Origin of the sequence: Vibrio sp. 10N.239.311.G01, assembly GCF_041465805.1 — a bacterium.
GTDB classification, from domain to species: Bacteria; Pseudomonadota; Gammaproteobacteria; order Enterobacterales; family Vibrionaceae; genus Vibrio; species Vibrio crassostreae_C.
The window spans coordinates 115,344-172,190 of the sequence record NZ_JBFSRM010000004.1; the positions used below are offsets into that span (position 1 = coordinate 115,344).

The following is a 56,847-nucleotide window of genomic DNA, read 5'->3' on the forward strand; positions in this document are numbered from 1 at the left end:
GCGATGAGTTATTTAAAGCGGCTTGGGATACGGGCATTATTTTGCGTAATTCACCTATTGAAGACTGTGTTCGTATTAGTATTGGTAACCGCGAAGAGTGCGAAAAGACACTTGGATTCATTCGTAACTTTTATCAGTAACGAAAGGCTTACCAGTAATAACATTTGCCAGTTTGAGTTGATTAATCGCAGATTGGCAAGTGAAACCAATATTTTGGGTTAGCGTTTGATTTTAGCTAGGCCACCAGATTTAAAATTAAAAGGAAGTTCAAGTGAGTAAACAACAGAAAATACTTTTTATAGACCGTGACGGCACCTTAATTGTAGAGCCGCCAGTTGACTTTCAAGTAGATCGTTTAGACAAGCTAAAATTCGAACCGCGAGTAATTCCTAGCCTACTTGCACTGCAAGACGCTGGTTACCGTCTAGTGATGGTGACTAACCAAGATGGTCTAGGTACCGATAGCTACCCACAAGAAGATTTCGATGCACCACACAATATGATGATGGAGTTCTTCGAATCTCAAGGCGTTAAGTTTGACGACGTGCTTATTTGCCCTCACTTTGACGAAGACAACTGCTCTTGCCGTAAGCCTAAACTGGGTATGGTTAAAGAGTACCTACAAGGCGGTAAAGTCGATTTCCAACACTCTGTTGTGATTGGCGACCGAATGACGGATCTTCAACTGGCAGAGAACATGGCTATCCGCGGTATTCAATATGGCCCGGATGCGGAAACTGAAGGCACGCTTAACTGGCCACAAATCGTTAAAGATCTGACGGTTAATGCGCGTATTGCTGAAGTAGTTCGTACTACTAAAGAAACCGATATCAAGGTTGCAGTAAACCTTGATGAAACCGGTGGCAACAAGATCGATACCGGCATGGGTTTCTTCGACCACATGCTTGATCAAATCGCGACACACGGTGGTTTCCAAATGAACCTGACTGTGAAGGGCGACCTGCACATTGATGATCACCACACAGTCGAAGATACCGCTCTGGCTTTAGGCCAAGCATTGAAAGATGCACTAGGCGACAAACGTGGTATTGGCCGTTTTGGTTTCAGCCTACCAATGGATGAGTGTTTGGCTCAGTGTGCGTTAGACCTTTCTGGTCGTCCATACCTGAAGTTCGATGCTAAGTTCAGCCGTGAGCAAGTGGGTGATCTTTCAACCGAGATGGTGGTTCACTTCTTCCGTTCTCTAACTGATACATTGGCTTGTACGCTACACCTTTCTTCTGATGGCAATAATGATCACCACATCATTGAGAGCCTGTTCAAAGCGTTTGGCCGTACTCTTCGCCAAGCAATCAAAGTTGAAGGTAACGAGTTACCAAGCAGCAAAGGCGTTCTGTAAGGGTTCGGTATGAAAGAGCAAAAAGTCGTTATTATTGATACTGGTTGTGCCAACGTTTCATCGGTGAAGTTTGCGATTGAACGTCTGGGCTACGCAGTTGAAATTTCAAAAGAACCAGAAGTTGTTCTTGCTGCCGACAAGCTATTCCTACCCGGTGTAGGTACAGCAAGTGAGGCAATGAAGAACCTGCAAGAGCGTGACCTTGTTACCCTTGTCAAGCAAGTTGAGAAGCCTCTGCTGGGTATCTGTTTAGGTATGCAGCTGTTAGGCAAACTGTCTCAAGAGAAAGGTCAAAAGGCTGATGAGTTAGTTGAATGCCTAGGTTTGTGTGATGGCGAAGTTCGTTTACTTGAAACGGGCGACTTACCATTACCACACATGGGTTGGAACACAGTAACAGCAACGCCTAATCACCCGCTATTTAAAGACATTGAAGAAGGCGAATACTTCTACTTTGTTCATAGCTTCGCAATGCCAGTGGGCGACTACACAATCGCACAATGTGATTACGGTAATCCGTTCACTGCGGCGGTTCAAAGTGGCAATTATTATGGTGTTCAGTTCCACCCAGAGCGATCTTCGAAAGCTGGCTCTAAGCTGATTCAGAACTTCTTGGAATTGTAATAAGGATTAGGCAGCGGCTAACGTTGCCATATAAGGAATGTAAATGATTATTCCCGCGTTAGATTTAATTGAAGGCCAAGTAGTTCGCTTATTCCAAGGAGACTACGGGCAAGTAACAGAATACAAAGTAGACCCAGCAGAGCAGTTTAATCTGTACCACCAAGCTGGCGCTGGCTGGCTGCACCTTGTTGACTTAACGGGCGCAAAAGACACAACGGCTCGTCAGTTAGACTTGATTGCTAAGCTCCTTGCTAGCACGCCTGCGAACATCCAGATTGGTGGTGGCGTGCGTAACGAACAAGATGTCGTTGATCTGCTAGAAGCTGGCGCACAGCGCGTTGTGGTTGGTTCTACAGCCGTTAAGCAACCTGAGTTGGTGAAAGGTTGGATGGAGAAGTATGGCGCGGAAAAAATCGTGCTGGCTCTAGACATCAACATTGATGAAAGCGGCACACGTAAAGTGGCGATTTCAGGTTGGCAAGAAGATTCAGGTGTGACTATTGAAGCGCTGATTGAAGACTACCTCACGGTTGGCCTTAAACACGTGCTGTGTACCGATATTTCACGTGACGGCACGCTAGAAGGATCAAACGTAGAGCTCTATGTTGATCTTTGTAAGCAGTACCCACAAGTGCAATTCCAATCATCGGGCGGCATTGGCAGCCTAGCTGATATCGAAGCGCTTAAAGGCAGCGGTGTTGCGGGTGTGATTGTGGGTCGTGCGCTACTTGATGGCAAGTTTACCGCAGAGGAGGCATTTGCATGTTGGCAAAGCGCATAATCCCTTGTTTGGATGTCCGTGACGGACAAGTGGTTAAGGGCGTTCAGTTCCGTAACCACGAAATTATTGGTGACATCGTTCCGCTAGCACAACGCTATGCAGAAGAGGGCGCCGATGAATTGGTATTTTATGACATCACCGCATCAAGTGATGGCCGTGTGGTCGATAAAAGCTGGGTGAAACGCGTAGCTGAAGTGATCGATATCCCTTTCTGTGTCGCTGGTGGTATTAAATCAGCAGAAGATGCAGCGCGCATCCTTGAGTTTGGTGCGGATAAAGTGTCAATCAACTCACCGGCATTGGCTAATCCACAGCTGATTACTGACCTTGCTGATAAGTTTGGCGTTCAGTGTATCGTTGTCGGTATCGATTCATACTTCGACAAAGAAACCGGTAAATATCAGGTTTACCAATTTACAGGCGATGAAGCGCGTACTAAAGCAACCAAATGGGAAACCAAAGATTGGGTGCAGGAAGTACAGAAGCGTGGCGCAGGTGAGATTGTGTTAAACATGATGAACCAAGATGGCGTTCGTAACGGCTATGATATCGATCAGTTAAACATGGTGCGTGAAGTGTGTAATGTGCCATTGATTGCCTCTGGTGGCGCTGGTGCAATGGAGCACTTTGCTGAAGCTTATAAAAAGACCAACGTGGATGGAGCACTTGCGGCTTCGGTATTCCACAAACAAGTCATCAATATTGGTGAACTTAAACAGTATTTAAAACAACAAGATGTAGAGGTGCGACTATGAGTTTTGAACCCGTAAGCTTATCAAAAACAGAAGTAGGCGCATTGTCAGAGCGTATTAACTGGGAAAAAGTAGATGGCTTAGTGCCAGCGATTGTTCAAGATTACCAGTCAAGCCAAGTGCTAATGATGGGATACATGAACCCAGCCGCACTTGAGAAAACGGGTGAAACTGGCAATGTGACGTTTTTCTCTCGCACAAAAGAGCGTCTTTGGACGAAAGGTGAAACGTCGGGCAATGTATTGCAACTGCAAAACATCGCCTTGGACTGTGACAGCGACACCTTACTGGTTAAAGTTAATCCCATTGGTCCAACGTGCCACACAGGTACAACAACGTGTTGGGATGGAGACAAGCAAGAAGAGTCTCAGATGGTGTGGCTTCATCAGCTTGAGCAGCTATTGGCTGCCCGCAAGGACGCCGATCCTGAATCTTCTTATACTGCCAGTCTATATGCCCGTGGCACCAAGCGTATTTCGCAAAAAGTGGGCGAAGAAGGCGTTGAAGTCGCGCTTGCGGCGACGTCGGGCGATAAGGCGGAGTTAGTGTGTGAATCAGCAGATTTGATTTACCACCTAATGGTTCTTCTTCAAGACCAAGGCTTATCGATGGATGATGTGGTAAACAAGCTGAAAGAGCGTCATAAGTAAGCTCTCTTTAGATTAATAGAACCGCGTAAAAGACAGACAAAAGCCCCGCAAACAAACATGTTTACGGGGCTTTTTAGTTTTTTAATTTTCAAGATTTCAAGATTTCAAGATTTCAAGATTTCAAGATTTCAAGATTTCAAGATTTCTAAGCCCTACGTCACTTTTCTAACCTCTGACTTTGCGTCATTCCGAGGAGCCTAAGCGACATCAGGAATCTCTTCTCTTAATCTGACTTCTTAGTCGAACGAGTTACCCGCAGCACTTCTTGTATTTCTTACCACTGCCACAAATACACGGATCATTACGGCCGATTTTAAAGCTCTCAACGGTTTGATTTAAACGTGGGTCAATTTCTGGTTGTGTAGTTTGTTCCTGCTCTGGGAAGGTACCATCAATGTAGTACCAAAGACCGTCTTCACGTATAAAGCGAGAGCGTTCTTGCATGCAGTATTGTGCGCCTTCTTCATTGAAGTAAGCTTTAAACTCAACAAAGCCTTCGTCTTGGTGCGAGCCTACCGCAGTATCGATGACTTCTAGTCCTGCCCAATCACTGTTGATAGATTCGGCAATGCCTTCTCTTTGCGCTTCTGCGTTGCAGCTAGGGTGGTAAGTCGCAACAACATAGTCAACTAAACCCAACACGTGCGCTGAATAACGAGAGCGCATCAACTGTTCAGGCGTTTCAACAGCACTGTGGTGAAGGTGCGCTGATTCACAGCACTGTTGGTAAGTATTTTTGCTACCGCATGGGCATAAAGACATAGTCAGATCCTGTAAAAATGGCCTCTATTAAGAGGCCATAAGTGAATGCGTGGGAGTTTACCAAGAAACGATCGCTCACCAAAGTTTGGTTTCTGTTGAAGTTATTGAAATTATCAAAGTGTTAGCGCGAAGTTTACTATTTCAAGGCTGGAGACAATAGCTCTTGTGCCCAAGTCGTTGCTTCATCGTAAGCTTGGCCTAGTTGAGCCTCACTGAGCTTGAGAAGTTTACGAATGCGCGTTGCTTCGTCCCATCGGGCTTGTTCATAAGCAATAACCATGGCCAAAATCGCACCTAACACGCCTTTACGTTGGATAAGGGCCTGTTTAATCTCATCGTCGATTGGCACTGAGTCCAGTACTTGCTTCAACGGTTGGTCAAACAGTGAATCCAGTAGCGAGAACATACCGGTCAAAAAGGCTTGTCCTGGCTCAACCTTCACATTCATCTTCTCGACTAAGAGCTCACATTGACGCGCGCGTAATACCGCTAAACCGTAGAGTGAGTCCGGCTTGTCTTCTTTCGCTGATGCGATCGCCACAAGTGAAACGAACTTACGCAGCTTTTGTTCACCAAGGTAAATAAGCGCTTGGCGGAATGAACGAATCGTTGTTGGTGAACCGCCAGCGGAGTTTACGTAGGTAAGTAGCTTATACGACATGGTCACATCGAGCGTAATCAAACGCTCTACTTCACCAAAGTCGATAGGGTCGTGCGCAATCTCTTTTAACAGCTGAACGGTCGTCAGGAATGCCGGGTTGAGCGCACGCGTTTGGATCATCTCTGGCTTGCTAAAGAAATAACCTTGAAAGTAGGTGAAGCCTGCTTTTTTCGCTTCTTGGTATTCTTCGTACGTTTCTACTTTCTCAGCAAGGAACTTGATATCTAGCCCTTTGAGAGAGTTCATAAACATCGCTGCTTTGGCAATTGGCGTCAAACGGATATCGAACTTGATAATTGAAACGTAGGGTAAGAAGCGCTTCCAAGCTTTACTTGGCACAAAGTCGTCTAGCGCAATGGTATAACCCGCGTCAAAGATGGTTTTGATTGCTTCAAGTAATTCGTCTGTTGGTTCGCAGTCTTCAAGAACCTCAACAACGAGGCTTTCTTTGGGGAACAGAGTAGGGACTAAGTTGATTAGGCTTGCATATGGGAAGTTCACGAACCCAAGCTTATCACCCAACGTATTATAGTGGGTCGATAAGAAGTGATCGGAAAGCAAACGGCTAGTAGCGAGCTCCGGCTCTACTTCAGGGAAAGTATTCTTAGGACCATCCCTGAATAGCAACTCGTAACCTATGGTTTTCTTGCCTGTGTCGAGTATTGGTTGACGCGCTACGTATGAATATTTCAACTTGGTACTGTGTTCGGTTTATTTCTGGTAGAGAGATAATAGCTAATTCACTAGAAATTACCATACACTTTCTAAGAAAGTCTGACCGACAATAATAATCAAAGTGAAAGTTTAAGCGTTATGTTAAAAGCTATTGCTAAACGCTCGATTCTGTAGTTCAAAACTTTGCGGCGTGAACACCAGCACTGAGCCTTGCGTATACCAATCGCCAAGTACGATACGGGTTTTAGTGCAATTGTTAGCATTAAATGTATGGATGTCTGGGCGGTGAGTATGGCCGTGGATCATCAGATCGACATTGTTTCGTTCCATCACATCTTCGACTTCTTGCTGTGTCACATCCATGATGTCGAGAGACTTGGTCTGCTTGTCATCTTTGATATCTGATTGAACCTTTGAAACAATTTTCTTCTTGATGAAAAATGGAATTCGGTTGAAGACCCATTGTAACCATGGCTGATGCACTTTTTCGCGAAAGGCGAGGTACTTTACATCTTCAGTACATAGAGTGTCTCCATGCAATACTACCGCTTTTTGCCCGTAGATATCGATCGTAGAAACTTCGTCGAGAAGTTGTACGCCCGTTTGCTTAGCAAATTTTTTGCCGACTAAGAAGTCGCGGTTCCCTTGAGTAAAGTAACAAGGCACGCCTGTTTTCACTAAGTCGATAAACGCTTGGCGGATAGAAGTCGCGAATTCACTCTTATCATCGTCACCAATCCAGAATTCGAAAAGGTCACCTAATACGTAAAGTGCATCCGCTTCTACGGCTTCTTTCTTCATAAAGGTTAAGAAGCAGTCTGTGATGTCTTCTCGTGACGGAGAAAGGTGCAGATCTGATATAAAATATGTTTTCATAGGTCTAAAAAAAGGGAGCGATTCGCTCCCTATATCCTGATTTTATCGGCTCATCAATACTAACCGAAAGCGATGAATTAAGCTTCGATTGTAGTACCAGTGATGATCACTTCTTCTAGAGGTACATCTTGGTGCATACCCATAGAACCAGTGCTAACACCTTTAATCTTGTTTACGATGTCCATGCCTTCAACAACTTCTGCGAATACACAGTAGCCCCAACCGTCTAGGCTTTCGCTACGGAAGTTTAGGAAAGAGTTGTCGTTAACGTTGATGAAGAACTGAGAGCTGGCTGAATGCGGTTCCATAGTACGAGCCATTGCTAGCGTACCAACTTTGTTCGCTAGACCGTTGTTTGCTTCGTTCTTGATCGTTGCACGAGTTGCCTTTTCTTTAAGGCCAGAAGTCATGCCGCCGCCTTGAATCATGAAACCATCGATAACACGGTGGAATAGTGTGTTGTCGTAGAAACCGTCACGGCAATACTGTAGAAAGTTTGCGCTTGTTTCTGGTGCTTTTTCTTCGTTAAGTTGAACTTTGATATCACCAAAATTTGTGTGAAGGATGATCATGATTGTTACCTTACTGTCTTTTTAATATGAAGTTCGAATTCTAGCGCATGTTGGCAGACTTTCAAATCACCAAATCATTAACTTAACTCGGATGTTTGAGGTAATACCAATCGTAGTAAATAACTGGCCATCCTAGCTTGTTAAAACACTTGATAACGTCGTTAGAAATTTTGAATGTAGAATAACTACTTATCGAAACTTTTTGTCGAAAAGAGCTTCCTTGTTCTCAAGCATTTTTTCTGCGCTATTTATAACCATCTACTTACCGTGATGGGTATAATTCCTGCTTTTAGGGATTACCTATTAAGGTATGACTTGTTATACTGCGAGCTTATTTTGATTAATCCATAAAATAGATAGAGATCATGCTGAAGATATATAACACGCTCACAAGACAGAAAGAGGAATTCAAACCAATTACAGCTGGCAAAGTCGGCATGTATGTCTGTGGGGTAACCATATACGATCTCTGTCATATTGGTCATGGTCGTACGTTCGTTTCTTTCGACGTAGTAACTCGTTACCTTCGTTACCTTGGTTACGATTTGAATTTCGTTCGTAACATCACAGATATCGATGACAAAATCATCAAACGCGCTAACGAAAACGGTGAGTCTTGTGACTCTCTGACTGAGCGTTTAATCGGTGAGATGCACGCTGACTTTGATGCATTGAACATGAAGCGTCCAGATGTTGAGCCTCGTGCGACAGAATACATCACTGAAATCATCGAGCTTGTTGAAAAGCTGATTGAACGTGGTTTCGCATACGTTGCAAGCAACGGCGACGTGATGTTTGAAGTAAAGAAATTCGACGAATACGGTAAGCTTTCAAAGCAAGACCTTGATCAGCTTCAAGCGGGTGCTCGCGTTGATGTTGAATCTGCAAAACGCAGCCCACTAGACTTCGTTCTTTGGAAGATGTCTAAGCCAGGTGAACCTACATGGGAATCGCCATGGGGCCCGGGTCGTCCAGGTTGGCACATCGAATGTTCAGCAATGAACTCGTCTATTCTGGGTAACCACTTCGATATCCACGGTGGTGGTTCAGATCTGCAGTTCCCTCACCACGAAAACGAAATCGCACAGTCTTGCTGCGCGCACGGCACTCAGTATGTAAATACTTGGATGCACAGTGGTATGGTGATGGTAGACAAAGAGAAGATGTCTAAGTCACTAGGTAACTTCTTCACTATCCGTGACGTGCTAGCACATTACGATGCTGAAACGGTACGTTACTTCCTAATGTCTGGTCACTACCGTAGCCAGCTAAACTACAGCGAAGATAACCTAAACCAAGCTCGCGCATCACTAGAGCGTCTATACACGTCACTTCGTGGCCTAGACCTTACAGCCGCTCCTGCCGGTGGCGAAGAGTACGTGACTCGATTCTCTACAGCGATGAACGATGATTTCAACACACCTGAAGCTTATTCAGTACTGTTTGAAATGGCTCGTGAAATCAACCGTATCAAGCCTGAAAGCATTGAAAAAGCAAGCGGACTGGGTGCATTGATGCGTGAACTAGCAGACATCATCGGTATTCTTCACCAAGAGCCAGAAGCCTTCCTACAAGGTGATGCGGCAGGTAACGACGACGAAGTGGCTGAAATCGAAGCGTTGATCAAACTGCGTAACGACTCTCGTGCTTCAAAGGATTGGGCAAATGCCGACCTTGCGCGTGATAAGCTAAACGAGTTGGGTATTGTTCTGGAAGATGGCCCAGAAGGTACGACTTGGCGTCGTAAGTAAATCTTATAAAAAGGGCTGATTTTCAGCCCTTTTTTCTAGCACGAATTCTCTATTTTCACCTTTTCTATCTTCAACTTTTAATTAACAGGAATATTTCTGTGGCTCAGATGTATTTTTATTACTCGGCAATGAATGCGGGTAAATCAACAACGCTTCTTCAATCTTCATTCAACTACCAAGAACGTGGCATGACGCCAGTGATCTTTACGGCAGCTTTGGACGATCGCTATGGTATCGGTAAAGTGAGCTCACGAATTGGTCTGCAATCTGAAGCTCAGCTGTTTAAAAATGACACCAACATGTTTGATGCGATCAAAAAGCTCAATGAGGAAGAAAAGCGTCATTGTGTTTTGATCGATGAGTGCCAATTTTTATCGAAGGAGCAGGTGTACCAATTAACAGAAGTGGTTGATAAGCTGCACATCCCTGTACTTTGTTACGGCCTACGTACCGATTTCCTGGGTGAACTGTTTGAAGGTAGCCGTTACTTACTGTCTTGGGCAGATAAACTTGTTGAGCTTAAAACAATTTGTCACTGTGGCCGTAAAGCGAACATGGTAATTCGTACCGACGAGCACGGTGTGGCGATTGCTGAGGGCGACCAAGTGGCTATTGGCGGTAACGACAAATACGTTTCTGTTTGCCGTCTGCACTACAAAGAAGCGTTGGGTAAATAAGCCGATCTATTTGCTAACGCGAAAGAACGAAAAACGGTGACCAAGTGTCACCGTTTTTGTTTATTGGGCCTGTGTTTTGCTTTCTTCCAAGCCGAGCTTTTGTTTTATTTCCTGCCGAGCTTTTACTTTGTTCAAAGTCTAACTTTTGCTTATTCGAAACCGAGCTTCTTCAATGCTTGATAGGCGTGGTCAACGTCGTCGGGGATCGGCATCTCAATCTGAAAGCCTTTCTCTGGGTAGGATTTGATTCGCTCGTAATCAGCAATTAATGCGCCTAACACCATATCTAACGGCAACTCTTCGTTAAAGTAATCATCCCAAGTTTGCCATCGCGACGTCACGGTAATCTCGGAAGTTTCGTCAGGCCATTGTTTACTGAAGGTTGCGTAGGTACGTTTCTCCATGAAGGGCTTCTGAACTAAGGTTAGCCTTTTCGGCGATAACCCTTTTTCTGTCAGCAACTCATGAGTGAATCGTACATTTTCCCCAGTATTTGTTGCGTGTTTCTCTATGATAATGTCAGAGTCAGGCACGCCACAATCTCGTGCGATAGAAGCGAATGTTTCTGCTTCTGAGCGTTCAAAGCTTCTTTCGGTAAAGCGTCCCACACCGCCAGAAAAAACGATGTAAGGCGCGATCTGTTGGTGATAAAGCTCGGCTGCATATTCAGCTACGCGAGTATCGTTGCTACACAATACAAAGATACAGTCGGAAGGCGTAACCTTGTGACCCATCGACATAAAGTTCCAAAGGGTGTCGACTGAGCGATGCAGTTTTATGTTGGGATTTTTGTTAGCAATAGATTGTTCAGTCATGAAGTGCGTCCAGTGTGGATTCGAATTTAAATGAATAACCTAAGTCGAGAATCTTCTTCGAAGAGATTAACTTGTCTGGGGTATCAACAACAGCGGGCAGAGGCTCACTGCTGTTGGCGCTTTTCAGTGCCGCGGCATAAAACTCCGCCTTACTGACTGTATTTGGTGTGGTCACGTTAACTATTTCATTGTGCAGTTGACTGATAGCGAAATCGACAGCACCAATTGCATCATCAAGGTGCAGCATGTTGGCTGGAGCTTGAGTGCTGACTTGCTTTAACTTGCTTGCGAAGCGTGATGGGTGACGGCTTGGGCCGATTAAGCCACTAAAGCGAAGAATGGTGTAGTCGATACCGGAATCAATCACTGACTGTTCAGCTTGCAGCATGATTCGTGCGTTATCGGAAAATAAAGACGCGTGCTCGTTATCTGAGGTCGAAAGAGGGAGTGATGCATCCAGCTCGTTCAGCACACCCGGCTTAGTTGGGTATACCGTAGTTGAACTAACCATAATGAGCTTTTTAATGTTGGCCTTTTGGCATGAATTGGTGAGTTGCTGCCAGTAGTCGGCATACTCTTGTCCTGCTCCTTTTCTAAAGCCAGGAGGGAAGCTGCCAATCACAATTTCAGTGTTGTTTTCGAGTAACAATGAATAGAGTCGCCCGATAGTCTGTTGTGGATCGGATGAATCAAAGCTAAACACTTCACATGGAATTTGTTCGCTACCAATGGCATCTGCTCCCGCTTGGGTCGTTTTCGTGACCACTACTCGGTTACCATGTTTTTCTAAATGTTCAGATAAAGGTACACCTACCCATCCTGCACCGACAATAAATATAGAAGCCATGTGTTCCTCACAACTGCAAATGACGAATTTACAATAAGCCTAACAAAGCTTTGCCCAAAAATGAAAAAACTCCACGGCCGAAGCAAGTGGAGTTTTTACTAGAACAATGGAGCTTTAGTTTAGTACGCGAAGAAGCTTGTCTGCGCGCTCTGCCATCTCGATACCTTCATCTGTTAGGTAACCGCCGTCTGGCTGAGTACAAAGGTTTTTTTCGAATAGGCGCTTAACAGCGTCTTGAGTTTCTTGAGCTGCCTCTTGATGGACTTTAATTCCAGTAGCTGCACTACTTACATCAAATTGAAGAAGGAGGTTTAAATCAGCAATATGTTCAGCGTTGTACTTCATAATTGACCTATATATTCATAACGTTCTCTACCTTCACCTTAGTGCGCATTCTCGGCTCAGGCAATAGCAAATAAAGAGAATTGATAAGTGATACCAAATTGATTGATTAATCATCGAGTGATGAGTTTATTTTGGTTATATTGGGTGATTTGCACCCACTTAAATCATCAGTGATGTTTATTGCTAAGTGGTTGTAATATATTGTGACTAGAAATAATTTGCATTGAGCGAATATTGTATAAAAAGGATATGCATAAGTGAGAGCGAACAAAGTAGCATTAACGATCAGTATGCTATTTGCTATCTCAGGTTGTCAAAGTACACCCTCAGAGCAGACAGACGCGAACCAAACCACAAACAACAATAATGAATCGACAATAGAGGTCCGTTCATTTCAGTCTGTCCAAAGCGTTTACTCCGAATGGGAAGTTAAGCTTGAAGACCATGCTCAATTATCTCTCTATGCACCAGAGAATTACAATGAACTATTAGACGCATGGGATGATGCTGAAAGCATTTATGCGGACTTACTTAAAGACGAAACTCGGATAACCAAGAGTTACTCCATTTTTTCGAGCCTAACTTACGCTGAAGCCTTCGATGAAAAAATCGCTTTGATCAAATCAAACTATGACTCGATCTTAGTGTTAAAGAAGAAGGCTGATCGAGTACTCGCGGATTCGATTGTCCAAATGGATTACCTGAAGTTTCTTGGCGCAGATACCATGTTTACCTCGAGCTACAAACGTTTGTATTCAGAATACAGCGAGTTGTTTGAGTATGTTCTGGTCGATGAGCTTGAAGACGCTCAAGAAGCGCAGGTGGAATTTCTTAACAATGCTCGCTTACTAGAAGTCAAAGTGGCACATAAGAAATACATCGAACCTTTGAAGAACGAATTAGAGTTCTTGGAAGATGAAGATTTCGATGACGTTGCTCCACTGACGTTTGCTAAAGCAGCATCTCAAATTGCTTTGGCAGAAAGCCAAGTCAAAGCCAGTCCCCGTGAAAAGTCGATCATTGAAGATGCGGTACACGCTGCGGAGTTTGAGTTGAACCACGTGAGCAGTGTCGCTCATGAAGTAAAAGTGCTCGCGAGTGTAAAAGGCGACAAGTTCGAACAATCGGTTTTGAATGCAGAGAATCAGTTGCTGAGCATTTCACAAGTGGTTAATGATGAAGATCACCGTGATGTTGTATTGCGCCTTCAGTCTCAAAAAATTGTAGCGAGTGTTAAAGCGCTGAAAGGCTCAGACATGACGGCGTCATTAAAGTCAGAGATTAAAACTTTGACTGAACGACTCGCTAAGTTAGAAAGTGAGAATCAGAAACAAACACAGAAATTGGTTGAAGCGACCAAGCACAGTGAGTTGCTCGGTGAGCAGATTACCAAGAGTGATGCTCACATTAAAAGCTTAGAAGAGTTAGTGGATAGTTTGAAAAGCTTAGGTGGCAAAGTGGCCAACGAAAGTGACTCTGATGTGATGTCCCCAGCTGTTGAATCTACTCTAGAGGATTCAACCCTAGAACAATCATCAGAAGAAGTGATTGAACCTTCGGTTTAGCATCACTAATTTCTTTATTTGTGATTGAGTTAAAAGCGCCTTAGGGCGCTTTTTTACGTTCTGTTGATCTATGTCAAAATCTAGAAATAAAAGCGCTCTGTGAGCCATTTTAGTGTACGTTATTCTTTTATTTTTAACGTAACTTGTTGATATTTATAGATGTGTTATTTTCTATGCTGATAACTAATCATTCAGCATAGTTTTCTTTTTACTACTAAAGTCGTATGAATTTTGAATAACTTGGGCTATTTCCTTTCCACAAGGTTGTGGGAGGTATTTTGAGTCCCAAATAGCTCTTGAATTCAGAAATGAAAGAGAGGATTATCGCGCTCCCGACAACATGTTTCAAAATGTAAATCATCATGAATCTAAACCAATTTGACTCATTATTACCGCCACAAATGGCTGAGCGCGCTGCAGATATTGGCGTAGGTAAAGCAACCAAAGATCCAACCAAATCTTTTCTCCTAGCGATTTCAGCTGGCATACATATCGGTATTGCGTTTGTGTTCTACACAATTGTAACCACTGGCGCTGGTGATTTACCTTGGGGTATTACTCGCGTCCTAGGTGGCCTTGCATTTAGCTTGGGCCTAATCCTCGTTGTTGTTACTGGCGGTGAACTATTTACCAGTTCGGTGCTCACTCTTGTTGCTCGTGCAAGTGGCAAGATTAGCTGGGGAACCCTAGTAAAGAACTGGGCGACCGTTTATATCGGTAACCTTATTGGTGCTTTATTGCTAGTGGCATGCATGCTTCTGACTAAACAGTACATGTTCGACCATGGGCAAGTGGGTTTGAATGCCATGGCCATCTCTCAGCACAAAATGCACCATGGTTTTATCCAAGCTATCGCGCTTGGCATCATGTGTAACGTATTGGTTTGTATCGCGGTATGGATGACGTTTAGTGGACGAACACTGACTGACAAAATTGCAGTACTGATTTTACCTGTCGCGATGTTTGTATCATCGGGCTTTGAGCACTGTATTGCGAATATGTTCCAAGTTCCTTTAGCTATCGGTATCAAAACATTTGCTCCAACTGAATTCTGGACAATGACAGGGGCTAATCCAGCAGACTATGTTGACCTAAACATGATGGACTTTCTGATGAACAACTTGCTGCCCGTTACTATCGGTAACATCATCGGCGGCGGTATCTTTGTTGGCATGTGGTATTGGTTGATTTATTTACGCGATTAATAAAGATGGCGGATCAACAAAGCTTGTGTGACTAGCTCAATGACAAGATTAGTTAAAGCTCAGAGTGGAAACATTGAACTGACTTATGACATTTACAAGACGGCCTGCATTGCAGGCCGTTTTTTATTTGTGGAAAACTTACTCGTTGAATTCTTAAATTATCATTTGAACGCTTAACAACGCAGTTCTGCACGTGTGTATATGTCTTTGAAATAACCCAAGGATCAATGGCAATGATCTTTGCGCGAGCCGAAATGGACAAAAAAGGATCTATATTGATTTGGTTATCCACAATTTCTGTGGATAACCTGTATCAAATTCAGTGAGTAACCAGATCTAAGATGAGTCGGGAGGTTATTTTGAAGGCTGTATTTGAGCGAGAACTCGCCCTTCTTTGGTCAGAGAAGTCTTTAACGATAGGTGAAGTGCAAGCGCTAAGGAGCAGCTCATCATCACGAAAATAGCCAACATGATCATCAGTTGATACTTAATCGCGATCATTGGTGAAGCACCCCCTAAGATTTGTCCTGTCATCATTCCTGGTAGCGTTACCAAGCCTGTGGTTGCCATTGAGGCCATAATAGGAGACATCGCTTTCTGTATAGCATTACGCACAAAAGGCGCTGCAGCATAGGAAGGAGAGGCACCTAAAGCGATAGCCGCTTCGTACTCTGATTTCTGCGTTTCAAAAGCACCGAACAAGTTCTGCAATGCCACGATGTTACTGCTTAAGCTATTACCTAACAGCATCCCTGCAATAGGGATTAAGTACTGTGCGTTAAAAACCGGTGTTGGTTTAATGATGAATAAGCAGATAAACAAGACAATGGGTACACAGGTTACCGCTAGGCTCACAGCGACTGGGACTAACAAGAGGTTTCGGGGTAACTTGGACTTTTCAACAATCGAGCTTGCCCCAACGATAATCATCGTAAATAACCACAGTAAATTGACCCACAAGCTATTCAAAGTGAACAGGTATTCTAGGTAGAGGCCAACCAGAAATAGCTGAACAGTCATGCGAATGATGCTGATAGAAGCCTCTTTGCCAAGGCCAAGTTTTAGCTTGTAGTTGATTACAATTGGCAGCAAGAGAAGTGAACTGAAAAACAATAATTGCCACCAAGATATATCAATAACGTCTTGCATAATGCTTCCTTTTAATAAGGCTTCTATCATATATGAAAGTGCCAAATGATGCATTTCAACTGCAAAGTCATCGATTCGAAAAACGATCAATAATTTAACAATCAAACCACAAAATATTGGTTTTTTGAGGCATTTTTGGCTACTACTTAGTAGGTAAAACGTTAAAATTGGTTACAATACGGTTGCACAGGTGTTGGAATTTAACATTTGTGAAATATACTTAATTCTTCACATTTGTTAATACTTTTTAATAACTTTGTTTAACTAAAAACAACTTTGGATGAGCTCAAAAAAGTATTGATTAGCAAGGGTTATAACGGGAGATTTGATTGAACCCTACTTTGAGTATGGTCTAAAATTTGTCGTTAGATACTTAAGAACTTTAGCCCCATAGAATGGGTTACTCGAAATTACTAAATACAAAATAGGCAAAATGTATGAGTGATGTTAATAAAATTGAAACTAGCGAAAAACATTCGCTGGAGTGGAAGTCTTTCCTCTTCATCGCGGTGGTTCTCTTCCCAATATTAAGTGTGGCTTTTGTAGGCGGTTACGGCTTCCTAGTTTGGGCACTGCAAGTGTTTGTATTCGGACCTCCAGGTGCTCACGGCGGCATGTAATGCCCTCTAAGTAACAACATTTTTTAAAATCAATATTTAAGAGAGCTAAACATGAAATCATTTTTAGTTAAATTATGGCGCACAATGACTCGCCCAGCAGTACACATCAGTCTTGGTGTACTAACTATGGGTGGCTTTATCGCCGGTGTTATTTTCTGGGGCGGTTTTAACACAGCTCTAGAGCACACAAATACAGAAGAATTCTGTGTAAGCTGTCACACCATGCGTGACAACGTATACGTAGAACTACAAGAAACGGTTCACTGGAAAAACACTTCTGGTGTACGTGCTACTTGTCCTGACTGTCACGTTCCACATGAATGGACAGCAAAAATCGCTCGTAAGATGCAAGCTTCTAAAGAAGTATTCGCTCAAGTATTTGGTGACCTAGATACGCCTGAGAAATTCGAAGCTCGTCGTATCGAACTGGCTAAACACGAATGGGATCGCTTCTCTTCGAACAAATCTCTAGAGTGTAAAAACTGCCACAACTACGATTCAATGGATTTCGAAAACATGCGCCCAACAGCGCGTATCCAGATGAAGAACGCGGCAGAGCGTGATCAAAGCTGTGTTGACTGTCACAAAGGTATTGCTCACAACCTTCCATTAGATATGGCATCAGCGAGCGGTATTGTTGGCGAGCTAGAAAACGTAGCAAGCAGCACATCTTACGCAAATGGTTCAGACGTGATCTCTATTCGTCACCTACCAATGTACACAGATGAAACAGCTGAAGTTGAAGCGGGTCTATTAAGCCCTGCAAGTAAAGTTGCTGTGATCGACGAAAAAGGCGACATGATCAAGATTCAAATCGACGGTTGGCGTAAAGCGAAAGGCTTCGGACGTGTAATCCAAGAAGACTTCGGTATGAACATCTCGACTGCAATCTTGACGAAAGAAGTATCTCAAAGTGACGTAATCACTGTTGGTGAGAAGAAAGAAGATGAGCTAACTGGCCTTCCTTGGGAAGAAGTTAACCTAGCACTTTGGATGAAGAAAGAGTCTATGGTTGATAACTTCGATGCAATCTGGAACGCAGCTGGTCAAGCGTACCAATCTAACTGTTCAACGTGTCACTCACAGCCAGATGAAGCTCACTTCAGCGCTAACGGTTGGGTAGGCATGCTAGATGGTATGATTGCATTCGTTAACTTCGATACAGATACAGAAGCATTGGTTCTTAAGTATCTACAGAAGCACTCATCAGATTTTTCTGAAGGCCATCACTAATAAGACGTCAATTGGAGTAACACAATGGCAATTACAAGAAGAAGTTTCCTGAAAGGTGTCGCTACTACAAGTGCGGCATCGGTTATCGGTCCAAGCTTATTGGCGTCGGCATCAGCGTCTGCTGCAGAAACAGACGGCGCGTGGAAAGTCTCTGGTTCTCACTGGGGTGCATTCCGAGCTCGCGTTTACGCGGGTAAAGTGCAAGAAATTAAACCTTTAGAAATCGATCAACACCCAACTGAGATGTTGAAAGGTATTAAAGGTATTATCTACAGTCCATCACGTGTGCGTTACCCAATGGTTCGCCTAGATTGGTTGAAGAAGCATAAGTACAGCGCAGACACGCGTGGTAACAACCGCTTTATTCGTGTGACTTGGGATGAGGCACTAGACCTTGTTTACCGCGAGCTAGAGCGCGTACAGAAAGATTACGGTCCATGGGCGCTTCATACAGGTCAAACTGGTTGGAGACAAACAGGTCAGTTCCATAGCTGTACTAACCACATGCAACGTGCAATGGCACTTCACGGTTACTCTGTGAAGAAAATCGGTGACTACTCAACAGGTGCTGGTCAAACGATCATGCCTTACGTGCTAGGTTCTACTGAAGTTTACGCACAAGGTACATCTTGGGAACTTATCCTAGAAAACAGTGACAACATTGTTCTTTGGGGTAACGATCCAGTTAAAAACCTTCAAGTAGGTTGGACATGTGAGACTCACGAGTCGTTCGCATACCTAGAACAGCTGAAAGAAAAAGTTGCTAAGAAAGAGATCAACGTTGTTTCTGTTGACCCTGTTAAAAACAAAACAGGTCGTTACCTAGAAAACGAGCAAATGTACATCAACCCACAAACTGATGTGGCGTTCATGCTTGGTGTTGCTCACGTTCTTTACAACGAAGGCCTATACGACAAGAAGTTCATCGAAACTTACTGTCTAGGTTTTGAAGATTTCATCAAGTACGTTCAAGGTGAAACGAAAGACAGAGTTGAGAAGACGCCAGAATGGGCTTCTGCTATCTGTGGCGCAAGCGCGGACTCTATTCGTGACTTCGCTAAGATGCTGGTTAACGGTCGTACACAGATTCTTGTTGGTTGGAGTATCCAACGTCAAGAGCACGGTGAACAGCCTTACTGGATGTGTGCAGTTATCGCAGCAATGGTTGGCCAAATTGGTCTACCGGGCGGTGGTATCTCTTACGGTCACCACTACTCTGGTATCGGTGTATCTTCAACTGGCTTCGCTGCTCCGGGTTCTTTCCCGCTGAACATCGACCAAGGTCAATCACCTAAGTACACCAACACAGATTACAACGGCTACAGCCGCGTAATCCCAGTTGCTCGTTGGGTTGATAGCTTGCTAGAGCCTGGTAAGAAGATCAAAGCGAATGGTTCAACGGTAACACTACCTGATATCAAGATGATGGTATTTAGTGGTAACAACCCGTGGCACCACCACCAAGATCGCAACAAGATGCGTAAAGCATTCAAGAGCCTACAAACTGTAGTGGCTGTTGATTTTGCTTGGACTGCAACTTGTCGTCACTCTGACATCGTGCTTCCTGCATGTACTCAGTGGGAACGAAACGATATTGATGGTTATGGCGCATACTCTGGCCGTGGTTTGATCGCAATGCACAAGCTAGTGGATCCTCTGTTCCAGTCTAAGACTGACTTCGAGATCATGTCTAGCCTAACTAAGCGTTGGGGTCGTTACGACGATTACACGCGTGGTATGGACGAAATGCAGTGGGTTAAATCTCTGTACGACGAATGTCGCGCATCAAACGAAGGTAGCTTCGAAATGCCTGAGTTTGCTGAGTTCTGGGAGAAAGGTTTCCTAGACTTCGGCAAAGGTAAGCCATGGACTCGTCACGCTTCATTCCGTGAAGATCCAGAGATCAACGCACTAGGCACGCCTTCTGGTTTCATCGAAATCACAAGCCGTACTGTTGGCAATATGGGCTACGAGCACTGTCAAGAACACCCAATGTGGTTCGAGAAATCTGAACGTTCACACGGTGGTCCAGGCTCTGACAAGCACCCGTACTGGCTACAATCTTGTCACCCAGACAAGCGTCTTCACTCTCAGATGTGTGAATCTGAAGAGTGGCGTGCGACTTACGCGGTACAAGGCCGTGAGCCAATCTACATCAACCCAGTAGATGCTAAGAAGAAAGGCATCAAAGATGGCGATGTAGTACGTGTGTTTAACGACCGTGGTCAACTACTAGCAGGTGCTGTTCTAATGGATAGCTACGCTCCTGGTGTTGTTCGTATCGAAGAAGGTGCTTGGTACGGTCCGATCAACGAGAAAGTGGGCGCGCTAGATACATACGGCGATCCAAACACACTGACTCAAGATATCGGTACGTCTGAACTTGCTCAAGCAACGTCAGCAAACACATGTTTGGTTGATTTCGAGAAGTTCCAAGGCAAACTGCCTCCAGTAACTTCATTCGGTGGTCCAATCGAAGTTTCTTAAGTCTTGTCTTAAGAACCAAGATTAAAGCTTGAATTAAAGCCCCTGTAAGCACTCTTACAGGGGCTTTTTGTATTTTTGATATCAGTGTTGGTGTTTCTAAATAAGCATTATACAGGGCTAATAGAGGGCGTTTTTGAGACAGGCTGTAACGCGCTGTTTGAGAGAGGTGGTAGAAGCAGTGAAGCAGGAAGGGAATGTAAAAAGAACCTGTGGAAAGACTTAAGCAGGCGGAAACAAAAAGGCCGATACAAAGTACCGACCTTACAGAAGCCTATGGAGTTAACTCTACTCAAGTTAGATCTCAAATATAAACCAGTAGCTATAAGCACAGATTAGTGCGGGCACACTAGAGTATAAGGTCGCGACCAGTGCCGCTTTGGGAGCCATCGCAATCGCAGGGAATAGCGCGTCACCATCATTTGAAATTGCGTTACCTACCTGAGCCGAAAGTGGCAGGGCGCCTGAAAGGTATAAGCTAGTGACCAATAATTGCGGTCCACAGCCCGGTAGCAAACCCATCAACACGCCAGCCAGGGGGAGCATGATGCCCCAGCTTGAGAATAGCGTCGCAAAATCAACATTTGCTATCACAGAGCCAAATTCAAAGAAAAGAAAGGCAACCACCACCCAAGCGGTGACAAAGTTTGTATCTTGAGCGGTCTTTTGCAATGGGTGAGAGCCTATACACTTTTCGTCCTCACTCACGGCTGATTTGTAATCCTCAATTTCACGGGTTAGCCCCCACAGAAACATCGAGCTGATCAGCAAAACTGTCCCCGCCCATTCCATCGACATTTCAGGCAAAGCGAGCAGCTCGTTCACATCGACTTGAAAAGAGCCAAGTAGGGCAACGGCAGCACCCGGAATAATCAGTACAGACCACAGGTAACCTTGCAGGTTTATCGCTTTTTTAGAGACCGATTCTTTGTCTTGAGATTGAGAAGCACAGCTGCTCACCACTTCATTTTTCTCTGCTTTTTTTGGGCGTAAGAAGTCGTCTGCGTGAAACAAGTTAATGATTCGGCCTGACGCAGTACCCACGATCACGCCCATCGCCATCATGGCTAAACCTGTCTTAGGCTCGCTCGCTATGAGCAGGAACGCCGCGTCACCCATGGTTGAGACGAGCACCGCAACTACCGCACCAAATCCGAGTTTTCCCGAGATAAATTGTGTGGTTACCACTATCGCACCGCCACAGCCGGGCAACGCGCCCATGAGAGCCGCGAATACCACTTGGTTTGAACGAGATTGATGGACGAGCTTATTGAAGACGTTATCTTTGTTTATGTACAGACTTAACCAGTGGTAAATAGCCAAGGTTAAAGCAACATAACAAGACACTGCCCAAAACGCGTCTGACAAGGTAGTGACCGTCAATTCTCGCGTGGCAGGCGCCATAACTAAAGCTGCAAGTGAGACAGGCAAAAGCAGGCGCTTAAATGACAGTGAAAACTGAGTTGTTTTCGCAGCACTACTGCTTGGCAAAAAAGAGATTAGTCGATCCATAGGTGTTACTCAAAATTAGTGGCTTAAGATAAATATATACGAATGATAATAATTATCAATTGCATTAGTTGTTTTTTTATCTATTGTTACTATTGGCTAAACCCACGAAACATGACCAATCTAAAAAAATGAGGTAAAGTATGGCTAATAAAGAGAGGCTCTAAAGGTAGAGTCATAATTGTTAGTGTAATAGGAAGAAACATGATTTTAGTTGTTGGTCACAAAAACCCTGATAGTGACAGTATTTGTAGTGCGTTAGTTGCAACTGAGCTTCTTAAGGCTCGTGGCGAGGAAGCGACACCAATTCGCCAAGGCGAGATCAACCGCGAAACTCAACACATTCTAGAAGTCGCTGGTGCTGAAAAGCCAGAGCTTCGTACTTCTGTTGCTGGTGAGAAAATCTGGCTAGTAGACTACTCAGATCTAGCACAAGCACCAGATGATGTTGCTGATGCAGAGATCGTAGGTATTGTTGATCACCACCGTCTAGGCGACGTGATGACAGTAAACCCAATGGAAGCTTGGATCTGGCCTGTTGGTTGTACAAACACTGTACTTTTCAACATGTTCAAGATTGAAGGTCACGCAATCTCTCAACAAATCGCTAAACTAATGATGTCTGCAATTCTTTCAGACACAGTGGGTTTCGCTTCTCCAACATGTACTCAAAAAGACAAAGACGCGGTTGCTGAGCTTGCTGAAATTGCTGGCGTAACTGACGTTGATGCATTCATCAAAGCGCTTCTAATCGCAAAAACAAACATCGAAGGCCTATCTGCTGCACAGCTAGTAGAAAAAGACCTTAAAGGCTACCCATTCAACGGTCGTGATGTTGTTGTTGGTCAAGTTGAACTTGCGACTCTTGAGCAAGTAGACGGCATGATCGAAGCGCTAGAAGCTGATCTTGAAGAGCGTTGTGAGAAAGACGGTCTAGCGTTCGCTGCGGTAATGCTAACAGATATCACTACTGCTCAAACTCGTCTTCTATACAAAGGTGAGTGGGCTGAGAAATTGGTTAAGCACGAGAAAGGCGGCGTATTAATGATGGAAAATACACTAAGCCGTAAGAAGCAAGGCTGGCCTTGGCTACAAGGTGAGCTTGTTTAATCAAGTCGCTTAATATTAAACGCCTGCTTATTTAGCAGGCGTTTTTCTTTGAAGTAGACTTTCTTCTTCATCGATAATGTTTGAAGTTAACAACACTCGGCATAAAATAGCTTTAAGAGCAAAGTTACTGACTAAAGTAGGAAATTAAGATGACTACACAGCTAGACGATAAAAAAATCGCTGAAATCAACAAGTATACGGGCGAGCAACGCCTGAAATACTGTGTGAAAGAAATCGTAGCAAACCGTGAAGTATGGATCTTAACCGATGAACACGGTTGTGTAATGCTGAACACAGAAGATGAAGATTGTGTTCCAGTATGGCCAAACCAAGAGTTCGCAGAATCATGGGCAACGGGTGATTGGTCTGAGTGTAAAGCTGAGTCTATTTCGTTGAACAAATGGCACAGTCGCTGGACGAACGGTCTAGAAGACGACGAACTTGCTGTTGTAGTATTCCCGAACGAGCAAGAAGAAGGCGTTATCTTGTTCCCGGATGAGTTCGACTTCGAATTGAAAAAGCAGGCAGCTAAGCGCTAGTTCTTTCGTAATACAGTAACATCGTAAGTCAGCGTTGCCTTTCTTAGGCAGCGCTATCATTCAATTATCCCATCTAAGTTACTTCCAACGTATATTCGTCAATACCCAATCAACTGATACAAAGGCGCTTGCTGTGCGGCTTTAGAAGCTTGCTGAAGCACACCTGTTTTGCTGTATCTCTTGAGTATCTTTCGAACGATAGGTTTTACTTCAGATTTTGTCATTCCAGCTTTCAATTCTGGTTCATACAGCAATTGCAGTAGCACTACGTCTAACGGCGATAATAAGTCTTCTGGCGTGTGGTCGTTGAAAATAGAAGGGTAGGCTTTATCTGAATCATTCGGCAGGCCTAGAACTTGTGTGATCTCTTCCACGATACAGGCGACCAGCTTACCTCGCGATCTTGCCTGATCAACCGGGATTACAATCCCAGCGTATACAATCTCGCCTTTAGAATTGGTTCTATAGCCCGCCGTGCAGATGGCGCTATTTAAATGTTGAGTTGATTTGAGCTTGAGCACCGATTTCGCCTCAGATACCCACTGGCTCTGCCTTGTGTATATCCATTTAACGTTCGCTTCGGACTCTTTACTGACGATTGTTATTGGATGTTGGGTGACTTCAGATAAGTGTTTGATATGAAGCTCTGTGATCTCTTGATGCAGTTCCTCATCGCCCACTCGATGATCGATCCAAATCTTGATCGGTTGTTTCCACTTGGCGAGCGGTTTGTTGCCTTGGGAGTATTCGTGTTGAAGCGCGACGTTATAAAAGGCAGTTTCGACGAAGCTTCTATCTAGCCATGTGAGCGGTGTGCTTGTCGCGTTAAAGGACAACAGCACCAACAAGAGGGGAAGCATTGAAGCTGTTCGATACATACTTTTCCCCTCTGCTAAATGTAGCGTGATTCCAGGTTAGTGGTTCGGCGCTTTGGAGAAATGGCTCTCAACCAATCTTTGGGTGATTTGGTGAGTTGGATTGGTTAGCACTTGATCTGTTTCCCCACTCTCAACCACATTGCCTTCATGCATGACAATAATCTTGTCGGTAATGTGCTTAACAATACCGAGGTGTTGAGATACATAAACGAACGATACGCCCATCTCTTCTTGTAACTCTAAGAACAGATTGATGATTTGCGAGCGCATTGCCATGTCCAAACCATTTAAAGCTTCATCAGCAACAATGATGGATGGCTGAAGTATTAAGGCACGAGCCAAACAAACCCTTTGTTTCTGGCCTGCAGCAAGCATCTGAGGGTAGAAATACGCATGTTCCGGTAGAAGGCCTACGCGCAGTAGTGTGTCTTTCACACGACGCATACGAGCTTCTGGAGGCATGTTGGTGTTTCGCTTTAATGGACCTTCAAGAATTCGACCGATCTGAATGCGCGGGTTAAGTGACGTATTCGGATCTTGGAAGATCATTCGAATCAGCTTACAACGAGTCGAGTAGTCTTTGTGCTCTAGCTTTTCGCCATTCACGCGGATCTCGCCTGCGGTTGGCTCCACCATGCCTGCGAGCATTCTGGCTAATGTTGATTTGCCAGAACCATTCTGGCCGATAAAACCAATTGTCTGGCCTGCTTCAAGAGAAAAGCTAACTGGCTTCACCGCCTGATGAATCTTTTTACGGAAAAGACCAGAGCGAGTCGTAAAGTCTTTAGACAAATCACTGACTTCTAATAATGCACTCATGATTTCTTTTTCTTCTCCATATTCAGAGGGAAGTGACAGTTGAACTTATGGTTCTTGATACGTTTCGTATGTGGGATCTCGACACACTGCCTTTGTGCGTATGGGCAGCGAGGCCCTAATCGACAACCAATAGGAAGATGTTGCAGCGGTGGAATTGACCCCGGCAAAGACTGGAGCTTCTCCTTGTGGGGAATCCAGTCGTTAAAGTCTGGCATCGCTTTTAACAAAGCAACGGTGTACGGGTGCTTTGGTGCATCCAACAGCTTCGGTGTATCAGCGGATTCTACCGATTGACCACAGTACATCACGGTAATGCGAGTCGCCCATTGGGTAATGGTGGTTAAGTCATGGCCGATCAACACGATGGTGGTGTTATTGATCTGGTTCATACGACTCAAAAGACGCAATATTTGAGACTGTGTAATTGGGTCTAAATCGTTGGTTGGCTCGTCAGCAATCAAGACTTTTGGCTTGGCAGCGATCGCCATTGCGATCATGACTTTTTGACACTCACCATCTGTCAGCTCATAAGAGTAACTGTCCATTAGGCGAGAGTGGTCTTTGATGCCGACTTTGTGTAGTAATGCGATCGCTTGCTTCTTACGCCACTTAAATCGTTGCCACCAACGACCTTCAAACGAATGGGAAGGGATCGCTTCAACGAGCTGGTTACCTACTTTTTCAGAAGGGTCAAGACACGTTGATGGCTCTTGGAAGATCATTGCGATATCGCGGGCGATCACTCGGCGTCTTTCTTTCGGCGTCAGTTGCAGTAGGTCGATATTACCTAAGCGCATTCGGTCTGCAGAAACCTTCCAGTTTTCTTTACATACTCCGACGATCGCTTTTGCAACCAAACTCTTACCTGAGCCTGATTCACCTACTAAGCCACGAATTTCCCCTTCATTGAGGGTAATACTCATTCGATCTACGGCTTTAACCATCCCTTGAGGGGTCTCAATCTCGATGGTTAGATGTCGAATATCAAGTAACGGCATTATTCGATTCCTGCATTTAGCGCTTGGCGAACACCTTCACCGACGAGGTTAATCACGATAACTGTAAACATAATAGCTAAGCCGGGTAGGGTAACTGTCCATGGCGCAAGGTAAATCAACTCGACCGAATCACCCAAGATGGAGCCCCATTCGGTACTCGGTGCTTGAGCGCCAAGCCCTAGGAAACCTAAAGCCGTGATATCAAGAATTGCGACTGACAGTGCCAGCGTAACTTCAAGAGCGATCACGGTAAGGATGTTCGGAAGGATTGAGTTCCATAGCAGGTAAAAATCGTTCGCACCATCAAGGCGAGAAGCCAGAATATAGTCTTTTTCTACTTCAGCATGCACGGCAATGTACACCGAGCGTATAAAGCGCGGGATCAGTGCCAAGCACAAGGCGAGCAAGATATTAAACTCCCCAAAGCCAAGGAATGCCACGAAGATAATCGCCAGCAGAAGAGATGGAATCGACATAACAGTATCAAGCAGGTGGTTTAGCGTGCTTGATAGTAAACCGCGCGTCATACCAGCAAGTACGCCAATCAGACAACCAATGACGGCTGCGATAAAGGTAATCACCACCGCGGCGCCGAAGGTTAACTGAGAGCCAATTATTAGGCGAGAGAGAATATCTCTGCCTAAGTCATCCGTACCCAAAAAGTATTCTACCTTTCCCGCAGGATCCCAAGAGGGCGGCGTTAATAGGTGACCGGTTTGTTCTTGTGCATCATGCGGGGCTAGCCACGGTGAAGTGACGGTGACCAGAATGATAAGCACCAAACACCACAAGCCAAACATAGCTAGATTATTGCTGCGGAAGCTGCGCCAGAAACGTTCGAACTGGGTTGGAATCTGTTCTTCTTGGTAGACGTTATTTGTTAGCATACCATTCCTTCCTTACCAGTGGATTGATCATCGCGCCCAGTAGATCGGACAGAATATTAGCGGTCAAAACTAAGGTAGCCACCACAATTACACCAGCTTGAATTGAAACGTAATCTTGATTCGATAAGGCATCCAATAACCAGCGGCCAATGCCCGGCCAGTTAAAGATAGACTCGGTAACAATAGCAAGCGTTAACATACTCGATAGCTGAACACCGACCTTAGGAATAATCGGAGGTATCGCGTTTCTTAGCACGTGCTGCGTGATGATCTCTCTAGTGGAAAGACCTTTAATTCGCGCAGCGCGGATGTAGTTTTGCGTCATTACTTCAGCCACTGACGCTCTCATCAATCGGATGACCTGAGTCGTTGGCGCCAGTGCTAAAACAAGACAAGGCAACGCCATGTGCTCGATAACACTTTGTAGTGCGTGCGCACGGTAGCGACCCTCGGCAAAAAAGGCGTCAATCATCGCGAATCCAGTCACGTGTTCAATCTCGTAAAGTAGGTCGTATCGGCCACCAACTGGGAACATTTCAAAGTGCAGTGAAAACACCATGATCATCAGCAACGCGACCCAAAATATAGGCGCAGAGTAACCGGCCATTGAGGTGAACGATATGGTGGTATCAACAAATTTACCTTGTCTCATACCAGCAATGGTGCCGAAAGGGATACCGATGATGAGTGCCAACACAAAGGCAAAGAAGCACAGCTCTAGCGTTGCAGGGAACACCAGGACCAACTCATCGATGATAGGCACACCGTGTTTGCTTAGGCCAAAGTTTAGCGTCGATAATTCAGTGATATAGCTAATCCAACCGGGCCAAAAATCTTGAATTGCCCAAGGTGAGGTTTGGTCTAATCGAAGCAGGGAAAAACCTACCAAGGTCAGAATTCCTAGCGTAATAACGAATAAGTTTACACGTCTTAATGTATACCAAAACATTACTGCACCTCTCTTCTGACTTGATCAAAAGGTTGGGCATTGAAAGGACTTGCTTTAAAGCCTGTTAGCGAACGATCGTGCACGCGAAATTGCACGCCATGAGCTAAAGGAATCACAGGAACTTCTTCATTGAGAATGTTTTGGGCTTGTCGGTACAAGTTCACACGGTGCCTTTGTTGATTGATCTCTAATGCTAAGTCGAGAAGGAAATCAAAGTCTGAATTACACCACATCGAGACGTTTAACCCTGCACGCTCAGAGCTGCATGAGAGCAGCGGACGTAAGAAGTTGTCCGGGTCACCGGTATTGCCTATCCAGCCTGTAAGCAACAAGTCTGTTGAGGAAATAGAGGACAACTGTGTGCGGTCAAATCGGTCGTCGGTATAGAGTTTCAATTCAATACCAATATCGGCTAAGTTTGCTTGGATAAGTTCTGCCGTTTTTCTTGGACTTGGATTGTATGCGCGTGGCTCTAGTGGTACCCACATTGAAAGCTCTAACCCAGGTTCAACGCCAGCTTCTTTGAGAAGCGCAACCGCATAGTTTCGGTCGTAGCGAACTTGAACGCTGTCTTTTTGGTGAGCCCAAGAAGTCGGAGGAAGCAAGGTGTAGGCTTTGGTTCCTGTACCGTAATACACAGAATCAAGAATGTTCTGACGATTGATGGCTAAGTTGAGCGCTTTACGAACTCGAGAGTCACGCAGTGCAGGGTGCTCAGTATTCAGCGCGATGAAAGAGACATTAACCGCCGGAGTAGCAGAAATCTTCAACTCTTCATGAGCCTGAATAATAGGGATTTGGCTAGAAATTGGTGAGTTGAGCACGTCACACTCACTACGCAGAAGCTTGGCAAGTGTGCCTGTTCCACGTTGCGAAGTATCGAACACAACTTGGTCCATTTGTACTTCACCTTTCCAGTAGTGCTTGTTCTTTTTCAAGCGCACTAGGTCGTTGATTTGGTATTCATCTAAGTAGAAAGGGCCAGTGCCGACTGGATTGGAATCGATTCGATTTTTCTCATCCGCTGCAATGAGCTGATTGGCATACTCCTTAGAGTGAATGACTGCATAGCTGGTGGCGATATTGTTGAGAAACGAATTGTCTGGGCGACTTAATTGGAATTTCACCGTTAGGTCATCAACTGCGGTGATATCGACAATCAGGTTTTTGAAGTCGATTCCGGCAAACCATGGGTATAGGCCGCCACCCACATAATGAAATGGGTTTGAACTATCAATGACACGTTCAAAGCTAAACACCACATCTTGTGCATTCATGCTACGAGTTGGGGTGAACCAGTCTGTGGTTTGGAACGCAACATTTGGGCGCAGTTTGAACGTGTATTCTGTACCTGATTTATCAACAGACCAACTTGTCGCTAAGTTCTGTTTTGGTCGGTACGTCATCGGATCAAGAGTGAGCAGTGTATCGAAGATTTGAGGACTCAGCGATTCTGCGGTAATGCCACTATCAACTAGCTGTGGATTGAAGGTACTAGGATTACCTTGGCCGCAATAAATGAAGCCTTTTTCACGGATTTGCTCGTGATTCACACTCTCACCACATCCAGCGAGAAAGCTCAACGTGCAGATGCTCAGTGATAGTCTTATTAGTGCTTTCATAAAAAGAAATACTTTTCGAAACGAGGCGTTAGAGGAGCCTCAAGATCCGGACAATTTAACATTTTATTTATTCGGCTCCAAATAATAATCAAGCGTGGACAGCTATTTATCGTTAGCTTGTCCGACAATCGCGTACTTCCTCACCATTCCACGTAATTGGTTGTAGGTTAACCCAAGTAATTCTGCGGCTTGTTTCTGGTTATATTTGCTCTGTTTGAGGGCTTGGTTGAGTAGCTTGATGTCTTGTTGTTCTTGCCATGCTTTGTAATCAAGCGGCAAAGAAAACAAGCTCTCTGATGAAGTATGGCTGTTGGACGGCGCATTGCCAATTTCATGCGTGGAATCTTGATCTATTTTCCATGCGGGTTTGAATGGGTTAAACACCAAAGATTCAATAGGATATGGGTCTTTACCGTGCTGGTAGACTGCGCGCTCAATAACGTTCTTGAGTTCTCGCACATTCCCCGGCCATGAATAATCCAGCAGCGCCTCAACGGCAGACGGAGCAAAGCCAACAAACAACTCCAATTCTAATTCACGGCACATCTTAATGGCGTAGTATTCTGCCAGCAGCGTGATGTCTTCTTTTCGCTCTCGAAGAGGGGGTATAGTAATCACGTCAAACGCGAGCCTGTCCAATAAGTCGGCTCTGAATTCGCCCCTTAATGCCATGTCTGGCAAGTCAGCGTTGGTCGCGCAAACCAGTCTTACGTTGGCACTTAAAGCTTTTTGTCCGCCGACACGTTCATACTGCCCGTATTCAATAACGCGCAATAGCTTCTCTTGAACGGCTAGGGGCGTGGTCGCGAGCTCATCAAGAAACAGTGTTCCACCTTCCGCTCTTTCAAATCGACCCTGATGACGACCTTTCGAACCCGTAAAGGACCCCGATTCATGACCAAACAACTCAGAATCAATCAAACCTTCACTGAGGGTTGAGCAGTTCAATGAGATCAAAGGTTGATCCCAACGTCTTGAAAGGTAATGCAGTCTTTGTGCGATCAACTCTTTACCCGTACCACGCTCTCCAATGATCAGAATCGGTCTTTCGATTGGTGCGAGTTGGGACACTTTATCTAAAACGGAGAGAAAACTGGGTGATTCACCAATGAGGTTCTGCTGCATAGCGGGTCCTTGTGTGATTTGAGCGCCGATGGATGTGATTTAGAGGGCTTTATTTAAATCACATCATGTAAATAGCTTAAGTATAAGAGTCGTAGTGGTGAAAAATACCAATACTTGGCTAAATTCATCATAGCATGGTTCGGGTTAATCACCATTTTATTGTAAGTATCTGATAATAAATGGCTTAAAAGTTGGCACGTTACTTGGATTACTTATGGTAGGTTTAACAACAAACGTAAATTTTTGAGCAAGTGGATTGAGAAATCGAATAACGCTTTAAAGCACATTTGCCATCATTGTAATTAAGGAGTTCCTCATGGGTATTTTTTCTCGCTTTGCAGACATTGTAAATTCGAACATCAGTGCACTTTTAGACAAGGCTGAAGATCCTGAAAAGATGATTCGCCTGATTATCCAAGAAATGGAAGATACGCTGGTTGAGGTTCGCACTAACTCCGCTAAAGCTATCGCAGATAAAAAAGAGTTAGCGCGTAAAGTTGAAGCTATCGAAACTCAGATTCTAGATTGGCAAAATAAAGCGACACTAGCACTAACTAAACAACGTGAAGATTTGGCGAGAGCGGCGCTAATAGAAAAGCAAAAACTTGAAGATATAATCAAAAGCCTTCACACAGAGCAAACCTTGGTTCACGAAACCATCGAAAAGCTGACCAGTGAGATTGGCAAGCTTGAAACCAAAATCGCAGAAACACGTGCGAAGCAGCAAGCATTAATGATTCGTAATAATGCGGCAAGCAATCGTCGTGATGTTCAAAAGCATCTGCATTCAAGCAAAACCCACGAAGCAATGGCGAAGTTTGAGCAATTCTCGCGTAAAGTGGATGAATTAGAAGCTGAAGCAGATGTTTACGCCAAAACAGGTAACGCAAAATCGTTAGACCAAGAATTTGCAGATCTACAAGCTCAAGATGAAATTGAAAAAGAGCTGGCGAAACTGAAGCAACAAGTTGAAAACCGCGATAAATAATTTTAGGAGTTGTCTATGTCAACATTTCTAATTGCAGGCCCACTGATTGTCTTTTTAATCTTCGTGGCACCGCTATGGTTGTTCTTACATTACCGCAGCAAGAAGAAATCCAGTAATGGTCTTTCAGAAACGGATCTTCAGCGTTTGCACAAGCTTTCTGCTCAAGCTGAATCGATGCAAGATCGAGTGAAAACGCTAGAAAAAATACTGGATGCGGAGTCACCTAACTGGAGACGAAACTATGAGTAGAGAACTGTATCGCGATCCTATTAACGGTAAGTTGTCTGGAGTGTGTGCAGGGTTAGCGAACTACTTTGGCCTTGAAGTGTGGTTGGTTCGCATCTTGGTTATCTCGGCGGCACTGCTTGGTGGTAGCTTTTTGGTGTTATTAGCGTATGTAGCTTTGACATTTATGCTTGAAAAACAACCACCTCAGTATGTCGATCAGATGAAGGCCAAACAAGAGCACACGCTCAAGCAAAAACCTTGGGAAAAAGGGCAAACCGCAGAGTCGTTACTGGGCACTTTAGAGGGTGATTTCCAGAAATTAGAGACCAGTGTCCGCAATATGGAAGCTTATGTGACTTCGGATACTTTCAAAGTCGACCGCGCATTTAAGAACATGTAGTGGTAAACCTGAAAAACATTAGATAACGGTTTAGGAAAATTTATTCCAAGCCGTTATTTTTTTTAATAATTTTGTCTAAATAAATCTTACGATAACTGGTAAGTTACATGTAATTAATCTATGTTATAAAAATATTTATAGTTATGGATGATCACTAATGTATAGAGCCTCCGTTGTCCTATTGACAGCCTTAGCTGGGTTGTCTGGGTGTGGTAAGGAGCTTCCTCCCGTACCTGAACCTGATTCTAGACCCGCCAAACTCTTCACTGTCTCCGTCGGTAGTAATGCTTTTGAACGTAGCTTTCCAGCCACCACAGAAGCTGGTGACAGAGCGGTACTCGCATTCCGTGTTCCTGGGTTATTGCAGAGCATCGATGTGACCGCTGGGCAGCACGTGTCTAAAGGCGACGAGCTTGCTAAGTTAAATCCCGATGAATATCAACTACTCGAGAAGCAAGCAAAAGCGAATTTTCAGCTAGCCGATGTTCAATATCAACGTGCGATCAAACTTCGTAAAGATCGTGTGGTATCAGAGCAAGATTTCGACCAAGCGAAAGCGAACCACAATTCAGCTCGCGCGGTGCTTAATCAAGCTAACGCGAATCTTCGCTACACCACTTTGGTTGCGCCGTATGACGGAACCATTTCCATCATTCCTGCTGAAAACCATGAATACATTGCGGCTAAACAAGGCGTGATGAATATTCAAACGAATCAAATCCTCAAAGTCGTATTCTTATTACCCGACCAACTTATCACGCGCTTTTCTTCAGGGTTTGAGACGGATGCAACCATGGTTTTTGATGCTTTCCCTGGTAGCTCCTACGCTTTAGCATTCCAAGAAGTTGATACTGAAGCGGATCCCAAAACCGGGTCGTACAAAGTCACCATGGTAATGGAAAGACCCACCGATGTTGGTATTTTGCCGGGTATGTCAGGCACAGTTCATTTAGTTTCAGCGTTAGCAGCCGCCACAAAAATTCCCACATCAGCAATGATGACTGATGGCGATGATGTCTCTGTGTGGCGCGTGAATAGCGACGGTATTGTTGAAAATGTCGCAATCATCATCGATGAAAAGCGCCATATTGTTTCAGGGTTGAACGATGGTGATCGCATCGTAACTTCTGGTGTTAATGGTCTTGAACCGGGCGTTAAAGTTCGAGAGTGGATCAAGGAAAGGGGGCTATAACATGAAAACACTTAAAGTGGCCGCTGGACTGTCGTGTTTGGCTTTACTTACGGCTTGTGAAGATAAACAAGTTGTAGAAGTGAATAACACGCCCTTGGTTAAAGCTATCGAGATTTCAGTCATCGACTTTAGCGACAAACTCTATTTCCCAGCGGTTGCAAACGCTGCCGAGAAGGCTCATCTCAGCTTTCGAGTCGCTGGTGAAATCAATAAGCTTGATGTGAAAGAAGGTGAGCGTGTTTCACAAGGAGACATCATTGCAGAGCTTGACCCTACCGATTATCAACTGGATGTCGACAATGCTCAGGCGCGTTACACGGTAATTAACAGCCAATACAGACGTTCAAGTCCGTTAGTGAAGAAAGGCTTATTGGCGAAGTCACAGTTTGATGAAATTGCTGCTCAACGCCAGATCGCTTATGCCGAGCTGGAACTCGCAAAACTGCGCTTGTCGTTCACTAAGCTTCGTGCTCCTGTTGATGGGATCATTTCTCGTGTCAGTGTCGATCAATATGAAAATATTCAGGTAGGCCAGCAGGTCGTGAACATTCACAGTGTCGAGGATGTTGAGGTTGTTATCCAACTGCCTGACCAGATTTACGTGAATCAGCCTAGCGAACAGCTGTTATCGAATGTTGAGGCTGTGGTAAGAGTACCCAGTGGCAATGAATACACGGCGGCTATTAAGGAGTTTACCACTGAACCTGACCCAAGCACGGGCACGTTCACGGTGACGCTTGCTCTACCTATGCCGGAAGATGATTTGATTCTGGATGGTATGGCCGTTGAGGTGACGTCAAATGGGCGAGATATCGGCTTGGAGTTAAAAGCTGGGGTACTTATCCCAATCGAAGCTGTGTTTAATGCGGATGGCGATGATTTAACGCGCCAGAACTCTTATGTATGGGTGCTTAATGACGACAGTACCGTCTCAAAACAGCAAGTCGTAATAGGAAAAGCCAATCAGAAAACATTGCAGATCATGAAAGGATTAGAAATGGGGCAGCATGTCGTTGTTGCAGGCGTATCGCGATTGCGAGATGGGATGACAGTGGAAGTATTGTCTCAGGAGACGAACAATGAGTGAAGTAAATAACAAGCCCCAAAATGACGATCAACAGGGTGATGATCAGATCACAGGTGTTGCTTCTTACTTTATACGTAACAAAGTCATTAGCTGGATGCTATCTCTGATCTTTCTTATTGGTGGTGTCTCTGCCTTTTTCGGCTTGGGTCGTTTAGAAGATCCTGCCTTTACCATCAAAGATGCGATGGTTGTGACCTCTTACCCAGGGGCCACACCTCAACAAGTTGAAGAAGAAGTTACTTACCCACTAGAAAAAGCGATTCAACAACTTACCTATGTGGACGAAGTGAACTCTATCTCTAGCCGCGGCCTATCACAGGTAACGGTGACGATGAAGAACAACTACGGCCCAGATGATCTTCCGCAAATATGGGATGAACTTCGCCGAAAAGTGAATGATCTCAAGGTTGAACTGCCACCCGGCGTCAATGATCCTCAAGTCATCGATGATTTCGGTGACGTTTACGGTATTTTGCTGGCGGTGACGGGGGATGGCTATAGCTACAAAGAGCTGCTGGATTACATTGATTACCTAAGGCGAGAGCTAGAGTTGGTTGATGGGGTCAGTAAAGTCTCCGTTTCCGGCCAACAACAAGAGCAAGTGTTCATTGAGATATCGATGAAACGGATAAGCTCTCTGGGTCTGTCTCCAAGCACGGTATTTAACCTTTTATCGACTCAAAATATTGTATCAAGTGCAGGAGCGGTAAGGATTGGTGATGAATATATTCGAATCCATCCAACGGGTGAGTTCCAAAACGTTGAACAGCTTGGAGATTTGATTCTTACGGAAGGTGGCGCTCAAGGGCTTATCTATCTAAAAGATGTGGCGAATGTAACCCGTGGTTACGTTGAGGTACCGAGTAACATCATTGGTTATAACGGCGAACTCGCGCTTAACCTGGGTGTCTCTTTTGCGCAAGGCGTGAACGTGGTCGCAGTGGGTGAAGACTTTGATCGAAGACTCGCCGAGCTTAAATATCAACAACCCGTCGGTATCGACATCTCCGAGGTTTATAACCAACCTAAAGAGGTGAACAAGTCGGTAAGCGGATTTGTGGTGAGTTTAGGGCAGGCGGTTGCGATCGTAATCGTGGTGTTACTGTTCTTCATGGGACTAAGATCGGGCCTATTGATTGGTTTGATACTGCTATTGACCGTATTCGGTACATTCATTTTCATGCAGTACTTCAAGATCGACCTACAACGTATTTCACTGGGCGCGTTGGTTATCGCCTTGGGGATGCTGGTGGATAATGCCATTGTGGTGGTGGAAGGGATATTGATCGGCACGCAGAAGGGGCGAACCCGGATGCAGGCCGCCACCGATATCGTAACCCAAACCAAATGGCCGCTGCTTGGTGCGACGGTTATTGCGGTGACTGCGTTTGCTCCAATTGGTTTATCTGAAGACTCAACAGGCGAATACTGTGGCACCTTGTTCACGGTGCTACTGATCTCCTTGATGCTGAGTTGGTTTACTGCCATCTCGCTCACGCCGTTCTTTGCCGACATGTTCTTTAAAGGTCAGAAGGTCGATCCAGATAACGAAGGTAAGGACCCATACAACGGGATGGTTTTTGTTATCTACAAAAACTTCCTTGAGTTCTGTATGAAGCGTGCTTGGTTAACCATGTTTGTTCTGATTATTGGTTTAGGCGCGAGTGTGTACGGTTTTGGTTTCGTTAAGCAAGCCTTCTTCCCGTCTTCAACCACACCTATGTTCCAAGTGGATGTGTGGATGCCAGAAGGTACCGATATTCGAGCGACCAATACCAAGCTTAAAGTGCTTGAGAGTTGGCTAGCTGAGCAGGACGAAGTTGAACATATCACGACAACCGCGGGTAAAGGCCTGCAACGTTTCATGCTGACTTATGCGCCAGAGAAAAGTTATAGCGCTTACGGTGAGATAACGGTTCGTGTGAAAAGTTATGAAGTACTTGAAGGGCTAATGAAACGCTTCCGTGAACATGTAAATGGTCAGTTCCCAGAGATTGACTACAAGCTTAAACAGATCGAATTAGGTCCTGGTGGCGGTGCGAAAATTGAAGCGCGAATTGTGGGTTCTGATCCAACGGTTTTACGTTCAATCGCTGCACAAGTGATGGACATCATGCGTGCTGATGAAGGCGCATTTAACGTTCGTCACGATTGGCGTGAAAGAACTAAGGTATTAGAGCCTCAGTTCAATGAAAGCCAAGCGCGTCGTTATGGTATTACTAAATCTGACGTTGATGATTTCCTAGCAATGTCTTTCTCTGGTAAGTCGATTGGTGTGTATCGTGATGGTACAACGTTAATGCCGATTGTGGCTCGTTTGCCTGAAGACGAGCGTGTCGATATTCGTAACATCGAAGGCATGAAGATCTGGAGCCCAGCATTAAGTGAGTACATCCCACTTCAACAAGTAACGTTAGGTTACGAGCTAGAATGGGAAGATCCACTGATCATCCGTAAGAACCGTAAGCGTATGCTAACGGTAATGGCGGATCCTGATCTATTGGGTGAAGAGACGGCCTCAACTCTACAGAAACGCTTACAACCACAGATTGAAGCGATTGAGATGCCTCCGGGTTACTCATTGGAATGGGGGGGTGAATATGAGTCGTCAGCAGATGCACAGGCGTCACTGTTCACAACCATGCCTCTGGGTTACTTGTTCATGTTCTTAATCACTGTGTTCTTGTTTAACTCGGTGAAAGAGCCTCTGATCGTTTGGTTAACGGTTCCATTGGCGTTGATAGGGGTGACGACAGGCTTGCTAGCCTTGAATACACCATTCGGCTTTATGGCGCTGTTGGGCTTCTTGAGTCTATCTGGGATGCTTCTGAAGAACGGTATCGTACTACTTGATCAAATTGAGATTGAGATGAAATCTGGTAAAGATCCGTATGTAGCGGTTGTTGATGCGGCTCTGAGTCGTGTTCGCCCGGTATGTATGGCGGCGATTACCACCATTCTAGGTATGATCCCTCTACTACCGGATATCTTCTTCAAACCAATGGCAGTAACCATCATGTTTGGTTTAGGCTTTGCGACTGTACTCACGCTAATCGTAGTGCCTGTGCTGTATCGTTTGTTCCATAAAATTGAAGTGGCTTAACGTCAACTGACCTTTGAAATAATGCCCCTAATTGGGGCATTATTTTTATGTACGATTACTAAAAGAGACTATCGAAATGGAAGCGAATACAGTGGATAGAACGTGTGCATGGGCGCTTAAACATGAGCTTGAAAGGGAGTACCACGATGCAGAGTGGGGCGTGCCTGTTTATGATGACCAAGTTCTGTTTGAGTTCATTACTTTAGAAGGCGCTCAAGCAGGTCTGAGTTGGATTACGATCCTTAAAAAGCGTGAAGGCTATCGTGCCGCGTTCGATAATTACGATCTAAACAAGCTAGCTGAGCTGAATGAAGACAACGTGCCGCACATCATTGAAAACTTCGATGTGGTTAAACACAGGGGTAAGATTGCTTCGGTATACAACAATGCACGAGCAACGCTTGAATTACAGAAAGAGTTCGGCTCTCTTTCTAATGCCTTATGGCAATTTGTTGATAATGAAGTGATCGTGAATCAATGGACTGAGATGTCTCAAGTTCCCGCTTCTACCGAGCAATCTAAAGCGATGAGTAAGTTTTTGAAGAAGAGAGGCTTTAAGTTTGTAGGAGAAACAATCTGTTACGCATTTATGCAAGCAACAGGTATGGTCAATGATCATTTAGTCGGTTGCCCACACAAATAAAGTGTTATTTATTTCAGCGGAACAATCACTTAGAAATTGAAAAATTCATAGCCATTTTTTCATCGCTCTGAGATCTTTAAGTGGATGTGCTTTAAGGTTCAATATTGGCTTTGAAAGCTTCTGGACTATGAGCGGTTTGTATTATGAGCTGAAGTATCTGAATATGAGTATTTTGAGTTATGCTTTAAACAGAAAAAGGCAGGAATATCCTGCCTTTTTTGCATATTAGACCTATCGTCTCAGATTAAATCAGAGCGCTATAACGTTCTAATCCCGCCTCTAGATCAGCAATCAGGTCATCAACATCTTCTAACCCAATATGAACACGTATCAAGGTACCTTCGAAATTAGGATTGGCAACAGTTCTCAAGCTGTCAAAACTGCTTGGTTCGTTAGCTAGAATCAAACTTTCAAATCCACCCCAAGAGTAACCCATACTAAAATGTGTCATTCCATCAAGTAACGCTGTCGTCGCTTTGATATTAGAGTTGTTTAGTACAAAAGAGAACAAGCCATTACCGCCAGTAAAATCTCGTTTGAAGAATTCATGGCCTGGGCAAGACTCAAGAGCAGGGTGACGAACGTGGTTAACTTCAGGACGAGTCTCTAACCATTTTGCGACCTTCAAGCTGCTTTCTGCGTGTTGGCGTAGACGCACATCAAGAGTACGAATGCCGCGAAGCCCTAAATAAGCATCATCAGGTGAGACACATTGCCCCATCAAGTAACTTTGCTCTCTTAGTTGATCCCAGCATTTCTCATTGGCGACTGCCGTACCTAGCATCACATCAGAGTGACCCACGATGTATTTGGTCGCTGCTTGAATCGAGATATCAACACCAAAATCAAACGGTGAGAAGTTCACGCCAGCCGCCCAAGTATTGTCTAGCATAACGATGATGTCATGTTCATGAGCGATACGCGCTAGTGTTGGAATATCCTGCACTTCCATGGTGACAGAGCCTGGAGACTCAGTAAACAGCACCTTAGTGTTTGGCTTGATAAGGTCTTGGATACCTTCACCAATCGTTGGCTCGTAGTAAGTTGTCTCTACCCCCATCTTTTTCATGATGGTGTCACAGAAATCACGAGTAGGTTCGTAGCAGGTGTCAACCATTAAAATATGATCACCTGTTTCTACAAAAGAGAGAATGGCATTCGAAATTGCTGCTGTACCACACGGGTACAGTGCACAACCCGCGCCGCCTTCTACTTCAACCATCGCATCTTGGAAGGCAAAATGAGTGTTGGTTCCACGACGTCCGTAAAAAAGGGTCTTGTTAGCGCGGTTAATCGTAGCTTTACGCTTCTCTTCTACTGAGTTAAATACGACAGTTGAAGCGCGTTGTACTGGTGGGTTAACAACACCATTGGTCCACTTCTTATCACGACCGGCAGTGATAAGTTTAGTGGTTTTGTTCTCGGACATGCTGTGAATTCCTTATCAATCGGTTATGTCCTATTTAAAACATGCCAAGAGTGTTCAAAGCAAGAGCGGAGCGGGGATTTTTACGCTTTTCTTACGATTTTTGACCTTTCACTCAGTTAACAGTGAAAGGTTAAAAATGATCGATGGGGAAACAACGAGCCATAATCGACTCATTGCTGGAATTATAGGAGTGGGTTGAACAAGTAGAACAGCCTCTCAAAGAAGCGATTACTAAGGTTTCTTTGCTCCCACTGTTCTAACTCTACAGAGTGGGATGAAGCGATATAAGATTTCTGCAGCTCAGACAGTTTTTGCGTGAAATGCACATCATCCACAGCCAGAGTCACTTCAAAGTTGAGCCACAAACTGCGCATGTCGATATTGACGGTTCCGATCAAGCAAAACTCTTCATCGATCACTACCGATTTGGTATGAAGAAGGCCACCGTAAAATTCATAGATCTTCACGCCAGCTTCAAGCAACTCGGTATAAAACGCACGAGAAGCCCATTTAACCATTAGTGAATCGTTATTGTGTGGAATGATCAGTTCTACAGTTACGCCGCGTTGAGCTGTCATCTTAAGTGTTTCGAGTAAGTCAGCACTTGGCACAAAATAAGGTGTAGTAATACGTACAGAATGATTCGCTTGATTGATGGCGATGGTCAGTACTTGTAAGATCAAATATTCCGGCATGCCAGGGCCAGACGGCACTACTTGAACCGGATGATGTGTCATGATTTCTTCAACTGGGCATTCAGGTATATCAGGGAGAATGCGTTCACCAGTCTCAACTTCCCAATCCCAGCCATGAATAGCGGATAACACATTAACGGTTGGCCCAGTCACTCTGACCATTACATCAATCCACTGACCAACGCCGGAACTTTGTTTGAAGTGAGCAGGATCGACCATGTTCATTGAACCCGTATAGGCGATAGTCTCGTCAATCACAATGATTTTGCGGTGTTGTCTTAAATCTAGGCGACGTAAGAAAATACGCCATGGGCTCACTTCTAGTGCTTGTACGACTTGAACGCCTGCGTCCTTCATCATTGACTGCCAGTGGCTTTTGAAAAAGCGAGGGCTACCGGCTGAATCGAGCAAAACTTTAACATCTACGCCACGTTTTGCAGCGCGAATCAGCGCAGAGGCAACCGAATCGGTCAGGCCACCTGGATGCCAAATATAGAAAACCATCTTGATACTGGTTTGTGCATTTTCTATATCTTCGATAATTGCGTGTAGGATCTCGTTTGGTGAAGATTGCAGCGATAGAGTGTTTCCACTGAGTGCAGGGATGCCCATTCGATTGTTACAAAGCTCGTCAATCTTATGGATAGGGGAGCCGACTTTCCCTGGTTGGTGAAGTTGGCAATCATTCAATTGACGGAACCAGTCGCCGAAAGGGGTAAACATACGATGAGCGCGTTCAGCCCTTTTTCTGCCTAGGTTTAGCTCACCAAAAAGGAAGTAACAAGCTACACCAACAATCGGGATAATGTAGATAACCATTAGCCAAGCAAGAGAAACGCTGACAGAGCGTCGTTTTAGTACAACACGAAACGTCACACCGGCTACGAGAACCCAGTACAAAACAACAGAGGCCAAAGTTAAAAAATGATAAAGCTTATCCACATTGAATACTCGAAAAAAGAGACACTTAGATAGTAATGCTATTTAACGGATATGGGAATTTAAGGATTCAACTATTTACAAAATAGAGCAAAAGATGTAAATAGGTTAAAGTTGTTAAGTTTTGGTCAACTTAAGAAGAAAACGATTGTTTTGTATGAAAAGTCGGCATTTAACCATAAAAATTTACATCTTTAACGAAATTTGTACGGTATGCTCTTCCAATTTTATTCTTAAACTGGTTTACTTGCTAGACAACGAGCGTCAATCAAATCTTTTAGGTGTGTAAATTTATTTATACACCTTCCTTTTAAAGACGCCACCCAAAGCAAAACACAACATCACATAACACAAAAGTTTGGAGTACACGTGGCTACTAGTAATACAACCACAACACCCCGCGATACCTGGGGTTCGAAGTTAGGATTCGTAATGGCTGCAGCAGGTTCTGCTGTTGGCTTAGGTAACATTTGGAAATTCCCATACACAGCAGGCGAAAGTGGCGGTGGTGCATTCGTTGCCATTTACCTGTTTTTTGTAATTTTTATTGGTTTCAGTGTCATGCTGACTGAATTTGCGATTGGCCGTCATACGCAAAAATCAGCAGTAGGTGCATTTAAAACAACTGACCGTCGTTGGACGTTCGCTGGCGTTATCGGCGTATTCAGTGGTCTACTTATCATGGGTTTCTACCCAGTAGTAGGCGGTTGGTCAATCGCATACATCGGTAAAATTGCAGGTGGTCTTCTAGACGCACCAGAAGCAATTGGTGATAGCTTTGGTGGCTTTATCTCAAACCCAGTTCAACCACTAATGTGGATGGGCTTATACCTACTACTTAACGTTGTTATCGTTATGAAAGGTATCTCTGGTGGTATTGAGAAAGCAGGTAAGATCCTGATGCCGCTTCTTTTCATTATCCTTATTGTAGTATCAATCAAAGGCATTATGCTTCCGGGCGCGATGGCTGGTCTTGAGTTCCTATTCAGTCCTGACTTCTCTAAAGTAGACAGCAATGTAATCCTAGCCGCTCTAGGTCAAGCATTCTTCTCTCTAAGTCTTGGTATGGGTTGTATGATGACATACGGTTCTTACCTTAAGAAGAAAGAGAACCTAGTTCAGACAACAGCAATGGTAACCGCAATGGATACTGGTGTTGCTATTCTAGCTGGTGTTGCAATGTTCCCTGCAATGTTCGCGTTCGGTATGGAACCTGCAGCGGGCCCTGGTTTAGTATTCGTTGTTGTTCCTCAGCTATTCGCTGAAATGGGCGGCGTAGTTGGTCTTCTATTTGCTCTTATGTTCTTCGTTGGTTTGAGTGTTGCGGCACTAACATCTTCAGTATCTCTACTTGAAGTTGTGGTTTCTTACCTAATCGATGAGAAAGGCATGAAGCGTGTAACAGCGGTACTGTCTGCAAGTGTTGTAATGGCGATTCTATGTATCTTCGCTTCTCTATCACTTGGCGGCTTCGGTCCAACACTGTTTGATACTGGCGCGTTCGACATTTTCGACCTACTAACGGATAAGATTTTCCTAGCGGTTGGCGGTATGTTGGTATGTATCTTCGCTGGTTGGAGACTAAACCGTGCTGACCTAGAGAAAGAAATCACTAACGATGGTGAAGTATCTTTCCCACTATTCGGTCTATGGTACACGCTAGTTAAGTACATCATCCCAGTAGCTATCGCAATCGTTGCATTCATGGGTATCTCTTCTGGCTTCGACAGCGGTAAAGGTGCAATCATGCTACTAGGTATTGGTATTATTGCTGGCTCTGCGCTTATCTCTAAGAAGCTATAGTTTTAAGAAGCTACAATCGCGAGCTAAAGTAAGTTAAGAAACGGGAGCCAATGGCTCCCATTTTTTTATTCAAATACTTAATTCTTATCAAAAAATAAAACATTACATTCACTAAAGTTATCCGTCACCTAGCCGATATATTGAATATCAAGAATTTTTGATCGGTATTTAATTTAGGTAGGTGTTGTGTGAAATTGTCAGTGAGAAAGAAACTGTATGCCGGTTTTGGCTCTATATTGGCGGTGCTTGTTACGTTAGTCAGTATTGTATGGATAGAAGTTATCGGCGCGCACCAGAGCGCAGATGAAATTAGAATGGACGATGTTCCGGGTACTGTTACCTACCTGGTACTGATTGATGAAGCGGGTGATGTATACCGAGATGCGCTTGGTGCAATTACACTGGTTGATAACGCACTCAATGATTATCGAACCAGCAAGAACGAATTTGCTCAAGCTATCGAGCAGGCTAAGCGTTTGGAGAGTAGAGGTTCGGAAGACCACCGCCGTATTCAGCGAATTGAAGACCTGATGGGGCGTTTCACTCAAGAGTTTGAATCAAAGCTTGTGCCGAAGATCAATGATGAAGCTGCGCTACTAGCCAATATTCAACAGCTACGATCTTTGTATGAGAGCAATCTTATCCCTATTGAGAACTTACTGGATCAAGCGTCAGCAAGTGAGCGCGCAGATACAGAACAGTCACTACTGACACTAACCGACACGTTTACTACCATCGAGCGCACTATCATGGTGTTGTCTGCTATTGCGATTGTCTTTGGTTGTGTGATTGCGTATCTATTGTCTAGCTCTATTACCAATCGTCTTACTCGTGTAGAACAAGTAGCACGACGTGTAGCAAATGGTGACCTAACGGCAGGCGACATTATTGATGATTCTGGTGATGAATTGGCTGAACTGGCTAAGTCGATTAACCAGATGCAGAAATCACTAGTAGACCTATTAGGTTCAATCTCGTCTGTGACTCACCAAGTCCAATCGGTGACAGGGGAGCTCTCTTCTATTAGCCAAGACATCGTTACTGGTGCATCAGCTCAAGCAGACAAAGCTAACTTGATTGCAACGGCTGCTGAAGAGCTAAGCTTGACCATTTCTGAAGTGGCGCAGCAAGGTACTTCAACTTATGAAGAAGCACGTCGCTCAGAAACCTCTGCAGAAGATGGCCGCAACGTGATTGTTGAGATGGTGGCGAGTATTCAACAAGTGTCGACTCAAATGAGCGATATGTCGTTGCAAATGAATACTCTAGGTTCTCACGGTGAGCAGATTGGTAGCGTTATCAAGGTAATCGAAGACATTGCTGAGCAAACTAACCTGTTAGCTCTTAACGCTGCAATTGAAGCGGCACGTGCAGGCGAGTTTGGTCGTGGTTTTGCTGTGGTAGCCGATGAAGTGCGAGCGCTAGCAGAAAGAACAACCAAAGCGACACGAGAAGTCTCGGGCATCATTCAATCGATTCAATCGGGCACTCAAGAAGCGGTGACTTACACTCAAGATAACTGTCGTTTAGTTGAGATTGGTGTTGAGCAAAGCTCAGGTGCTGTTTCGGCTCTAGAAGCGATTGTGAGCGGTGCGGGCAATGTACAAAGCATGGTTAACTCTATTGCGACTGCGGCAGAAGAACAGACGGCTGTGACCAAAGAAATTGCAGCGGACATTACCGCGATTAGCGATATCTCTGAGCAATCTCTGCAGCTAGCAACTCGTAGCTCCGAAAATACATCAGGCTTGAACGCTAAGGTTGCTGAGCTAGAAGCATTAGTTGGTAAGTTTAAACTGGCGTAAAGCGGTAGCTTGGTTCTATTTACCTATTGGTAATCGAGTAAAGACCAAGCACTGGTCGCTACTTGTTGAAAAGAAGCCCAACGATTCAATGTTTATTGAGTGAGTTGGGCTTTTTCGTAGCTGGAATCTGGGTTCAGACGAGGTATACTCCACGTTCTACAATGGAGCTAGCCTTTAATGTTCGATATTCTTCTGAACCACTCTGATTTTTTACTTATCAATAAGCACCCTGGAGTCAGCGTCCACAAAGACGATGGCGATACCATGTTGCTTCAAGAAGTTGCTAAGGCAATTAATGAGCCTAAGCTGTATCTCGTTCATCGACTAGATAAAATGACTTCGGGCATTCTGCTGCTGGCAAAAAATGCGTCGGCGGCGAGCGAGCTTTCACAGCTATTTGCAAAGCGTGAAGTAGAGAAATACTACCTTGCGATCGGTTCTAAGAAGCCAAAGAAAAAGCAAGGTTTGATCTCAGGAGACATGGAGCGCTCACGACGCTCAAGTTGGAAACTTCTGACATCCAAAGAGAACCCTGCGATTACTCAGTTTTTATCAGCAACGGCTGAACCCGGTGAGCGTCTGCTGTTATGCAAACCCTATACGGGGCGAACTCACCAGATCCGTGTCGCGATGAAGTCGATCGGCTCAGCCATTGTTGGTGACCCTATTTATAATCCATCGAGTGAGGCTGACAGAGGTTATCTGCATGCCTTCGCGATTCGATTTGCCTATCAATCACAAGCCTACGAATATGTCTGCGATCCAAGAAGCCTAAACTCCTTGGGTGAGAAGTGGCATCAAGAAACCGTGTCGAACGGTTTGGACAGTTGGCTTGAACCTTGGTCATTAACTTGGCCAAAGCTAAACACTAAGTGAGTGAAATAATGGAAGCATCAGCTTTACCTCTGTTTTTTAGTCATATTGAACAGCAACTTAATGAAGTACCAAACGAACTACGCCGTATTTTCCACGGGCGCGGTAAGTTTTGGCCTGGTCTAGAGCAACTGACATGTGACTGGGTTGATGGACAGCTACTGGTTAACGTGTTTAAAGAAGTCGACGATGAATTCTTGTTATCTCTTAAAGCTGGATTGGTTGAACTCACCAACAAAGATATCTGGCAATCAAAGCAGGTCACAAGCATTGTTCTGCAACACCGTTATGCCGATGGTGCGCCTTCAGAGGTTCTATGGGGTGAGTTGAATGACTCTCCGGTTGTGGTTGAGCATGGCCTTAAGTACCAATTAGACATTGGCCGTAATCAGAACTTCGGTTTGTTCCTAGACATGCGTAATGGTCGTCAGTGGGTACAAGATAATGCCAAGGATAAGAACGTTCTTAACCTGTTTGCATACACTTGTGGTTTCTCTGTCGCGGCTATCGCTGGTGGCGCTCGTCAATGCATGAACGTGGACATGTCACGTGGCTCGCTAAACAAAGGTCGCGATAACCACCGTCTGAATGAACACGATATGCGCTCGGTTAACTTCCTTGGCTACGATATCTTTAAGTCGTGGGGGAAAATCAAGAAGGGCGGTCCTTACGAGCTCGTTATCATCGATCCACCTTCGTTCCAAAAAGGCAGCTTTGCTCTAACCAAAGATTACAAAAAAATCTTACGTCGTTTGCCTGAACTTCTAACTGAAGGCGGTGAAGTGATTGCGTGTGTGAACTCACCAGCAGTATCACCAAACTTCCTGATTGAGACGATGGCAGAAGAAGCACCAAGCGTTGAGTTCATTGAGCGTCTGGACAACCCGCCTGAGTTTGTCGATGTCGACCTTGATTCAAGCCTAAAGGTATTGAGGTTTAAAATCACGGCTTCAGCTGAAGCTTGATGTCATGATTTAGCGGGCATTATCCATACTAATATAGAAAACGCCGCTCACAATGAGCGGCGTTTTTATAGGTGCAAGAAACTAACTCATTTATTAACTAGCTTGGTTTTTTAGTGTCTGAAAACCAAAATAAATACGCATGAACGTGGTTAGCCAACAAGCTGCACCAAAGGTGTAAGCGATAACTGCAAAGTGTTGAGGCCAAATACAAAACGCGATGAAACAAGCGATGGTTTCAGTGCCTTCGGTTAGCCCTGACATGTAGTACAGAGACTTATGCTTATAGACTGGGTTTTCAATGCCTCGCTTGCCTGCCATAACCGCAAACGCTAAAAAGCTGCTGCCTGTGCCGATAAAAGAGAAGATCAAAAATGCACCGGCAATGGCGTTGTGTTCTGGGTTGGCAATGACAAATCCAAAAGGGATCAGCGAGTAGAATAGGAAATCTAGGCTGATATCGAGGAAACCGCCCGCATCACTAATGCCTTGGATTCGAGCCAAGGCTCCATCAAGCCCATCACATACTCTATTAAACACAATGAAGCCTAACGCCCACTCATATTGTTGAAATGCCAACGCTGGAAACGCTAAACACCCAATCAGAAATCCGAATAACGTGGTTTGATTGGCCGTGATACCCAATTGGTTTAGTAACTTAGCAGACTGATTTAATGGCCACTTAATGACCTTAATGGAGTACTTATCCAGCATGGTTACTTCTCCATGGCCAAGACAGTACTTCTGCCCCTTGAGGTACATCGGCTTCGTCGTGCGTGACCATTAATGTAGGGATATTCGCTTTGGTCAGCTGTTCGAAGACCCAATCGCGAAATTGTGCTCTGAGCTCTTGGTCTAACTTACTGAACGGTTCGTCAAGCAGGGCGAGTTTAGGCTTGGCTAACAACATACGAGTCAAGCTTATTCTTGCGCTTTGACCGCCGGATATTTGATCCGGGAAAGATTCAGCTAAGTGAGTTAGCTCTATGTCTTTTAGTGCAGCCATTGCTTGTTTTTGGCGAGCGGAACCTTTAACAGAGTTCGGTAACGAAAAGGCCAAGTTTTCCCATACTTTGAGGTGCGGAAACAACAAGTCATCTTGAAACAAAATACCGACTTCACGCTGATGTGATGGAAGCTCGTCGAGCTGAATATTGTTCAACACAACGGTGCCAGAGTACGAAAACTCTTCACTTAAGTGACCAGCAATCGCATCCAGTAAGGTCGACTTTCCGCAGCCACTCGGCCCCATCAAAGCCAGTATTTGGCCAGATTCTAATGTGACGTTTAGCGCTGAGAACAGCGAATCTCCATCGGTTTTACGGATGGCGAGGTCGTTGAGGTACAGACTCATTACTTAGGAAACCTTTAAAAGTAAGACGGCGATATCTGAGTTGAAGTCGGCTGACTAATATCGCTAAAGAGAAAAAGAACAGAGGCAATAGGGCCTGCCAAATGGCATAGATTGCTGTCACCCTGCGGTCGAAACCACTGGTAAGTGCAACGGCTTCTGTGGTGATCGTGCTAATACGGCCCGCGCCGAGCATTAATGTTGGAAGGTATTGGGCCAAACTCACGCTGATCCCGACCGCCCAAGCAAAGGCAATCGCAGGAAGCAAGATTGGTAGTTTGATCGAATACCAACTCTGAAATGGCGATTTACCTAGGTTCAGCGAGGCTTTAATCAACCCATCATTGAAGCTTTTCCACGGGCCATCCAAAGACAGATACACGAACGGGAAAGCAAAGAAAACATGCGCCCAAATCACCCAGAACTCATAGGCACTACTGCCGATGTAGAGGGTCGTGACTTGCATACCAAACAACACTGAAAGCTGTGGTATTAGCATTGGAATAGCGATAATGAAGCCCGGAACTTGCCACTTGTATTTGATTCTGTATTCGTGAGCCACCAGCGCAAGCAACAAAGCGACTGAAGCGGCAATCAGACCAATCCATAAGCTTTGACCAACGGTGCTCATGATGCCTTCCCACTCGAACTCCCAGAAGCGCGTGCTGTAGCGGCTCGGCAGTAAATCAGGGAAGCGCCAACGCTGAGCAACGCTCCAAATTACCATTAAAGGAATGATCAGCAGTGAAAGGCTAGCAAGGACAGTGAATACCGTTTTCCCCGGAAGGTTTGCCCCTGTTCTTCCGGAATACTGCCAAGTTCGAAAGTACTTAAGAACCGCCCATTCAACTAAACGCGCCAAGGCGATGATCAACGAAGCTAAACCAAACAAAACGATGGCACCAGCAGCAGCTCGCGGAAGTAGGTTAAGATCCGGATCGTTGAACCATTGCCATACCAAAACGGCAAAGGTCGGCGGGTTGGTTGGGCCTATGATCAAAGCAATATCGACAACCGAGACACTGTAAGCGAGTACCGCCAGCATTGGGAAACGAAGCTTGGTAAACCATTGTGGGAAAATACATTTCCACCAGATCTGAGCGCGGCTGTAACCGAGCGATGCACTGACCTTGGTGATACGCTCTACATCAATTTGCTGAAGTATCGAAATGCTCATCAGCAATAAGAAGGGGACTTCTTTGAGTGCGAGCATAATAATTAAGCCGAACGCGTATGGGTCTTTCACCAATAACGCCAATTCAGAGCTGGTAGCCGATTCGCCGAGCAAGTGATGTACCGCTCTTGCGCCAAGCCCCGTTGGACTAAACAGAAAAGCAAAGCCGATAGCGAAAGCTACATGTGGAATGGCAAGCATTGGCGATAGCGTAAACTCAATCTTTCTCCAAAACTTGTTTCCCCAAGAGGCTTGAAGAATACAAAAGGTCAGGAAGCAGGCTATATAGCTGCTTGCAATTGCTGAACCTAGGCTTAAGCCAATAGAGTGCCAAGCCCCTTCCCATTGAAAGACTTGGCTAAAACCGTTGAGTGTCGGCTCATCTAAACCAAGGGGCGGGATGAAACTCAGTGACGAAGCCACGACTCCCGCTACCCCAGGAATGGTCGGGATAATGCATACAGCTATAACAACAAAATATAGAGCGCGTAGCATGAAGACTAGTTACCGTATCGCTTAAGCCACTCTTTCTCGAGCGCGTTTTGCCAGCTAGGGTGTGGTTCATCAACCGATTTAAATTGCTGGGTGTTTTTAGCGCTGCCAGTCAGGTATTTGCTGCTCAGAACCGAAGGATCGCCCCAAACATTGAGGTCACCCTTGCGAGACTGTGCTTCCGGGCTCAGTAAGAAGTTAATGGTCACTTGAGCACCCGCGGTTGCATTGGCGTTCCAAGGAATCGCAAGGAAGTGAATGTTAGATAGAGCGCCGCTTTCTAGAGCATAAGCCTTAGTGGTTTCGGCTAAGCGACCACTGGCTTGTGCTGAATAAACAGAGTTTGGATTAAACGTAATCGCGAGATCGATCTGTCCGTCATCCAGAAGTTGGATGCTTTCCGATGTGCCTGCTGGGAACTGCTTTCCACCGCGCCACGCCACTTTATGGAATTTATCTAAGTAAGCCCACAGTGGTGCCGTTACTTCTTGGAAGTTGTCTTCTGAAACCGGCTGAGCCAGCGCAGGGTTATTGTTTGTTAGTTCAATCAGTAGTGACTTAATGAAGCTCGTGCCATGAAACTCTGGTGGGCGAGGGTAGCTTAAGCGGTTCGGGAAAGCCTGAGCGTAGCTTAACATCTCAGAGAATGATTGTGGCGGGTTGTGAAGTGTTTCTTGGTTATGAATGAACACCAGTTGTCCCACGCCCCACGGTGCTTCTAAGCCTTCTGTCGGCTCTGAGAAATCGACATCAATTGGCAGAGACTTATCGACATACTGCCAATTTGGAAGTGATTCCGTAAATGGCCCAAACAATAGCGCGTTGTCTTTCATCGAACGGAAGTTCTCGCCATTAATCCAGACGATATCGACGCTGCCTTCACTGTTCTTTCCTGCCGCTTTTTCAGCAAGCAGTCGAGTGGTGGTTTCCGCAATATCGGTCACTTTCACATGCTTTAACGTGACACCGTAGTCACTTTGTAATTTCTTGCCTGCCCACTGTAGGTAACGATTGATCTCTTGGCTTCCGCCCCAAGCGTGAAAGTAGACAGTTTCTCCCTCTGCCTGCTGTTCTATTTGGTTCCAGCTGTCGATGGATGTTGCTTCATCAGCATAAATGGTTGCGCTGTATGCAACGGTTGCCATGATTCCTAACGTACTTACTATATTGTTCATAAACTTTTCCATTTGGTAGTGAACGGGCAAGAGCATTGTATTTTCAAACTCCCTAGGGCGTGTTGACCCTTCGTGGTTAACGAAAGATCAACATGCCCTAATAGTTATTCTATCTGTTTCTGAAATAAATTCTAATTCAACAGTAAATTCAATCAATTACTTGAGAACAAGCAGGGAGTTCTCGGTTGAGTTTTGTTCGATCTGTAATCACCTCGAAAACTCGACAGACTCTAGGCTTTTGCCATCCTAGCAACAGACCGCTGAACCGTTGAATTTATTGCATCTAAATGAGAGATTTTTGAGGTTTATTGGAGGCTGGTACGAAAAGTCGGCGATGAGTGCCAATTTTGAAGAAGTAGTGAGGGCAAGCTGACAATAAAAAAGGAGCCATCAGGCTCCTTTAATCAGTATTTGGTTTCGATGACGGATTAGTTTACCCAGTCACGAATTGTGTACGTTAGCGTGTGTACATCGTTTTTCAGTACTAGCGTATCGTTTGTTAGCGTTACGTCGCTCCACTCGCTTAGAGTAGCAGAAACCGATTGTTCGATTTCCATCGCAGAGCCGTGACACATTTTCATTGTCATGCCCATTTGCTTGATACGGAATTGACCGTCTTTCAGCTCGCCTTGACCGAAGAAGTTGTTACAACCAGCCATGCCGTTTGCAGTCATCTTTTCGCCGATCTCTAGACGAGGAGCTGCTTGGTCTTCGCTTTTCACAATGTCCTTGCCATCAATTTGCGCAAGTTCCCAATTATGGTGCTGTAGATCGGTTGGTGTTACTTGCATCGCGTTGTCACCTGTTGTTGTGCATGCTGCTAGCATCATAGGTAAAGCGGCTACTGCTAGTAATTTTTTTGAACTAAACTTCATATTATAAGGCTCCAAAGGAAAGAACGAAGTTACCGGATAAGTGTAACTTGATGGGTTCAAAGTATAGTTTACAAAACACTATATGTGTCAGTATAAGGTCATAGTTTAGTATGGATTTCATGAGCCAGGCGACAAATTAATCGCTTATTTTTGAGAGAGTAAGCGTAATTTTGAATGTGTAAGGAGGCATGGTGGAGCAGTTAGAGTTTTTCCAAGTTCCGAGCCCTTGCGTTGGGGTTTGTTCAAGCGATGACAAAGGCTATTGCAACGGTTGTATGCGCAAGAGAGAAGAGCGCTTTAATTGGATGTCGATGACACCGTCAGAACAATTGCACGTGATAAAGCTGTGTCGTCAGCGCTATAGAAGAAAAATAATGAATAAAAAATACTTGATTGGTAAGCAGGTCGATGAAGAGGGAAATACCAGTCCCCAAAGAGATCTTTTTGGCTAAAGAGGAAGTATTTAGATTTTATTTAACTCCGAAGTAACTATTACTTTACATAATGGTTGGGGTGTAATATTAAAGTAGGTACCTTTGTACCAGAAGGAGTGGTGTCGGTATGAATAAAAAGAACGTAAAAATCAAAAAAGAGCCAGTCAAAGCACTTGACCGAAAACCGATCGGGGCAAAAGATGACCCTGAAGAGACTCCGCGTGATTGGCATTCGATGTCAGAAGAAGAACGAATGGAAATCCTTTCTCACCTCTCAGACATGCCTTTCCAATAACACCACTGGTTCTTCAGAGCCTTTCTTAAAGCTCAGTTTTCAGAAACAAAAATGTGATTAAACAAACATGTGATTCGCTTTCGTTACACCACGATGGTACGTGCAAAATGTATCATCGGCCTCGGTGGTTTTACTGTGAATCTTAATGTTTGTGATCACTTCTACCGCCCCTGCATCGTAGCAAGCTTGTTCTGCTTTTTTAACGATATCGAGTAATTGATTGAGTTCACCTTTCATTGTGGTTTCCATCGCACCAACTTGGAAAGGGACATCGGCTGCTTTCACAACTTCAATGGCTTTATCAACTACTTCGAAGTTGTTGCCTTCTTTAACGCGAGGGATCACTTGGAAGGCAACCATCACTTCTTTTTCTCTTTTTAACTCAGACACTTTCTGCTTACTCAATGATAGGGATTTGTTGTAGATGATAGGTTAATGCGGAGATAAATTCTACAGCGGTTACGCTGCTTTATTTATGACACGAGTGACTGGAGATATCGGACTACTTGCTACCCCAGTGGTCACTTACCCAACCACCTATGTGCTCATCAAAATGACTGCCACTGAACCTCTGGTTGCGTTCAACCGAAGTATCACAATCATCTTTATTATCTATTAGGGTTTGTATGTAGTTTGCCATCGGGTCATTGGAACGTTGACGATCTCGGCGAGTTGCCACTTCCTTAATCAGTTGTAATCGATATGTAGAGCTAGCACGTTTCATTTCAATGACCTCCTGTTGTAGACACTAATAGAAAAATCTAGTTGCTAGATATAGGGGCGTCAACGTGATTTAAGAGTATTTTTTTTGAGCAACCAAGAATCAATACGTTGGCATCATAATTCACAAAAATGTCATTTAAGTTGGCAACTTTAGGGAAGTTTTTGGGTGTGAATTTGTATTTTGTTGCATATAAAAAGGCCCAGTACAAACTGAGCTTATTATTTTATTTCTGGTTGCTTAGCGCTATTTCTGGTTACTTAGAGCTATTTGGTTTGCTTTTAAATTGCTTAATGCTCTTCTTTTGGGCTGTTCTTCGATTGGCCATTTTATCTTTAGGTGGACGCTTGCGAGCGGTCGCTTCAGATGCAGGTTTGTCTGTGACTGGGAAGCCTTCCAATGACTGTAGTGGCAGTGCTTTGTTGGTTAAAGTGCGAATGGCGGTCAGGTAGTCAGTTTCACTGTGGCTAACCAGCGAGATTGCACAACCAGTACTTCCTGCTCTCGCCGTTCTTCCAACGCGGTGCACATAAGTCGCTGAATGAGGTGGTAACTCAAAGTTAATCACAATAGGTAGTTGATCAATATGGATGCCTCGAGCCATCACATCAGTCGCGATAAGCACACGAGTCTCGCCATTTTTGAAACTTTCTAATGCTTGCTCTCGTTCTTCTTGGCTCTTATTTCCATGTAACGCACTCACACTGATTTTGGCTTTATTCAATCGTTTGGTTAATGCATCGGCATTGTCTTTTGCGCCAATAAATACCAATACTTGCGGCCATGTGTGTTGATTGAGTAGTGCGATGAGCGCTTGAGCTTTACTGCCTTTGTTCACTAAATACAGGGTTTCTTCAATAGTCGCGACCACGCTGTTTTCTTGATGTGTCGTGACTTTAACTGGATTTAAAAGAAGCTCTTCAGCTTGCCCTACTAATTCGGGCGGAAGTGTCGCAGAGAACAACAGTGACTGACGTTTACTTGGTAGTGCTGCAGTAATCGCTTGAATATCTTGCCAAAATCCCATGTCGATCAGGCGGTCGGCTTCATCAAGAACCAATGATACGCACTGAGTTACATCCAGTTCGCTACTTTTGATTAAAGCAAGTAGACGCCCCGGAGTAGCGATTGCTAATTGCGGTTGGGTTAGTAATTGTTGCTGCTGATCATCGGTAGTCACGCCACCGGTTAAGGTTACGAATTTGATATCGAGCGCTGTCGCGATCGGTTCTAAAGATTCAGTCACTTGAGACGCGAGTTCACGTGTCGGGACGATGATAAGCGCTTGCAGTCCATTCACATCATGGTTGATGTTGTTCAGCAAGGGCAAGCCGAACGCCAATGTTTTTCCGCTACCCGTTTGAGCCAACGCAAGTACGTCTTTACCCGCAATAATTGATGGAATTACCGCTTGTTGTATCTCAGTCGGTTTGTCGAATTGAGAAGGGATCGCTGTGACGGTTTTTGCGTTAAGGGTGAGGTTATCAAATGACATAAATGAACCAAGTATCAAAATGGAGGTGGAGTCTAACAGGGCTATAAATGTTAGAGAATGAGTTTTGCTGCGTTACAGGATAAACCGGTGAATTATACACGTTAAATTTAAGCGTTATCCATACAACTGAACTAAGGCAAGCGAGCTAAGCCAAGCTAATTAAACGTTGGGCATATTGTAATGGTATTGAATGGACGTACAATACCCGCCCTAAAACGATCAAGTATGATTAGGAAGCTTTAAGGAAATGAGAGCGAAATGAGTTGGGAAAGTATCTGGCTGTTTATTGTCATTGTGTTTTTTATTGCCATTATTCCAGGCCCAAATGCTTTGTTGGTATTGAGCACGGCTTTAACTCAAAGAAAGCTGTTTGCGTTTATTAACGTGTTGGGTGTGTCATGCGGGTTCTTTTTTCATGCGTTTGTTTCTGCGAATGGCATGAGCTTACTGTTATCTCAGACCCCAATGGCGTTTGAAGGTCTTAAGTGGCTGGGCGTCTTGTACTTAATCTGGCTTGGTTGTAATCACTTTCGAGCGGCATTGCGAGCTCAAGAGGGCGTGCTTGCTGTGGTGAGCGCATCGGGAAGTAAGCTATATCATCAGTTTTTCAAAGGGCTTCTCACTAATCTACTGAATCCTAAAATTGTCCTGTTTTATCTTTCTATATTCCCTCAATTTGTTTCAACAGATGCGATTGTGACAGACAGTTTGATACTTGGTGCAATTCAAGCGTCAGTGGTGTCGATGTGGTTCTTAGTTGTGATCTTAATGGCGGATACCTTTAAGCGCTTGTTAGTTCAAAAGCGCACCTCGCAAATGATGAACATTGTGTGTGGGATTCTATTCGTGGGCTTCAGCATTCAGTTGGCATTGTTTCAGCTTTAGGGTGCGATGCGAAGAATTGGGTTTTTAGCTATTGGTTCAGTTCATTTCCGGCTTAGTTCTCGTTTCCATCTTAGTTTTCATTTCCGATTCAGTTCTCATTTTTTACTGAATGCTAAGCAATCAGTGTTTCTCTGTATAAATCTCTAAAGCATTAGCTCGGGAAGTCGATATAATTATTAGCTATCAATTTGGTGAATGTGTTTATTTGAGACCAATTGAAGCTACAGCCTATTGCTTGACCGAAATAACAGAGACAGGGAGTCACCAATGCGTGAAGATTCATTCACCCAGAAACGCAAATATTACCGCTTAAAGTACCCTCAAAAGGCTCGTCCGGTGATGCGAATTAAGGATGAGCTTTTTCATGTCAGCGAAGTTTCTGAAAAGGGTGTACGCCTGATGATGCGTAACATCATTCCGGTTTATCGTGGCTTTTCAATGGCCGGCACCTTGAGGTTGCATGACAACAACAGTATCGATATTAGCGGTGCTGTATTGCGACAAGAAGGTGACGAAGTGATCGTTCAGTTATCACAAGGTCCGAGCTTCAAAGATATGGTGTCTGAACAACGCCACATTAGGCAAAGATACCCAGTGTTTTTTGCTAGCCTCAGAGTGGCATAGAAAGCTTTTAAAGTTAGATTCACTCATCCAAGCCGATATTAAAAAGCCCAGCACTTTCACAAGTGCTGGGCTTTGTTCTATCTATAGCCCAGATTCTTATAAACCAAAGGCGATACAGGTAAAGCTAATGAGCTTAGTTCGCCTTATAGCTCGTCTACTGTAGTCCAAACTGCGGCTAGCATATCGTGACCAAACGCGACACTTCGTTCTGGAGACCAGCCGTAAAGTTCGTCAGCGTGACTGATGTGATCTTTAAATGGCATCTCGACGGTGTAAGCCAAACACTTGAATTGCTCACCAATCCAGTTTGTGCCAACTGTCATGTTTGCTTTGCCTGGT

General features: G+C 44.6%; 57 protein-coding genes (2 of these 57 running past the window's edge). 30 read left to right on the top strand and 27 right to left on the bottom strand.

Annotated elements, in window-relative coordinates; translation table 11 throughout:
• From hisC to hisIE, 6 genes are all read left to right on the top strand, one after another.
• Window positions 1-140, top strand: partial view of a histidinol-phosphate transaminase gene (gene hisC / locus AB6D06_RS04640; RefSeq protein ID WP_017060266.1) — the 3' portion only. The gene continues 901 nt to the left of window position 1, outside the view; the window shows 140 of its 1,041 coding nt (coding positions 902-1,041); its start codon lies off the left edge, out of view; the stop codon is at window positions 138-140.
• 131 nt (window positions 141-271) lie between these two features.
• Window positions 272-1,360 carry a bifunctional histidinol-phosphatase/imidazoleglycerol-phosphate dehydratase HisB gene (gene hisB / locus AB6D06_RS04645; protein WP_017060267.1) on the top strand — a complete coding sequence of 363 codons (1,089 nt, stop codon included), beginning with the start codon at window positions 272-274 and terminating at the stop codon, window positions 1,358-1,360.
• A gap of 9 nt (window positions 1,361-1,369) precedes the next feature.
• On the top strand, window positions 1,370-1,984 hold the full coding sequence (hisH, locus tag AB6D06_RS04650; RefSeq protein WP_017060268.1) for an imidazole glycerol phosphate synthase subunit HisH: 615 nt from the start codon (window positions 1,370-1,372) through the stop codon (window positions 1,982-1,984).
• Window positions 1,985-2,027: 43 nt separating this feature from the next.
• Window positions 2,028-2,765 (top strand): 1-(5-phosphoribosyl)-5-[(5-phosphoribosylamino)methylideneamino]imidazole-4-carboxamide isomerase, encoded by a 738-nt coding sequence (gene hisA, locus AB6D06_RS04655; RefSeq protein ID WP_136981599.1) that lies wholly within the window; start codon window positions 2,028-2,030, stop codon window positions 2,763-2,765.
• On the top strand, window positions 2,747-3,520 hold the full coding sequence (gene hisF, locus AB6D06_RS04660) for an imidazole glycerol phosphate synthase subunit HisF (protein ID WP_017060270.1): 774 nt from the start codon (window positions 2,747-2,749) through the stop codon (window positions 3,518-3,520). Before hisA ends, hisF begins: the two co-directional genes overlap by 19 nt.
• A complete protein-coding gene (gene hisIE, locus AB6D06_RS04665) occupies window positions 3,517-4,167 on the top strand; it encodes a bifunctional phosphoribosyl-AMP cyclohydrolase/phosphoribosyl-ATP diphosphatase HisIE (protein WP_017060271.1) in 651 nt (216 codons plus the stop codon). Before hisF ends, hisIE begins: the two co-directional genes overlap by 4 nt.
• Window positions 4,168-4,416: 249 nt before the next feature.
• On the opposite strand, the gene AB6D06_RS04670 is transcribed toward hisIE, so the two are convergent.
• From AB6D06_RS04670 to AB6D06_RS04685, 4 genes are all read right to left on the bottom strand, one after another.
• Complete coding sequence (locus AB6D06_RS04670; protein WP_017060272.1) at window positions 4,417-4,929, bottom strand: YchJ family protein; 513 nt, start codon at window positions 4,927-4,929, stop codon at window positions 4,417-4,419.
• Window positions 4,930-5,065: 136 nt separating this feature from the next.
• Complete coding sequence (locus AB6D06_RS04675; protein ID WP_029235300.1) at window positions 5,066-6,283, bottom strand: EAL and HDOD domain-containing protein; 1,218 nt, start codon at window positions 6,281-6,283, stop codon at window positions 5,066-5,068.
• A 123-nt stretch (window positions 6,284-6,406) separates the two neighbouring features.
• Window positions 6,407-7,141, bottom strand: coding sequence for a UDP-2,3-diacylglucosamine diphosphatase (gene lpxH, locus AB6D06_RS04680; RefSeq protein ID WP_017060274.1), 735 nt, complete (start codon window positions 7,139-7,141; stop codon window positions 6,407-6,409).
• A gap of 77 nt (window positions 7,142-7,218) precedes the next feature.
• Entirely contained in the window at window positions 7,219-7,713 is a 495-nt protein-coding gene (locus AB6D06_RS04685) for a peptidylprolyl isomerase (protein WP_017060275.1), read from the bottom strand.
• 365 nt (window positions 7,714-8,078) lie between these two features.
• Here AB6D06_RS04685 and cysS point away from each other — a divergent pair, with 365 nt between their 5' ends.
• Window positions 8,079-9,464 (top strand): cysteine--tRNA ligase, encoded by a 1,386-nt coding sequence (gene cysS / locus AB6D06_RS04690; protein ID WP_017060276.1) that lies wholly within the window; start codon window positions 8,079-8,081, stop codon window positions 9,462-9,464.
• A gap of 98 nt (window positions 9,465-9,562) precedes the next feature.
• On the top strand, window positions 9,563-10,141 hold the full coding sequence (locus tag AB6D06_RS04695; RefSeq protein WP_017060277.1) for a thymidine kinase: 579 nt from the start codon (window positions 9,563-9,565) through the stop codon (window positions 10,139-10,141).
• Between the two features lie 149 nt (window positions 10,142-10,290).
• Here AB6D06_RS04695 and AB6D06_RS04700 read toward each other — a convergent pair whose 3' ends face one another.
• The 3 genes from AB6D06_RS04700 to AB6D06_RS04710 form a co-directional block, all read right to left on the bottom strand.
• Complete coding sequence (locus tag AB6D06_RS04700; protein WP_032545711.1) at window positions 10,291-10,956, bottom strand: YdcF family protein; 666 nt, start codon at window positions 10,954-10,956, stop codon at window positions 10,291-10,293.
• Complete coding sequence (locus AB6D06_RS04705) at window positions 10,949-11,803, bottom strand: NAD(P)H-binding protein (protein WP_017067393.1); 855 nt, start codon at window positions 11,801-11,803, stop codon at window positions 10,949-10,951. The genes AB6D06_RS04700 and AB6D06_RS04705 overlap by 8 nt, the downstream gene beginning before the upstream one ends.
• 114 nt (window positions 11,804-11,917) lie before the next feature.
• A complete protein-coding gene (locus AB6D06_RS04710) occupies window positions 11,918-12,148 on the bottom strand; it encodes a TIGR02647 family protein (protein WP_017060280.1) in 231 nt (76 codons plus the stop codon).
• A gap of 257 nt (window positions 12,149-12,405) precedes the next feature.
• On the opposite strand from AB6D06_RS04710, the gene AB6D06_RS04715 reads away from it, so the two are divergent.
• Both AB6D06_RS04715 and focA read left to right on the top strand, forming a co-directional pair.
• Window positions 12,406-13,713, top strand: a complete 1,308-nt coding sequence (locus AB6D06_RS04715) for an ATPase (protein ID WP_372109971.1) — start codon at window positions 12,406-12,408, stop codon at window positions 13,711-13,713.
• A 362-nt stretch (window positions 13,714-14,075) separates the two neighbouring features.
• On the top strand, window positions 14,076-14,918 hold the full coding sequence (gene focA / locus AB6D06_RS04720; protein WP_065583873.1) for a formate transporter FocA: 843 nt from the start codon (window positions 14,076-14,078) through the stop codon (window positions 14,916-14,918).
• 354 nt (window positions 14,919-15,272) lie between these two features.
• On the opposite strand, the gene AB6D06_RS04725 is transcribed toward focA, so the two are convergent.
• Window positions 15,273-16,067, bottom strand: coding sequence for an ABC transporter permease (locus tag AB6D06_RS04725; RefSeq protein WP_102332942.1), 795 nt, complete (start codon window positions 16,065-16,067; stop codon window positions 15,273-15,275).
• A gap of 437 nt (window positions 16,068-16,504) precedes the next feature.
• Here AB6D06_RS04725 and torE point away from each other — a divergent pair, with 437 nt between their 5' ends.
• Genes torE through torA form a run of 3 tightly spaced genes read left to right on the top strand, consistent with a single transcriptional unit; the run spans window position 16,505 to window position 20,407 of the window.
• Window positions 16,505-16,687 (top strand): trimethylamine N-oxide reductase system protein TorE, encoded by a 183-nt coding sequence (gene torE / locus AB6D06_RS04730; RefSeq protein WP_017060298.1) that lies wholly within the window; start codon window positions 16,505-16,507, stop codon window positions 16,685-16,687.
• 51 nt (window positions 16,688-16,738) lie between these two features.
• Window positions 16,739-17,920: a pentaheme c-type cytochrome TorC gene (torC, locus tag AB6D06_RS04735; RefSeq protein WP_102332941.1), complete on the top strand. Its 1,182-nt coding sequence runs from the start codon at window positions 16,739-16,741 to the stop codon at window positions 17,918-17,920.
• Between the two features lie 24 nt (window positions 17,921-17,944).
• Entirely contained in the window at window positions 17,945-20,407 is a 2,463-nt protein-coding gene (gene torA / locus AB6D06_RS04740) for a trimethylamine-N-oxide reductase TorA (RefSeq protein ID WP_102320260.1), read from the top strand.
• Between the two features lie 294 nt (window positions 20,408-20,701).
• Here the strand turns inward: torA and AB6D06_RS04745 are convergent, their stop codons facing one another.
• Complete coding sequence (locus AB6D06_RS04745; protein WP_372109972.1) at window positions 20,702-21,916, bottom strand: putative manganese transporter; 1,215 nt, start codon at window positions 21,914-21,916, stop codon at window positions 20,702-20,704.
• Between the two features lie 201 nt (window positions 21,917-22,117).
• On the opposite strand from AB6D06_RS04745, the gene AB6D06_RS04750 reads away from it, so the two are divergent.
• Window positions 22,118-23,023, top strand: coding sequence for a manganese-dependent inorganic pyrophosphatase (locus AB6D06_RS04750; protein WP_017065328.1), 906 nt, complete (start codon window positions 22,118-22,120; stop codon window positions 23,021-23,023).
• Between the two features lie 149 nt (window positions 23,024-23,172).
• On the top strand, window positions 23,173-23,562 hold the full coding sequence (locus AB6D06_RS04755) for a DUF2750 domain-containing protein (RefSeq protein ID WP_004734596.1): 390 nt from the start codon (window positions 23,173-23,175) through the stop codon (window positions 23,560-23,562).
• 98 nt (window positions 23,563-23,660) lie between these two features.
• Here AB6D06_RS04755 and AB6D06_RS04760 read toward each other — a convergent pair whose 3' ends face one another.
• The 7 genes from AB6D06_RS04760 to pspF all read right to left on the bottom strand — a co-directional run bounded on the left by AB6D06_RS04760 (window position 23,661) and on the right by pspF (window position 30,840).
• Window positions 23,661-24,440: a DUF2927 domain-containing protein gene (locus AB6D06_RS04760; RefSeq protein ID WP_029235328.1), complete on the bottom strand. Its 780-nt coding sequence runs from the start codon at window positions 24,438-24,440 to the stop codon at window positions 23,661-23,663.
• A gap of 36 nt (window positions 24,441-24,476) precedes the next feature.
• Window positions 24,477-25,259, bottom strand: coding sequence for an ATP-binding cassette domain-containing protein (locus tag AB6D06_RS04765; protein WP_017060304.1), 783 nt, complete (start codon window positions 25,257-25,259; stop codon window positions 24,477-24,479).
• Complete coding sequence (locus AB6D06_RS04770) at window positions 25,256-26,257, bottom strand: oligopeptide/dipeptide ABC transporter ATP-binding protein (protein WP_017060305.1); 1,002 nt, start codon at window positions 26,255-26,257, stop codon at window positions 25,256-25,258. The genes AB6D06_RS04765 and AB6D06_RS04770 overlap by 4 nt, the downstream gene beginning before the upstream one ends.
• Window positions 26,257-27,144 (bottom strand): putrescine export ABC transporter permease SapC, encoded by an 888-nt coding sequence (sapC, locus tag AB6D06_RS04775; RefSeq protein WP_372109973.1) that lies wholly within the window; start codon window positions 27,142-27,144, stop codon window positions 26,257-26,259. Before sapC ends, AB6D06_RS04770 begins: the two co-directional genes overlap by 1 nt.
• A complete protein-coding gene (locus tag AB6D06_RS04780) occupies window positions 27,131-28,093 on the bottom strand; it encodes an ABC transporter permease subunit (RefSeq protein WP_017060307.1) in 963 nt (320 codons plus the stop codon). Before AB6D06_RS04780 ends, sapC begins: the two co-directional genes overlap by 14 nt.
• Window positions 28,093-29,715, bottom strand: coding sequence for an ABC transporter substrate-binding protein SapA (gene sapA / locus AB6D06_RS04785; protein ID WP_017065332.1), 1,623 nt, complete (start codon window positions 29,713-29,715; stop codon window positions 28,093-28,095). Before sapA ends, AB6D06_RS04780 begins: the two co-directional genes overlap by 1 nt.
• A 102-nt stretch (window positions 29,716-29,817) precedes the next feature.
• Entirely contained in the window at window positions 29,818-30,840 is a 1,023-nt protein-coding gene (gene pspF / locus AB6D06_RS04790) for a phage shock protein operon transcriptional activator (RefSeq protein WP_065583878.1), read from the bottom strand.
• A 316-nt stretch (window positions 30,841-31,156) separates the two neighbouring features.
• On the opposite strand from pspF, the gene pspA reads away from it, so the two are divergent.
• The 7 genes from pspA to AB6D06_RS04825 all read left to right on the top strand — a co-directional run bounded on the left by pspA (window position 31,157) and on the right by AB6D06_RS04825 (window position 38,481).
• On the top strand, window positions 31,157-31,828 hold the full coding sequence (pspA, locus tag AB6D06_RS04795) for a phage shock protein PspA (protein WP_004734604.1): 672 nt from the start codon (window positions 31,157-31,159) through the stop codon (window positions 31,826-31,828).
• A 15-nt stretch (window positions 31,829-31,843) separates the two neighbouring features.
• The gene (gene pspB / locus AB6D06_RS04800) at window positions 31,844-32,077 is read left to right on the top strand and encodes an envelope stress response membrane protein PspB (protein ID WP_004734605.1); all 234 of its coding nucleotides are present in this window, start codon (window positions 31,844-31,846) and stop codon (window positions 32,075-32,077) included.
• Window positions 32,070-32,456, top strand: a complete 387-nt coding sequence (gene pspC / locus AB6D06_RS04805; protein ID WP_029222097.1) for an envelope stress response membrane protein PspC — start codon at window positions 32,070-32,072, stop codon at window positions 32,454-32,456. Before pspB ends, pspC begins: the two co-directional genes overlap by 8 nt.
• 157 nt (window positions 32,457-32,613) lie before the next feature.
• Complete coding sequence (locus AB6D06_RS04810; RefSeq protein WP_102429172.1) at window positions 32,614-33,648, top strand: efflux RND transporter periplasmic adaptor subunit; 1,035 nt, start codon at window positions 32,614-32,616, stop codon at window positions 33,646-33,648.
• A gap of 1 nt (window position 33,649) precedes the next feature.
• Window positions 33,650-34,735: an efflux RND transporter periplasmic adaptor subunit gene (locus AB6D06_RS04815; protein WP_029222096.1), complete on the top strand. Its 1,086-nt coding sequence runs from the start codon at window positions 33,650-33,652 to the stop codon at window positions 34,733-34,735.
• Window positions 34,728-37,838 (top strand): efflux RND transporter permease subunit, encoded by a 3,111-nt coding sequence (locus tag AB6D06_RS04820; protein ID WP_017060313.1) that lies wholly within the window; start codon window positions 34,728-34,730, stop codon window positions 37,836-37,838. The genes AB6D06_RS04815 and AB6D06_RS04820 overlap by 8 nt, the downstream gene beginning before the upstream one ends.
• Window positions 37,839-37,914: 76 nt before the next feature.
• The gene (locus AB6D06_RS04825; RefSeq protein ID WP_017065337.1) at window positions 37,915-38,481 is read left to right on the top strand and encodes a DNA-3-methyladenine glycosylase I; all 567 of its coding nucleotides are present in this window, start codon (window positions 37,915-37,917) and stop codon (window positions 38,479-38,481) included.
• A 244-nt stretch (window positions 38,482-38,725) separates the two neighbouring features.
• Here AB6D06_RS04825 and AB6D06_RS04830 read toward each other — a convergent pair whose 3' ends face one another.
• Window positions 38,726-39,910 carry a cystathionine beta-lyase gene (locus AB6D06_RS04830; RefSeq protein ID WP_017065338.1) on the bottom strand — a complete coding sequence of 395 codons (1,185 nt, stop codon included), beginning with the start codon at window positions 39,908-39,910 and terminating at the stop codon, window positions 38,726-38,728.
• 182 nt (window positions 39,911-40,092) lie between these two features.
• A complete protein-coding gene (cls, locus tag AB6D06_RS04835) occupies window positions 40,093-41,547 on the bottom strand; it encodes a cardiolipin synthase (protein ID WP_017065339.1) in 1,455 nt (484 codons plus the stop codon).
• A 366-nt stretch (window positions 41,548-41,913) separates the two neighbouring features.
• Between cls and AB6D06_RS04840 the strand changes: the two genes are divergently transcribed.
• The 4 genes from AB6D06_RS04840 to AB6D06_RS04855 all read left to right on the top strand — a co-directional run bounded on the left by AB6D06_RS04840 (window position 41,914) and on the right by AB6D06_RS04855 (window position 46,990).
• Window positions 41,914-43,347: a sodium-dependent transporter gene (locus AB6D06_RS04840; protein ID WP_050546918.1), complete on the top strand. Its 1,434-nt coding sequence runs from the start codon at window positions 41,914-41,916 to the stop codon at window positions 43,345-43,347.
• A 188-nt stretch (window positions 43,348-43,535) separates the two neighbouring features.
• Complete coding sequence (locus AB6D06_RS04845; protein ID WP_102333160.1) at window positions 43,536-45,152, top strand: methyl-accepting chemotaxis protein; 1,617 nt, start codon at window positions 43,536-43,538, stop codon at window positions 45,150-45,152.
• A gap of 177 nt (window positions 45,153-45,329) precedes the next feature.
• Window positions 45,330-46,028 carry a TIGR01621 family pseudouridine synthase gene (locus AB6D06_RS04850; RefSeq protein WP_017060318.1) on the top strand — a complete coding sequence of 233 codons (699 nt, stop codon included), beginning with the start codon at window positions 45,330-45,332 and terminating at the stop codon, window positions 46,026-46,028.
• An 8-nt stretch (window positions 46,029-46,036) separates the two neighbouring features.
• The gene (locus AB6D06_RS04855; RefSeq protein ID WP_372099704.1) at window positions 46,037-46,990 is read left to right on the top strand and encodes a class I SAM-dependent methyltransferase; all 954 of its coding nucleotides are present in this window, start codon (window positions 46,037-46,039) and stop codon (window positions 46,988-46,990) included.
• Between the two features lie 93 nt (window positions 46,991-47,083).
• On the opposite strand, the gene AB6D06_RS04860 is transcribed toward AB6D06_RS04855, so the two are convergent.
• From AB6D06_RS04860 to AB6D06_RS04880, 5 genes are all read right to left on the bottom strand, one after another.
• Window positions 47,084-47,701 carry a CDP-alcohol phosphatidyltransferase family protein gene (locus AB6D06_RS04860; protein ID WP_017060320.1) on the bottom strand — a complete coding sequence of 206 codons (618 nt, stop codon included), beginning with the start codon at window positions 47,699-47,701 and terminating at the stop codon, window positions 47,084-47,086.
• Entirely contained in the window at window positions 47,691-48,341 is a 651-nt protein-coding gene (locus AB6D06_RS04865; protein WP_372109974.1) for an ATP-binding cassette domain-containing protein, read from the bottom strand. The genes AB6D06_RS04860 and AB6D06_RS04865 overlap by 11 nt, the downstream gene beginning before the upstream one ends.
• Window positions 48,307-50,007: an ABC transporter permease gene (locus tag AB6D06_RS04870; RefSeq protein ID WP_372109975.1), complete on the bottom strand. Its 1,701-nt coding sequence runs from the start codon at window positions 50,005-50,007 to the stop codon at window positions 48,307-48,309. The genes AB6D06_RS04865 and AB6D06_RS04870 overlap by 35 nt, the downstream gene beginning before the upstream one ends.
• Before the next feature lie 5 nt (window positions 50,008-50,012).
• Complete coding sequence (locus AB6D06_RS04875; RefSeq protein ID WP_372109976.1) at window positions 50,013-51,179, bottom strand: ABC transporter substrate-binding protein; 1,167 nt, start codon at window positions 51,177-51,179, stop codon at window positions 50,013-50,015.
• A 428-nt stretch (window positions 51,180-51,607) separates the two neighbouring features.
• A complete protein-coding gene (locus AB6D06_RS04880; protein ID WP_004734625.1) occupies window positions 51,608-52,054 on the bottom strand; it encodes an META domain-containing protein in 447 nt (148 codons plus the stop codon).
• A 188-nt stretch (window positions 52,055-52,242) separates the two neighbouring features.
• On the opposite strand from AB6D06_RS04880, the gene AB6D06_RS04885 reads away from it, so the two are divergent.
• Both AB6D06_RS04885 and AB6D06_RS04890 read left to right on the top strand, forming a co-directional pair.
• The gene (locus AB6D06_RS04885) at window positions 52,243-52,506 is read left to right on the top strand and encodes a DUF1289 domain-containing protein (RefSeq protein ID WP_017065362.1); all 264 of its coding nucleotides are present in this window, start codon (window positions 52,243-52,245) and stop codon (window positions 52,504-52,506) included.
• A 109-nt stretch (window positions 52,507-52,615) separates the two neighbouring features.
• Window positions 52,616-52,783, top strand: a complete 168-nt coding sequence (locus AB6D06_RS04890) for a hypothetical protein (RefSeq protein ID WP_017060325.1) — start codon at window positions 52,616-52,618, stop codon at window positions 52,781-52,783.
• Between the two features lie 57 nt (window positions 52,784-52,840).
• Here the strand turns inward: AB6D06_RS04890 and AB6D06_RS04895 are convergent, their stop codons facing one another.
• The 3 genes from AB6D06_RS04895 to AB6D06_RS04905 form a co-directional block, all read right to left on the bottom strand.
• Window positions 52,841-53,143, bottom strand: coding sequence for a thiamine-binding protein (locus tag AB6D06_RS04895; RefSeq protein ID WP_017065764.1), 303 nt, complete (start codon window positions 53,141-53,143; stop codon window positions 52,841-52,843).
• Window positions 53,144-53,285: 142 nt separating this feature from the next.
• Window positions 53,286-53,507 (bottom strand): hypothetical protein, encoded by a 222-nt coding sequence (locus AB6D06_RS04900; protein WP_017065363.1) that lies wholly within the window; start codon window positions 53,505-53,507, stop codon window positions 53,286-53,288.
• 253 nt (window positions 53,508-53,760) lie between these two features.
• Complete coding sequence (locus AB6D06_RS04905) at window positions 53,761-54,999, bottom strand: DEAD/DEAH box helicase (RefSeq protein ID WP_372109977.1); 1,239 nt, start codon at window positions 54,997-54,999, stop codon at window positions 53,761-53,763.
• 258 nt (window positions 55,000-55,257) lie between these two features.
• Between AB6D06_RS04905 and AB6D06_RS04910 the strand changes: the two genes are divergently transcribed.
• Entirely contained in the window at window positions 55,258-55,884 is a 627-nt protein-coding gene (locus tag AB6D06_RS04910; RefSeq protein ID WP_372109978.1) for a LysE family translocator, read from the top strand.
• Window positions 55,885-56,151: 267 nt separating this feature from the next.
• The gene (locus tag AB6D06_RS04915) at window positions 56,152-56,508 is read left to right on the top strand and encodes a hypothetical protein (RefSeq protein WP_017060329.1); all 357 of its coding nucleotides are present in this window, start codon (window positions 56,152-56,154) and stop codon (window positions 56,506-56,508) included.
• Window positions 56,509-56,651: 143 nt separating this feature from the next.
• Here AB6D06_RS04915 and AB6D06_RS04920 read toward each other — a convergent pair whose 3' ends face one another.
• Window positions 56,652-56,847: the final stretch of a M14-type cytosolic carboxypeptidase gene (locus AB6D06_RS04920; RefSeq protein ID WP_372109979.1), read on the bottom strand. 929 nt of this gene lie beyond the right edge of the window; the window shows 196 of its 1,125 coding nt (coding positions 930-1,125); the start codon falls outside the window, past its right edge — the gene reads right to left on this strand; it ends in the stop codon at window positions 56,652-56,654.

Bases quoted from the DNA above. Each gene is read 5' to 3' on its own strand.
- hisH (WP_017060268.1), top strand. From the start codon at position 1,370: ATGAAAGAGCAAAAAGTCGTTATTATTGATACTGGTTGTGCCAACGTT.
- hisA (WP_136981599.1), top strand. From the start codon at position 2,028: ATGATTATTCCCGCGTTAGATTTAATTGAAGGCCAAGTAGTTCGCTTA.
- hisF (WP_017060270.1), top strand. From the start codon at position 2,747: ATGTTGGCAAAGCGCATAATCCCTTGTTTGGATGTCCGTGACGGACAA.
- hisIE (WP_017060271.1), top strand. From the start codon at position 3,517: ATGAGTTTTGAACCCGTAAGCTTATCAAAAACAGAAGTAGGCGCATTG.
- AB6D06_RS04670 (WP_017060272.1), bottom strand. From the start codon at position 4,929: ATGTCTTTATGCCCATGCGGTAGCAAAAATACTTACCAACAGTGCTGT.
- lpxH (WP_017060274.1), bottom strand. From the start codon at position 7,141: ATGAAAACATATTTTATATCAGATCTGCACCTTTCTCCGTCACGAGAA.
- AB6D06_RS04685 (WP_017060275.1), bottom strand. From the start codon at position 7,713: ATGATCATCCTTCACACAAATTTTGGTGATATCAAAGTTCAACTTAAC.
- cysS (WP_017060276.1), top strand. From the start codon at position 8,079: ATGCTGAAGATATATAACACGCTCACAAGACAGAAAGAGGAATTCAAA.
- AB6D06_RS04700 (WP_032545711.1), bottom strand. From the start codon at position 10,956: ATGACTGAACAATCTATTGCTAACAAAAATCCCAACATAAAACTGCAT.
- AB6D06_RS04705 (WP_017067393.1), bottom strand. From the start codon at position 11,803: ATGGCTTCTATATTTATTGTCGGTGCAGGATGGGTAGGTGTACCTTTA.
- AB6D06_RS04710 (WP_017060280.1), bottom strand. From the start codon at position 12,148: ATGAAGTACAACGCTGAACATATTGCTGATTTAAACCTCCTTCTTCAA.
- focA (WP_065583873.1), top strand. From the start codon at position 14,076: ATGAATCTAAACCAATTTGACTCATTATTACCGCCACAAATGGCTGAG.
- AB6D06_RS04725 (WP_102332942.1), bottom strand. From the start codon at position 16,067: ATGCAAGACGTTATTGATATATCTTGGTGGCAATTATTGTTTTTCAGT.
- torE (WP_017060298.1), top strand. From the start codon at position 16,505: ATGAGTGATGTTAATAAAATTGAAACTAGCGAAAAACATTCGCTGGAG.
- torC (WP_102332941.1), top strand. From the start codon at position 16,739: ATGAAATCATTTTTAGTTAAATTATGGCGCACAATGACTCGCCCAGCA.
- torA (WP_102320260.1), top strand. From the start codon at position 17,945: ATGGCAATTACAAGAAGAAGTTTCCTGAAAGGTGTCGCTACTACAAGT.
- AB6D06_RS04745 (WP_372109972.1), bottom strand. From the start codon at position 21,916: ATGGATCGACTAATCTCTTTTTTGCCAAGCAGTAGTGCTGCGAAAACA.
- AB6D06_RS04750 (WP_017065328.1), top strand. From the start codon at position 22,118: ATGATTTTAGTTGTTGGTCACAAAAACCCTGATAGTGACAGTATTTGT.
- AB6D06_RS04755 (WP_004734596.1), top strand. From the start codon at position 23,173: ATGACTACACAGCTAGACGATAAAAAAATCGCTGAAATCAACAAGTAT.
- AB6D06_RS04760 (WP_029235328.1), bottom strand. From the start codon at position 24,440: ATGTATCGAACAGCTTCAATGCTTCCCCTCTTGTTGGTGCTGTTGTCC.
- AB6D06_RS04765 (WP_017060304.1), bottom strand. From the start codon at position 25,259: ATGAGTGCATTATTAGAAGTCAGTGATTTGTCTAAAGACTTTACGACT.
- AB6D06_RS04770 (WP_017060305.1), bottom strand. From the start codon at position 26,257: ATGCCGTTACTTGATATTCGACATCTAACCATCGAGATTGAGACCCCT.
- sapC (WP_372109973.1), bottom strand. From the start codon at position 27,144: ATGCTAACAAATAACGTCTACCAAGAAGAACAGATTCCAACCCAGTTC.
- AB6D06_RS04780 (WP_017060307.1), bottom strand. From the start codon at position 28,093: ATGTTTTGGTATACATTAAGACGTGTAAACTTATTCGTTATTACGCTA.
- sapA (WP_017065332.1), bottom strand. From the start codon at position 29,715: ATGAAAGCACTAATAAGACTATCACTGAGCATCTGCACGTTGAGCTTT.
- pspF (WP_065583878.1), bottom strand. From the start codon at position 30,840: ATGCAGCAGAACCTCATTGGTGAATCACCCAGTTTTCTCTCCGTTTTA.
- pspA (WP_004734604.1), top strand. From the start codon at position 31,157: ATGGGTATTTTTTCTCGCTTTGCAGACATTGTAAATTCGAACATCAGT.
- pspB (WP_004734605.1), top strand. From the start codon at position 31,844: ATGTCAACATTTCTAATTGCAGGCCCACTGATTGTCTTTTTAATCTTC.
- pspC (WP_029222097.1), top strand. From the start codon at position 32,070: ATGAGTAGAGAACTGTATCGCGATCCTATTAACGGTAAGTTGTCTGGA.
- AB6D06_RS04810 (WP_102429172.1), top strand. From the start codon at position 32,614: ATGTATAGAGCCTCCGTTGTCCTATTGACAGCCTTAGCTGGGTTGTCT.
- AB6D06_RS04815 (WP_029222096.1), top strand. From the start codon at position 33,650: ATGAAAACACTTAAAGTGGCCGCTGGACTGTCGTGTTTGGCTTTACTT.
- AB6D06_RS04820 (WP_017060313.1), top strand. From the start codon at position 34,728: ATGAGTGAAGTAAATAACAAGCCCCAAAATGACGATCAACAGGGTGAT.
- AB6D06_RS04825 (WP_017065337.1), top strand. From the start codon at position 37,915: ATGGAAGCGAATACAGTGGATAGAACGTGTGCATGGGCGCTTAAACAT.
- AB6D06_RS04830 (WP_017065338.1), bottom strand. From the start codon at position 39,910: ATGTCCGAGAACAAAACCACTAAACTTATCACTGCCGGTCGTGATAAG.
- AB6D06_RS04850 (WP_017060318.1), top strand. From the start codon at position 45,330: ATGTTCGATATTCTTCTGAACCACTCTGATTTTTTACTTATCAATAAG.
- AB6D06_RS04855 (WP_372099704.1), top strand. From the start codon at position 46,037: ATGGAAGCATCAGCTTTACCTCTGTTTTTTAGTCATATTGAACAGCAA.
- AB6D06_RS04860 (WP_017060320.1), bottom strand. From the start codon at position 47,701: ATGCTGGATAAGTACTCCATTAAGGTCATTAAGTGGCCATTAAATCAG.
- AB6D06_RS04865 (WP_372109974.1), bottom strand. From the start codon at position 48,341: ATGAGTCTGTACCTCAACGACCTCGCCATCCGTAAAACCGATGGAGAT.
- AB6D06_RS04870 (WP_372109975.1), bottom strand. From the start codon at position 50,007: ATGCTACGCGCTCTATATTTTGTTGTTATAGCTGTATGCATTATCCCG.
- AB6D06_RS04875 (WP_372109976.1), bottom strand. From the start codon at position 51,179: ATGAACAATATAGTAAGTACGTTAGGAATCATGGCAACCGTTGCATAC.
- AB6D06_RS04880 (WP_004734625.1), bottom strand. From the start codon at position 52,054: ATGAAGTTTAGTTCAAAAAAATTACTAGCAGTAGCCGCTTTACCTATG.
- AB6D06_RS04885 (WP_017065362.1), top strand. From the start codon at position 52,243: ATGGTGGAGCAGTTAGAGTTTTTCCAAGTTCCGAGCCCTTGCGTTGGG.
- AB6D06_RS04890 (WP_017060325.1), top strand. From the start codon at position 52,616: ATGAATAAAAAGAACGTAAAAATCAAAAAAGAGCCAGTCAAAGCACTT.
- AB6D06_RS04895 (WP_017065764.1), bottom strand. From the start codon at position 53,143: ATGGTTGCCTTCCAAGTGATCCCTCGCGTTAAAGAAGGCAACAACTTC.
- AB6D06_RS04900 (WP_017065363.1), bottom strand. From the start codon at position 53,507: ATGAAACGTGCTAGCTCTACATATCGATTACAACTGATTAAGGAAGTG.
- AB6D06_RS04905 (WP_372109977.1), bottom strand. From the start codon at position 54,999: ATGTCATTTGATAACCTCACCCTTAACGCAAAAACCGTCACAGCGATC.
- AB6D06_RS04910 (WP_372109978.1), top strand. From the start codon at position 55,258: ATGAGTTGGGAAAGTATCTGGCTGTTTATTGTCATTGTGTTTTTTATT.
- AB6D06_RS04915 (WP_017060329.1), top strand. From the start codon at position 56,152: ATGCGTGAAGATTCATTCACCCAGAAACGCAAATATTACCGCTTAAAG.